Annotated in this window: 48 protein-coding genes and 2 riboswitches; of the genes, 38 read left to right on the top strand and 10 right to left on the bottom strand. The window is 45.4% G+C overall.

All coding sequences use genetic code 11. From position 1 onward, the window contains the following. Nucleotides 1-252 precede the first annotated feature (252 nt). Nucleotides 253-2,136 carry an excinuclease ABC subunit UvrC gene (gene uvrC / locus AC50YO_RS04550; protein ID WP_494844123.1) on the top strand — a complete coding sequence of 628 codons (1,884 nt, stop codon included), beginning with the start codon at nucleotides 253-255 and terminating at the stop codon, nucleotides 2,134-2,136. Here the strand turns inward: uvrC and AC50YO_RS04545 are convergent. Continuing rightward, entirely contained in the window at nucleotides 2,102-3,742 is a 1,641-nt protein-coding gene (locus AC50YO_RS04545; RefSeq protein WP_494843743.1) for a CPBP family intramembrane glutamic endopeptidase, read from the bottom strand. The genes uvrC and AC50YO_RS04545 overlap by 35 nt on opposite strands. 293 nt (nucleotides 3,743-4,035) lie before the next feature. Continuing rightward, a riboswitch (cyclic di-AMP (ydaO/yuaA leader) is annotated at nucleotides 4,036-4,216 on the top strand. Nucleotides 4,217-4,299: 83 nt separating this feature from the next. Here AC50YO_RS04545 and AC50YO_RS04540 point away from each other — a divergent pair. Both AC50YO_RS04540 and AC50YO_RS04535 read left to right on the top strand, forming a co-directional pair. Beyond that, complete coding sequence (locus AC50YO_RS04540) at nucleotides 4,300-5,643, top strand: TrkH family potassium uptake protein (protein ID WP_494843739.1); 1,344 nt, start codon at nucleotides 4,300-4,302, stop codon at nucleotides 5,641-5,643. Between the two features lie 17 nt (nucleotides 5,644-5,660). Continuing rightward, entirely contained in the window at nucleotides 5,661-6,323 is a 663-nt protein-coding gene (locus AC50YO_RS04535) for a potassium channel family protein (RefSeq protein WP_494843738.1), read from the top strand. Nucleotides 6,324-6,415: 92 nt separating this feature from the next. Here AC50YO_RS04535 and AC50YO_RS04530 read toward each other — a convergent pair whose 3' ends face one another. Beyond that, nucleotides 6,416-7,300: a LysR family transcriptional regulator gene (locus AC50YO_RS04530; RefSeq protein ID WP_494843737.1), complete on the bottom strand. Its 885-nt coding sequence runs from the start codon at nucleotides 7,298-7,300 to the stop codon at nucleotides 6,416-6,418. A 243-nt stretch (nucleotides 7,301-7,543) separates the two neighbouring features. Here AC50YO_RS04530 and AC50YO_RS04525 point away from each other — a divergent pair, with 243 nt between their 5' ends. From AC50YO_RS04525 to sdhB, 3 genes are read left to right on the top strand one after another with little or no spacing between them, the layout of a single operon-like run. Next, on the top strand, nucleotides 7,544-8,215 hold the full coding sequence (locus tag AC50YO_RS04525) for a succinate dehydrogenase cytochrome b558 subunit (protein WP_494843734.1): 672 nt from the start codon (nucleotides 7,544-7,546) through the stop codon (nucleotides 8,213-8,215). 27 nt (nucleotides 8,216-8,242) lie between these two features. After that, nucleotides 8,243-10,024, top strand: coding sequence for a succinate dehydrogenase flavoprotein subunit (sdhA, locus tag AC50YO_RS04520; protein WP_494843730.1), 1,782 nt, complete (start codon nucleotides 8,243-8,245; stop codon nucleotides 10,022-10,024). A gap of 3 nt (nucleotides 10,025-10,027) precedes the next feature. Then, on the top strand, nucleotides 10,028-10,792 hold the full coding sequence (gene sdhB, locus AC50YO_RS04515; protein ID WP_494843726.1) for a succinate dehydrogenase iron-sulfur subunit: 765 nt from the start codon (nucleotides 10,028-10,030) through the stop codon (nucleotides 10,790-10,792). Nucleotides 10,793-10,882: 90 nt separating this feature from the next. On the opposite strand, the gene AC50YO_RS04510 is transcribed toward sdhB, so the two are convergent. Then, a complete protein-coding gene (locus AC50YO_RS04510) occupies nucleotides 10,883-11,191 on the bottom strand; it encodes a winged helix-turn-helix transcriptional regulator (protein WP_494843724.1) in 309 nt (102 codons plus the stop codon). A gap of 197 nt (nucleotides 11,192-11,388) precedes the next feature. Between AC50YO_RS04510 and AC50YO_RS04505 the strand changes: the two genes are divergently transcribed. Continuing rightward, nucleotides 11,389-11,784, top strand: a complete 396-nt coding sequence (locus tag AC50YO_RS04505; protein WP_494843722.1) for a DoxX family protein — start codon at nucleotides 11,389-11,391, stop codon at nucleotides 11,782-11,784. A 92-nt stretch (nucleotides 11,785-11,876) separates the two neighbouring features. On the opposite strand, the gene AC50YO_RS04500 is transcribed toward AC50YO_RS04505, so the two are convergent. Then, on the bottom strand, nucleotides 11,877-12,716 hold the full coding sequence (locus AC50YO_RS04500) for an EamA family transporter (protein ID WP_494843719.1): 840 nt from the start codon (nucleotides 12,714-12,716) through the stop codon (nucleotides 11,877-11,879). Nucleotides 12,717-12,900: 184 nt separating this feature from the next. Here AC50YO_RS04500 and AC50YO_RS04495 point away from each other — a divergent pair, with 184 nt between their 5' ends. Beyond that, nucleotides 12,901-13,065 carry a hypothetical protein gene (locus AC50YO_RS04495; RefSeq protein ID WP_494843717.1) on the top strand — a complete coding sequence of 55 codons (165 nt, stop codon included), beginning with the start codon at nucleotides 12,901-12,903 and terminating at the stop codon, nucleotides 13,063-13,065. Here the strand turns inward: AC50YO_RS04495 and AC50YO_RS04490 are convergent. The 3 genes from AC50YO_RS04490 to corA all read right to left on the bottom strand — a co-directional run bounded on the left by AC50YO_RS04490 (nucleotide 13,049) and on the right by corA (nucleotide 16,332). Next, nucleotides 13,049-13,858 (bottom strand): histidinol-phosphatase, encoded by an 810-nt coding sequence (locus AC50YO_RS04490; protein WP_494843715.1) that lies wholly within the window; start codon nucleotides 13,856-13,858, stop codon nucleotides 13,049-13,051. The two genes, AC50YO_RS04495 and AC50YO_RS04490, sit on opposite strands and share 17 nt — an antisense overlap. Before the next feature lie 48 nt (nucleotides 13,859-13,906). Beyond that, nucleotides 13,907-14,809, bottom strand: coding sequence for a LysR family transcriptional regulator (locus AC50YO_RS04485; protein WP_494843713.1), 903 nt, complete (start codon nucleotides 14,807-14,809; stop codon nucleotides 13,907-13,909). A gap of 587 nt (nucleotides 14,810-15,396) precedes the next feature. Continuing rightward, nucleotides 15,397-16,332: a magnesium/cobalt transporter CorA gene (gene corA, locus AC50YO_RS04480; RefSeq protein WP_494843711.1), complete on the bottom strand. Its 936-nt coding sequence runs from the start codon at nucleotides 16,330-16,332 to the stop codon at nucleotides 15,397-15,399. A 348-nt stretch (nucleotides 16,333-16,680) separates the two neighbouring features. Beyond that, nucleotides 16,681-16,789, top strand: a riboswitch (SAM riboswitch). A gap of 99 nt (nucleotides 16,790-16,888) precedes the next feature. Here corA and metA point away from each other — a divergent pair. From metA to AC50YO_RS04390, 18 genes are all read left to right on the top strand, one after another. Further along, nucleotides 16,889-17,806, top strand: a complete 918-nt coding sequence (metA, locus tag AC50YO_RS04475) for a homoserine O-acetyltransferase MetA (RefSeq protein WP_494843709.1) — start codon at nucleotides 16,889-16,891, stop codon at nucleotides 17,804-17,806. A gap of 47 nt (nucleotides 17,807-17,853) precedes the next feature. Next, nucleotides 17,854-19,029, top strand: coding sequence for a PLP-dependent transferase (locus AC50YO_RS04470; protein ID WP_494843707.1), 1,176 nt, complete (start codon nucleotides 17,854-17,856; stop codon nucleotides 19,027-19,029). After that, nucleotides 19,019-20,191 (top strand): aminotransferase class I/II-fold pyridoxal phosphate-dependent enzyme, encoded by a 1,173-nt coding sequence (locus AC50YO_RS04465; protein ID WP_494843706.1) that lies wholly within the window; start codon nucleotides 19,019-19,021, stop codon nucleotides 20,189-20,191. Before AC50YO_RS04470 ends, AC50YO_RS04465 begins: the two co-directional genes overlap by 11 nt. 154 nt (nucleotides 20,192-20,345) lie before the next feature. After that, nucleotides 20,346-21,485, top strand: coding sequence for a cyclic dehypoxanthinyl futalosine synthase (gene mqnC / locus AC50YO_RS04460; RefSeq protein ID WP_494843704.1), 1,140 nt, complete (start codon nucleotides 20,346-20,348; stop codon nucleotides 21,483-21,485). 232 nt (nucleotides 21,486-21,717) lie between these two features. Beyond that, on the top strand, nucleotides 21,718-22,740 hold the full coding sequence (locus AC50YO_RS04455) for a WG repeat-containing protein (protein ID WP_494843698.1): 1,023 nt from the start codon (nucleotides 21,718-21,720) through the stop codon (nucleotides 22,738-22,740). Nucleotides 22,741-23,093: 353 nt separating this feature from the next. Then, entirely contained in the window at nucleotides 23,094-25,364 is a 2,271-nt protein-coding gene (locus tag AC50YO_RS04450; RefSeq protein ID WP_494843694.1) for a 5'-nucleotidase C-terminal domain-containing protein, read from the top strand. 580 nt (nucleotides 25,365-25,944) lie between these two features. After that, nucleotides 25,945-28,140, top strand: coding sequence for a glycosyl hydrolase family 18 protein (locus AC50YO_RS04445; RefSeq protein ID WP_494843692.1), 2,196 nt, complete (start codon nucleotides 25,945-25,947; stop codon nucleotides 28,138-28,140). A 618-nt stretch (nucleotides 28,141-28,758) separates the two neighbouring features. Continuing rightward, nucleotides 28,759-29,619 (top strand): hypothetical protein, encoded by an 861-nt coding sequence (locus AC50YO_RS04440; RefSeq protein WP_494843690.1) that lies wholly within the window; start codon nucleotides 28,759-28,761, stop codon nucleotides 29,617-29,619. A gap of 1,071 nt (nucleotides 29,620-30,690) precedes the next feature. Continuing rightward, a complete protein-coding gene (locus AC50YO_RS04435; RefSeq protein ID WP_494843688.1) occupies nucleotides 30,691-31,665 on the top strand; it encodes an NERD domain-containing protein in 975 nt (324 codons plus the stop codon). 95 nt (nucleotides 31,666-31,760) lie between these two features. Further along, on the top strand, nucleotides 31,761-32,585 hold the full coding sequence (locus AC50YO_RS04430) for an alpha/beta hydrolase (protein ID WP_494843686.1): 825 nt from the start codon (nucleotides 31,761-31,763) through the stop codon (nucleotides 32,583-32,585). Between the two features lie 117 nt (nucleotides 32,586-32,702). Then, nucleotides 32,703-33,653 carry a putative sporulation protein YtxC gene (locus AC50YO_RS04425; RefSeq protein ID WP_494843684.1) on the top strand — a complete coding sequence of 317 codons (951 nt, stop codon included), beginning with the start codon at nucleotides 32,703-32,705 and terminating at the stop codon, nucleotides 33,651-33,653. A gap of 401 nt (nucleotides 33,654-34,054) precedes the next feature. Further along, nucleotides 34,055-35,992 (top strand): threonine--tRNA ligase, encoded by a 1,938-nt coding sequence (thrS, locus tag AC50YO_RS04420; RefSeq protein WP_494843682.1) that lies wholly within the window; start codon nucleotides 34,055-34,057, stop codon nucleotides 35,990-35,992. Between the two features lie 72 nt (nucleotides 35,993-36,064). After that, the gene (locus tag AC50YO_RS04415) at nucleotides 36,065-36,613 is read left to right on the top strand and encodes a 3D domain-containing protein (RefSeq protein WP_494843680.1); all 549 of its coding nucleotides are present in this window, start codon (nucleotides 36,065-36,067) and stop codon (nucleotides 36,611-36,613) included. A gap of 76 nt (nucleotides 36,614-36,689) precedes the next feature. Continuing rightward, nucleotides 36,690-36,839: a hypothetical protein gene (locus AC50YO_RS04410; protein ID WP_494843679.1), complete on the top strand. Its 150-nt coding sequence runs from the start codon at nucleotides 36,690-36,692 to the stop codon at nucleotides 36,837-36,839. A 214-nt stretch (nucleotides 36,840-37,053) separates the two neighbouring features. Further along, nucleotides 37,054-38,079: a cell wall-active antibiotics response protein LiaF gene (gene liaF / locus AC50YO_RS04405; protein ID WP_494843677.1), complete on the top strand. Its 1,026-nt coding sequence runs from the start codon at nucleotides 37,054-37,056 to the stop codon at nucleotides 38,077-38,079. Nucleotides 38,080-38,086: 7 nt separating this feature from the next. Then, nucleotides 38,087-39,124, top strand: a complete 1,038-nt coding sequence (locus AC50YO_RS04400; protein ID WP_494843675.1) for a sensor histidine kinase — start codon at nucleotides 38,087-38,089, stop codon at nucleotides 39,122-39,124. Nucleotides 39,125-39,143: 19 nt separating this feature from the next. Then, a complete protein-coding gene (locus tag AC50YO_RS04395; RefSeq protein WP_494844121.1) occupies nucleotides 39,144-39,782 on the top strand; it encodes a response regulator in 639 nt (212 codons plus the stop codon). A 68-nt stretch (nucleotides 39,783-39,850) separates the two neighbouring features. Beyond that, a complete protein-coding gene (locus tag AC50YO_RS04390) occupies nucleotides 39,851-40,264 on the top strand; it encodes a YugN family protein (RefSeq protein WP_494843673.1) in 414 nt (137 codons plus the stop codon). Nucleotides 40,265-40,551: 287 nt separating this feature from the next. Here the strand turns inward: AC50YO_RS04390 and AC50YO_RS04385 are convergent, their stop codons facing one another. Beyond that, a complete protein-coding gene (locus tag AC50YO_RS04385) occupies nucleotides 40,552-40,710 on the bottom strand; it encodes a hypothetical protein (protein ID WP_494843671.1) in 159 nt (52 codons plus the stop codon). A 498-nt stretch (nucleotides 40,711-41,208) separates the two neighbouring features. Here AC50YO_RS04385 and AC50YO_RS04380 point away from each other — a divergent pair, with 498 nt between their 5' ends. The 8 genes from AC50YO_RS04380 (at nucleotide 41,209) to serC (ending at nucleotide 51,162) form a co-directional block, all read left to right on the top strand. Then, nucleotides 41,209-42,840, top strand: a complete 1,632-nt coding sequence (locus AC50YO_RS04380; RefSeq protein ID WP_494843669.1) for a S1C family serine protease — start codon at nucleotides 41,209-41,211, stop codon at nucleotides 42,838-42,840. A gap of 100 nt (nucleotides 42,841-42,940) precedes the next feature. Then, nucleotides 42,941-43,630, top strand: a complete 690-nt coding sequence (locus AC50YO_RS04375) for a response regulator transcription factor (RefSeq protein ID WP_494844119.1) — start codon at nucleotides 42,941-42,943, stop codon at nucleotides 43,628-43,630. Between the two features lie 6 nt (nucleotides 43,631-43,636). Then, on the top strand, nucleotides 43,637-45,145 hold the full coding sequence (locus AC50YO_RS04370) for a sensor histidine kinase (RefSeq protein WP_494843666.1): 1,509 nt from the start codon (nucleotides 43,637-43,639) through the stop codon (nucleotides 45,143-45,145). Between the two features lie 31 nt (nucleotides 45,146-45,176). Beyond that, complete coding sequence (locus AC50YO_RS04365) at nucleotides 45,177-46,151, top strand: 4-hydroxy-3-methylbut-2-enyl diphosphate reductase (protein WP_494843664.1); 975 nt, start codon at nucleotides 45,177-45,179, stop codon at nucleotides 46,149-46,151. After that, nucleotides 46,129-46,251, top strand: coding sequence for a hypothetical protein (locus tag AC50YO_RS04360; RefSeq protein ID WP_494843662.1), 123 nt, complete (start codon nucleotides 46,129-46,131; stop codon nucleotides 46,249-46,251). The genes AC50YO_RS04365 and AC50YO_RS04360 overlap by 23 nt, the downstream gene beginning before the upstream one ends. A gap of 819 nt (nucleotides 46,252-47,070) precedes the next feature. Beyond that, complete coding sequence (aroF, locus tag AC50YO_RS04355) at nucleotides 47,071-48,132, top strand: 3-deoxy-7-phosphoheptulonate synthase (RefSeq protein ID WP_494843660.1); 1,062 nt, start codon at nucleotides 47,071-47,073, stop codon at nucleotides 48,130-48,132. Nucleotides 48,133-48,382: 250 nt separating this feature from the next. Continuing rightward, nucleotides 48,383-49,807, top strand: coding sequence for a type I glutamate--ammonia ligase (gene glnA / locus AC50YO_RS04350; RefSeq protein ID WP_494843658.1), 1,425 nt, complete (start codon nucleotides 48,383-48,385; stop codon nucleotides 49,805-49,807). Between the two features lie 266 nt (nucleotides 49,808-50,073). Next, a complete protein-coding gene (gene serC, locus AC50YO_RS04345) occupies nucleotides 50,074-51,162 on the top strand; it encodes a 3-phosphoserine/phosphohydroxythreonine transaminase (RefSeq protein ID WP_494843656.1) in 1,089 nt (362 codons plus the stop codon). Nucleotides 51,163-51,233: 71 nt separating this feature from the next. On the opposite strand, the gene AC50YO_RS04340 is transcribed toward serC, so the two are convergent. Next, nucleotides 51,234-51,953 carry a response regulator gene (locus tag AC50YO_RS04340; protein ID WP_494843654.1) on the bottom strand — a complete coding sequence of 240 codons (720 nt, stop codon included), beginning with the start codon at nucleotides 51,951-51,953 and terminating at the stop codon, nucleotides 51,234-51,236. A 234-nt stretch (nucleotides 51,954-52,187) separates the two neighbouring features. Between AC50YO_RS04340 and trmL the strand changes: the two genes are divergently transcribed. The 3 genes from trmL (at nucleotide 52,188) to AC50YO_RS04325 (ending at nucleotide 54,621) form a co-directional block, all read left to right on the top strand. Further along, nucleotides 52,188-52,652: a tRNA (uridine(34)/cytosine(34)/5-carboxymethylaminomethyluridine(34)-2'-O)-methyltransferase TrmL gene (trmL, locus tag AC50YO_RS04335; protein WP_494843652.1), complete on the top strand. Its 465-nt coding sequence runs from the start codon at nucleotides 52,188-52,190 to the stop codon at nucleotides 52,650-52,652. Between the two features lie 149 nt (nucleotides 52,653-52,801). Continuing rightward, nucleotides 52,802-53,050 carry an AbrB/MazE/SpoVT family DNA-binding domain-containing protein gene (locus tag AC50YO_RS04330; RefSeq protein WP_494843650.1) on the top strand — a complete coding sequence of 83 codons (249 nt, stop codon included), beginning with the start codon at nucleotides 52,802-52,804 and terminating at the stop codon, nucleotides 53,048-53,050. A gap of 374 nt (nucleotides 53,051-53,424) precedes the next feature. Next, complete coding sequence (locus AC50YO_RS04325; RefSeq protein WP_494843648.1) at nucleotides 53,425-54,621, top strand: aminotransferase-like domain-containing protein; 1,197 nt, start codon at nucleotides 53,425-53,427, stop codon at nucleotides 54,619-54,621. A gap of 12 nt (nucleotides 54,622-54,633) precedes the next feature. On the opposite strand, the gene AC50YO_RS04320 is transcribed toward AC50YO_RS04325, so the two are convergent. Then, nucleotides 54,634-55,362, bottom strand: coding sequence for a DUF2161 domain-containing phosphodiesterase (locus AC50YO_RS04320; RefSeq protein ID WP_494843647.1), 729 nt, complete (start codon nucleotides 55,360-55,362; stop codon nucleotides 54,634-54,636). Between the two features lie 219 nt (nucleotides 55,363-55,581). Here AC50YO_RS04320 and AC50YO_RS04315 point away from each other — a divergent pair, with 219 nt between their 5' ends. Next, complete coding sequence (locus AC50YO_RS04315; protein WP_494843645.1) at nucleotides 55,582-57,477, top strand: PrkA family serine protein kinase; 1,896 nt, start codon at nucleotides 55,582-55,584, stop codon at nucleotides 57,475-57,477. Nucleotides 57,478-57,671: the final 194 nt, after the last annotated feature.

Here is a 57,671-nt window from a genome sequence, read left to right as displayed (position 1 = left end):
ATTGACGCCTCCCTTGAGAACCAATTCAGCCAAGCAGAAACGACACATTCGTCCGCCGCTGCGATCGAATACCGTTTCGCAAAGAAAACAAAGCTCACTTATAGCGATAGCTTACTTTCTTAGCTTTTTATAATAGTATACCCAACTTCCCGAATAAATGTAAAGCATTTGCCAACACAAATATAAAGCGGAGCATCGTCGAAATATGTTAAAATGAAGCTTATCTTACAGCCTGAGGGGAGAGTGGAGAATATGGATCAGCAGCAGCAAGCCGATTCACAAGAGCGAGCGGAGGCAGCGGAATTAATCCGCCACAAATTAGCTCTGCTCCCGGATCAGCCTGGCTGTTATTTGATGAAGAATAAGGAAGGCAGCATCATCTATGTAGGCAAGGCGAAGGTGCTCAAAAACCGTGTTCGCTCGTATTTCAACGGCAGCCATAATGGGAAGACACAGCGGCTTGTATCCGAAATACGCGATTTCGATTTCATCGTAACAGGCAGTAATATGGAAGCACTTATTCTAGAATGCAATCTGATTAAACAACATCATCCCAGATACAATGTGCTGCTCAAGGACGATAAAACGTTCCCTTATATAAAAATAACGAATGAAGCCCATCCGAAGCTTGAAGTCACAAGGCGCATTATGAAGGATAAAGGCAAGTACTTTGGCCCTTACCCGAATGCTTATGCTGCCCAGCAGACGAAGAAGCTTCTGGATCGGCTCTACCCGCTGCGCAAATGCAATACGCTTCCGGATAAGGTATGCCTGTATTACCATCTAGGGCAATGTATCGCACCTTGCGAGTTCGAGATCGAGCCGGGAACGTATGACGCGATGGTGCAGGAAATTTCGAAGTTTTTGAATGGCGGGCATGATGTCGTCAAGGTTGATTTGCAGCAGAAAATGGAAGCTGCGGCGGAAGAATTAGACTTCGAGCGTGCGAAGGAATACCGCGACCAAATTATTAATATCGATGCGGTTATGGAGAAGCAAAAAATAACGATGTCCGATGCGCTGGACAGGGATATTTTCGGCTATGCCGTAGAAAAGGGCTGGATGTGCGTCCAAATTCTATATATGCGTCAAGGCAAGATGATCGAACGGCGCGGAACGACCTTCCCGTATTATGGGGAAGAGTATGATGATTTTATGACCTTCGTCACGCAGTATTACAGTGACAATCCTGCCCTGCCGAAGCAAATCTTGCTTCCGCAGCCACCTGAGACGGAGGATGTCGGCAATAGTGCTGGCAGTGAGACAGTCGCTTCGCGTGCAGAGGACGTGACTACCTTGCTGCACAGCTGGCTTAAGGTGAAGGTGCTGATGCCTCAACGGGGCCGCAAAAGTGAAGTAGTGTCGATGGCAATAGAGAATGCAAAGATTATGCTGGCTGATAAATTCCGGCTTATTGAGCGGGATGAGGAACGCAGCGTCAAAGCTGTTCAGGCGCTCGCGAACTGGCTTGGCCTGCCTGCGGTCAGCCGAATAGAAGCATTCGATAACTCTAATATTCAAGGGACGAATCCGGTATCGGCGATGGTGGTCTTCACAGATGGCAAGCCAGATCGGAAGGAGTACCGCAAATATAAGATTAAGACGGTTGTCGGACCGGATGATTATGAAACGATGCGCGAGGTTGTACGCCGGCGTTATGAACGGGTGCTGAAGGATCAGCTTGCAGCGCCAGACCTTATCGTAGTGGATGGAGGCAAGGGACAGATCGCAGCAGCGCTTGATGTGCTCCACAATGAGCTGGGACTGTATATACCCGTATGCGGCTTGGTGAAGGATACGAAGCATAAGACAGCGCAGCTCATGACGGGTGATCCGCCAGAGGTCGTGCCGCTGCCTCGTGACAGCCAAGAGTTTTATTTGCTGCAGCGTATCCAAGAGGAGGTCCATCGCTTCGCGATATCCTTCCATCGTGAGCAGCGCGGCAAGTCGATGATCGCTTCGCAGCTGGATGCGATACCGGGCATTGGAGAGAAGCGCCGGAAGCTTCTGCTCAAGCATTTTGGCTCGATAAAAAAAATAAAAGAGGCCTCCGTCGAAGACTTCAGGCCTCTTGCTATCGGTGATAAGCTTGCTGGTGAGATTATTGCTGCGCTGAGGGAGGAGCCGTCGTCTTAATGGAGGACGGCTTCGGCCCTTTTTTATCATGCCAGAATTTGATGATCCATGCGATGGCGACAGGCAGTACCGTGTAAAGGATCGCTGCGGTTATATTAACGGTTCCGCCTACAGAGATCAAAGATATGCCCATGAGCAACGTGTTGAATATGGCATGTGTGAATACGGCGGTAATAAAGCCGTAGCGCAAGAAGATGTAACTGAATGCAAGACCAATAATAATCAGCTCGATAATTCGCGTGTAGAATGGAAAGATCGGGTATCCGACGTGGCCGAGCGTCCAGAGAAGAGTTGGAATAAGAGCGGCGACGAACGTATTCTTGAACCAGCGCTTGAACAGGGCAATGCCGAACAGGCGATAGATAGCTTCCTCAGAAATAGCAGCACACCAAGCCAGCATAGGAAGCATCCAGAGCGCATCCATATTATAGGGTGACTGTGTAGCATCGCTAGTGCCCCATGAGCCGATTGCGAACGTCAGGACGATAAAGATGACGGATTGTATGCCAAGCAGGATGAGGGCGAATAGGTAGCCAAGCCCTACGCTGCGCCATACATGCTGGCCGTAGCCTGGCTCGCGGAAGCCGGGCCACAATGGACGCTTCCATGAGCGCCACATTCCATCTCCAGCGACAAGAGCAAAGTATACGCTGATGCCGACAGGGAGTAGCAAAAGAATCGTAACGAACATCATAACCTTCATCATGGAATCAGTCGTTATTTCCTCGCCAAACTGAGAACGAATGCCGTCCATCATATTCAGGTTGTTATAAATATAAAAGAACATAAAAATGAGGCTGAGAATGATTCCCCGTTTGAACGTTGTGTTTTGGCGGTACAAGATGGCATAGATAATAGATAAGATGAGAGACATCACGCATAAGTGCAGCAAGGATACCATGGATAGAGCATCCGCCCATTTTTTCTGGGAAGCAATAAGGGCATCATAGCTCGCAGGCACTTTGAAGACAGGCTTAAAGACCGTGACGACGGGGCTGCTTGCCAATTGGTCGACGCCAACGGTCAGCTCCAGCTGAGCGTCGCCTTGCTTGTAGCCAGCAGGCTGGAAGACCACATACCCTTCATCGCTGACGTAACGTTCCTTCAATTCATTAAGCTGGAAGCCCTTACTGACAGCGAATTGCTCAGCAGTTGCAAGGAGCTCCTTCTCTGTAGCTAAGGGAGCCGTGTCAGCGTTGAACAGCTTCCAGCTTGTGACGCTTCCGTTGCTCATATGTACATAGACGAATACGCTGCTGCCATTCTCAAGATCAACCTGAGATTGGTAAGTATCGTTTGGATAGGTGCTGCCGAATTTTTTGTCATAGGCTTCGAGCATTTTCTCCTTGGAGAAATATCCGGTCGTCAGGCTGTCCGTCTGATAGATCGTATTGGCTTTCAGAGCCTTCTCGCCGAATTGCTGCGTCGCAAATTGAATTGCGATTTGCTCGGCTTTTTCGTTACTAATGACGTTGGAGGTTGTAGCATCCGTATTCAAATATTGCTGCGCAAGCGGTCCTACTTGTGTAATCAGGAAAATAACCGCACCGATAATTGCCGCCCATACGAATCGTTTCCAATCATGACGGGCAATGGAATCAACCATAGTTCACCTCAGAATAATTAATATATTTTTCTTGTACATCCATGTAACCATACCATATAAAAGGCTGTTTTATCCAATATTAGGTCCTTCAAATGGTAAGGGAATGTGAAGCAAGGAAGCGGAACAATCATAAAAGCGAGAAATAACGATGTGCACGACGCCTTGGATAGGCTGCTTGATGCAGTTGCCTGTTTTTGATCGAATTCAAGCTTATTTATCTGTTTTGCTTCCTTTATGTTCCCCATAGCTAGGGCTTATAATCGTTAACGTTAGTAGAACTTGAATCTTAAATTGAATAGCAACAGCCGAATTTCCGTTTGAAAACGGGGGAACCATAATGCTGTGGAATAGATCCGTCAGCAAGGGGTGAATTTTGGCGGCAAATAGGAGGTTTCTTCTATATACCGCTGAATAGGGCTGCCTGTCCAGGCCCGAATCCGTCAGCTAACCTCGTAGGCTGTATGGAACAGGACTCATCGCATATTAGCATTGGGCTTCCAGTGCTTTTTTTTATGCCCGAACTCTTGTTTACGAATCATTGAGGAGCCAGCAGGAAGATGTGGAAAAGGATTTGGAATGTGAAGAAATGGTCGCCGCCGCGCATATTTGTATCAGGTCTGGCCGTTATAATAGTGATTGGCGCTATATTATTGTCCATGCCATTCGCTACAAGTGGCAGCGATATGCCCAGGTTTATAGATGCGTTGTTCACGGCAACCTCTGCAGCATGTGTGACAGGGCTTGTCGTAGTGGATACAGGCACATACTTTACGACTGGTGGACAAATTGTTCTGCTTGGATTAATACAAGTGGGCGGTCTTGGATTCATGACGATGGGAACATTGATTTCGCTTGTGCTGCGTAAAAAAATATCGCTGCGAGAACGATTGCTCTTGCAAGAAGCGATGAACCAGACGAGTATGGAAGGCATCGTTCGTCTCATTCGCAAGGTTATTACTTATTCATTAACGATTGAGCTGGTCGGAGCGTTGCTATTCGCATCACGCTTCGCGGCTGATATGCCTTTAGGCAAAGCTTTGTATTTTGGTGTTTTCCATTCGATATCTTTATTTAATAATGCAGGCTTTGATATTTTCGGCAACTATAGGAGCCTGACGCTTTATGTGAATGATCCCGTTGTGAATATAACAGCTATGCTGCTTATTATTCTCGGGGGCATCGGGTTTATCGTGTTGTCTGATTTGCTGGAATACCGCAAGAACAAAAGGCTTTCCCTTCATAGCAAGGTCGTCTTATCTATGACGGCCGCTCTTATCGCTGTTGGGACTATTGTTATTTTTATCTTTGAATTCACGAATAACGCGACGCTTGGTTCCCTGAATTGGGGCGGCAAGCTGCTCGCCTCCTTCTTCCAATCTGTTACACCGAGAACGGCGGGAGCAAATACGCTTGATTATACGGAGCTTCGCCAAGCGACATTATTCTTCACTATTATATTGATGTTCATAGGGGCATCACCGGGCTCAACCGGGGGCGGAATTAAGACCACAACGTTCACGACGCTCATTGGTGCCGTCGTCGCGATGGCCAAAGGCAAGGAGGATATCGTCTTTTTCCGGCAGCGCCTAGCCAAGGAGCGCGTTATGAAAGCATTGACGATTACGATGCTGTCGCTTGGCTTCGTCTTGTTCGTCACAATGCTGCTGGCGACAACGGAGGATCAGCAGTTTCTAAAAATATTGTTCGAGACGACATCGGCCTTCGGTACAGTCGGCTTGTCGATGGGATTGACTCCAGAGCTTACGGACATCGGCAAAGTCCTTATTATGGTGACGATGTTTGCTGGCAGGCTGGGGCCTTTGACGCTTGCTTATGCGCTCGGCAAGAAGACAGATAGAGAGCTTTACCGATATCCTGAAGGCAAAATTACGATTGGTTAGGGGAACAGGGAGAGAAAATGAAAAATCATCAATTTGTTATCGTAGGTCTAGGGAGATTCGGATCAAGCCTTGGGAGAGAGCTGATCGAGCTGGGGCATGAGGTGCTCGGCATAGATAAGGACGAAGAAGCTGTCCAAGAGATGAGCAATATTCTTACTTATGCGGTGTCGGCTGATTGTACAGATGAAGAAACGCTGCGCTCACTCGGCGTAAGGAATTTCGACTGCGGCGTTGTGGCAATCGGAGACGATATTCAAGCGAGCATATTAACGACTATATTGTTGAAGGACCTGGGTGTGAAAAAGGTTGTGGCCAAAGCGATGGATGAGCTTCATGGCCGCGTATTAGAGAAAATAGGCGTGGATCGCATCGTCTATCCTGAGCGGGACATGGGCATTCGTGTCGCTCATCAGCTCGTCTCTCCGAACCTGCTCGATTATATCGAGCTGTCCAAGGAATATACAATTGCTGAGCTTTCTGTGCCGAAGTGCCTCAACGGCAAAACGCTCCATGAACTGAATCCAAGAGCAAGATTCGGCTGCAGTATCGTTGCAATCAATAAGCCTGACGGTATCATTATCGCTCCTACTGCAACAGATATCGTAACCGAACGGGATGTCATGGTTGTCATCGGGACCAATGAACAAATTGAGCTGTTTGAAGAATCGGTAATCAGGTGAAGCTAGAGGACAGAGGCGTGATAAGCGCTTCTGTCCTTTTTGATCATTGAGAATGAATCTCTTCTATATTATATAGAAGGAAAAGAGCTCAGCTATTTCAATGAATCGAGCTCTTCAATCCAGCGCCGCACAGAAGGGTTGAGATTCGCAGGGTCAGAGTGGATAAGGCAGGTCGTCCGCTTCGTATCCTTGAGCTCCCGGATGGGGATGACGATCAACTCATTGTCCTCAAGCAGCTGTTTGCGCATATAAGATTGGGGAAGAAGCGTGCCAGCTCTGCAGGTATGCAGCAGCCTTAGAATCGCTTCGAAGGAATCGATCTCCATACGTACATCAGGCTGCAAGTGATATTTGGCGAATACCTCATCCGTTAATTTGCGATACCAGGTTCCCTTGGAGAACAGAATCATTGGCAGATTATTAAGATCCTGAATGCCAGGCTGCTCATTGCTAGCCAGATCAACTGTGGTAGGCAGGACAAGCAGCAGATGATCATCGAACAGGGGAACACAGTGGAGCTGCACATCTTCAATACGGGATGCGACGATTGCAATGTCTGCTTTATTGTCTCTGACGAGCGACACAATCTCATGCGTTTTTCCAGTCACTGCCTTAATATCGAACTCTGGGTGGCTCGCATTCAGAGACTTGATGAAATCTGGCAACGTCGTTTGCAAGGTGGTCAAGCTCGCTCCAATCGTAATGGAGGTTCTTCCCGTTCGGGCGTATTCCGAGACCGTCTCCATATAACGGCGATGCATTTGTTGCAGCTCAAGCGAGTATTCGTAGGTAAGCTGCCCGATTCTCGTTAATTCGAGCCGCTTGCCTACACGGCGGAACAGCTCGGCTCCGATATCTTCCTCCAGCTTAGCGAGCTTACGAGAGAGGGCAGGCTGGGACAGGTTGAGGAAGCCGGCAGCTTTATTCATACTGGAATGCTCTACAATTGCAGCGAATATTTGAAATTCTTCAATCATTTACGTACATACTCCTTTTTATTGTTGCTTATGCGTTATGGTTATAATTATTAATAATAAATATGCAATTCCATTATAAGCTGAAAAGGAGTAGGATTAAAAGTGTGGCAAATCCGTGTCAAATTTTGTTGACGGAGATACAAGCTGGGGGTAAAATGTAGAATGGTTTGTTAAATGTAGTAAATTGTTGAATGTAGTAAAAAAGTAAATTACGCAACCACAGTCTGGAAAGGAGAAGTATTAATGAAAGGAAATTCGTATTACTCGCGCAAGCTGCACTCCCTACTTGGAGTGATCCCGCTCGGCATGTTCATTGTCGTGCATGCGCTAACTAACTACCAGGCGTTCGAACGTGGCGCGGAGGGCTTTGAGAAAGGCGTAAGCCTTGTTAACAGCATCCCGCTTCTTCCGTTGTTTGAGATTTTTGGTATTTTCCTGCCGCTGTTGTTCCATGGGGTATACGGCTTGTACGTTGCCTACCAATCGAACTCCAACACGGGTCGTTTCAAATATGGACGGAACTGGGCGTTCACCGCACAACGTGTTACGGGTGTAATTACGTTTATCTTCGTCTTCTGGCATGTGTACCAAACAAGATTCCAAGTATATATCGGCAATGTTACGCATGAGGAGCTCGGTTCCACGATGAACCTCATTGCAAGCAGCCCTGCTTACTTCGTTATGTATGTAATTGGCGTATTGGCAGCTGTGTTCCACTTCAGTAATGGTCTCTGGGCATTCTTAATCAGCTGGGGGATTACGATCTCTCCACGTGCTCAAAAAGTATCTTCTTATATTTGTATGGGTGTATTTGTACTTGTGTCCGCGTTGTTTATTCTTTCGCTTGTGGCATTCCGCGGCGACGAATTCAAAGAAGTGGCAGCAGCCGCTTTGGCATGGACAAATATCGGATAGTTTGAAGACAAGGAGCGAACAAACGTTATGGCTAACAATAAAATTATCGTCGTAGGCGGAGGCCTTGCCGGTCTCATGGCCACCATCAAAGCGGCGGAAGCGGGCGTACACGTCGATCTATTCTCGGTCGTACCTGTTAAGCGTTCCCACTCCGTATGCGCACAAGGCGGCATCAACGGCGCAGTTAATACAAAAGGTGAAGGCGACTCCCCTTGGGAGCACTTCGATGATACGGTGTATGGTGGCGACTTCCTTGCTAACCAACCGCCTGTCAAAGCAATGTGCGAAGCCGCACCTGGCATTATTCACTTGATGGACCGTATGGGCGTTATGTTCTCGCGTACGCCAGAGGGTCTGCTTGATTTCCGTCGTTTCGGCGGTACGCAATATCACCGTACAGCATTCGCAGGCGCTACAACGGGCCAACAATTGCTGTATGCATTGGACGAGCAAGTACGCCGCTGGGAAGCAGCTGGCCTCGTAACGAAATACGAGCATTGGGAATTCCTTGGCGCGGTGCTTGATGATGACGGCATTTGCCGTGGTGTATCCGCACAGGATCTACGCTCCATGGAAATTCATACTTTCGTGGGCGATGCGGTTATTCTGGCATCAGGCGGCCCTGGCATTATTTTCGGCAAAACAACGAACTCGGTTATTAACACAGGTACTGCTGCGAGCGCGGTATACCAACAAGGCGTTCATTATGCCAATGGCGAGTTTATCCAGATTCACCCTACAGCGATTCCAGGCGATGACAAGAACCGTCTGATGTCTGAATCGGCTCGCGGTGAAGGCGGACGCGTCTGGACATACAAAGACGGCAAGCCTTGGTACTTCCTTGAAGAGAAATATCCTGCATACGGCAACTTGGTACCGCGTGATATCGCGACTCGCGAGATCTTCAGCGTCTGCGTAGACCAAGGGCTCGGCATTAACGGTGAGAACATGGTTTACCTCGACCTTTCTCACAAAGATCCGAAGGAGCTTGATGTTAAGCTTGGCGGTATCATTGAAATCTATGAGAAGTTTACGGGTGATGACCCTCGGAAGCTTCCAATGAAAATCTTCCCTGCTGTCCACTATTCGATGGGCGGTATGTGGGTTGACTACAATCAAATGACGAACATTCCAGGCTTGTTCGCTGCCGGCGAATGTGATTACCAATACCACGGTGCGAACCGTCTCGGCGCCAACTCCTTGCTGTCTGCGATCTTCGGCGGCATGGTAGCAGGTCCAAAAGCAGTTGAGTATATCAAAGGCTTGAAAAAATCATCCCAAGATGTTGCTTCCTCCATATTTGATCGCGAGAAGAAGCGTCAGGTTGATAAGCACCAAAGCATCGTAACGATGAACGGAACAGAAAATGCTTATGTCATTCAAAAAGAGCTTGGCGAATGGATGACAAACAATATGACGGTTGTACGGTTCAACGATAAGCTGAAGCTTACGATCGACAAAATTAAAGAGCTCAAACAGCGTTACCGCAATATTAACGTGAATGACTTGGCACAGTGGAACAACTCCAGCGTTGCCTTCACGCGTCAATTGTGGAATATGCTTGAGCTTGCTGAAGCGATGACGCTTGGCGCCTTGCTTCGTGATGAGAGCCGTGGCGCGCATTACAAGCCGGAATTCCCAGAGCGTAATGACGAAGATTTCATGAAGACAACCAAAGCGACATGGACGCCGGAAGGTCCACAAATTTCTTACGAAGATATCGATGTATCTCTGATTGCTCCACGTAAGCGTGACTATACGTCGAATAAGAAGAAAGAGAACGAGAATGAGAAAGAGAAAGGAGAATAAACGATGGCTGAAGCTACAGTTGCTAAAAAAACGGTTAAGTTTGTAATTACTCGTCAGGATAGCCCAGAATCTCAGCCTTATACGGAAGAGTTCGAAATTCCTTACCGCGCGAATATGAACGTAATCAGCGGCTTAATGGAAATTCAACGTAATCCGAAAAAAGCGGATGGCAATAATACAGCTCCGGTATGCTGGGAGTCGAACTGTCTGGAAGAGGTCTGCGGCGCTTGCTCCATGGTGATCAACGGCAAGCCTCGTCAAGCATGCTCCGCGCTGATCGACAAGCTGGAGCAGCCGGTTCGTCTTGAGCCGATGCGCACTTTCCCAGTTGTACGTGACCTTGTTATTAACCGTGAGCGCATGTTCAATGCCCTCAAACGGGTAAAAGCATGGATTCCAATCGACGGTACGTATGACCTTGGTCCTGGTCCGCGTCTGGCGGAGTCGAAGCGTCAATGGGCGTATGAGCTGTCGAAATGTATGACTTGCGGCGTTTGTCTGGAATCTTGTCCGAACGTAAATGATCGCAACAGCTTTATCGGTCCAGCAGCGATTTCTCAGGTTCGTTTGTTCAACGTCCATCCAACGGGTGAGATGAACAAAGAAGAGCGCCTGGATGCTCTGATGGAAGACGGCGGTATCGAAGGCTGCGGCAACTCGCAGAACTGTGTTCGCTCTTGCCCGAAAGGCATTCCGCTTACGACTTCGATTGCAGCAATCAACAAAGATACGACCAAGCATCTGTTCAAGAAATGGCTCGGCGTATAATAGCTCGACCAAAAAGCCCTCCGCATGTGCGGAGGGCTTTTTGATTTGGACAGGGCATAAAAAAAAGAAAAAGCCTTAGCGGCTTTTTCTTCACATCCATTGTTCTCCCCATTTTTGAATCGAATCGATCACGGGCTGTAGTTCCCGGCCCTTAGGCGTTAGGTCATATTCTATTCTTACGGGCATTTCCGGATATACGGTTCGTTTCAGTATAGCTAGTGATTCTAATTCCTTCATCCGGTCCGTCAGCATTTTATCGCTCATATCGGGTATTTGTTCTTTGATCTCTTTGAATCTCTTAGGTCCATCGAGAAGCACCCTAATAATGAGGCCCGTCCATTTCTTCCCAAGAACATCGGCGGCTGCTTCATACTTTGGGCACATTGTTGAATAATCCAACGTGATCACCCCGCTTTTTCTGATCTTATTGTACCATATTCGCTAAGTAAAAGTAAGTTCATTTCCTGTTCGGTCAAATAAAAACTATATTTATTATATATACTTTACAATAGTAAGTTAGTTATGTTATTATGATTTTAGTCAAGAGCGGCCGCTCAGAGAGAACAATACAGAGAGATTAAAGGAGAGAAAAAATAATGATGGATACAGGGTTATTGATTATACGGGTGGTTATTGGTCTGTTAATGGTGGGGCACGGTGCGCAGAAGCTATTTGGCCTATTCGGAGGGTATGGAATAAAGGGCACAGCAGGCTGGCTGGAATCCATGGGGATGAAGCCGGGAGTATTAATGGCCGTTAGTGCGGGCTTGACTGAACTGGTCGGCGGCGTGCTGTTCACAATCGGTCTGTGGACCTGGGTAGGAGCGATATTGCTTATTGTTCCGATGATTATGGCAATTGTGAAGGTGCATTTTGCTAATGGACTATGGGTTACTCAGAACGGTTATGAATATAATCTCGTTCTCATTGCCGTGACCCTTGGTGTAGCCTTCATCGGAGCAGGGAAATTCGCTATTGATGCCTTGATCTGATGAAGGGAATTCATAGGAGCTATTGAAATAAGAGGGGATTGAATCCTCCTATAATAAAAGGCCTGTCCTCCGTAGGACAGGCCTTTTATGCTTTATAAGCGGATGATGAATAGACCAACTATCGTGCAAGCGAAGGCTATCCATTGCAATAGATTAAGCTTTTCTTTATAAATAAGGATGGCTCCAGCAGCTACGACCAGACTATTCGTAGCGAAAATCGGGGCAGCAAGGTTAGCAGGTCCAGTGGCAAGAGCGTAGGCATAGAGCTGGAGTCCGCCATAGGAGAAGATCCCGGCAAGCAGGCCTAGCTTTAGGCCGATCCATGCTTGAGTACGTTTGTTGCGCCATTGCCTTGGTGGGGCGAACCAGAGTATGGATAGTCCATAGCCGATGAATAAGATAGGTGCGCTTGACATCCCAAGCTCCTCGGTTATTTTTAAGCCTCCATTACGGAAGGTAAAGAATACAATAGCAGCTGCTACATAAAAATACCACTGCTTCTCGACAGCAAAATTTTGTTTTTTGTAGGAGATTAGAACGACCGCCAGAAGCAGTAGTAAAATTCCGATGGTCTCACTTAGCTGGAGGGGCTCATGATAGACAAGTGTTCCGAGTGCAATGACGAGCACGATATTCATATTGGTCAATGGAGAGGTAAGACTGGCTGGTCCGTAATCGAGTGCCTTCATGAATAAGGCATTGCCTAGTGCAGAGCCTGCTCCAATGATTAGTCCGGCGAGCCATACCCGATAATCCGTTAATTCACTTAAGGTCCCTTCCACGGCCGCATGTATGCCGAAGCCTGCTGTTCCAGACGCGTACAATCCCAGTAGCATAACGGAGGTAAGACCGCCGCGCATTTGGCTGACTTTCATCCACCAGCCTGCGAGTCCGAACAGCAAAGCGCTGCCGATCGCTATTCCAAGCCACATCTATGTTCAACTCCCTTGAGAATTCCCCATTCATTTCATTTGTTACACAAATGAAATGTTTCTGTCACGCTGCTATTACATTAATGGGCTATTATAATAAACAAGACCCCCTTTTGATATAATTTTTTGGACCTGTGTATACGTACAGGTCCACTTTTTTTGTCCAAAATGGGGGAGAGGGTGCTTGAAAAATTTAATTAATGAAGCTATACAGACCGATCTAAAAGGCAGCCAGCTGAATCTGAGCAAACAGATGGATGCAGACGGACAAAAAGCTTTGCTGTTCCCCATGCTTAAGGGGAGAATAGCAAAGCTTTATTGCTGTGTTGCGCTTATATCGGAACAATAATGCGTTGACGCTTTCTGTAGAACACCCATTGCTTGAAGCCGATTTCTTTCAATCTGGTGCGGACGAGCTCGAATTCGTCGCCAACGCGGCGAGGCAGATGGGCATCAGAGCCGAAAGTTACATTTACGCCGAAATGAAGTGCCCTCTCCAGAATAGCATCAGAGGGATACCATCCACCAACATATTTTGTGCTGCCGGAAGTATTAATCTCGATAGCAACCTCATGCTTGGCGATGACACGGAGCGTCTCATCAATATCCTCTTCAGCAGGAATATCTGAGAAGGCGGGATAATAGCCCTTCATCGCATCAATATGCCCAAGAATATCGAACATCCCGCTGCGAGCAGATTGCCTGATCAAATCGTAGTATAGTTGTTTTTCCTCGATATGTCGCTTCTCAGACAAGCCCTTCCAACGATTGCGATTGAAGATGCTGACACCACTCACCTGATGTACGGACCCAATCAAATAGTCGAAGGGAATGTCTTTGTAGATAGCCTTATATGTATCTGCGTACTTTGGAAAAAAGTCTGACTCAACGCCCAGCAGGACCTCGATACGTCCTGCATACTTTTCTTTTAACCTTAGAACCTCTTCTACATAATGGACAAAATCACTCGTCGCCATCGAAATCCCCGGAAACGGATGATCCTGTTCATGACCGAAGAATGGAGAATGGTCGGAAATACCGATGACCTGCAGGCCGGCATCAAGTGCGGCAGTAATATAATCTTCAATGGTTCCATCGGCGTGTCCGCATCGCTCATGATGCGTATGCAAATCAAATTTCATTCAGGACCCCTCCAATCGCTATACTTTAATCATTTTTATTAGTATACCCTATTCACTGCTTATGAAATGATGCTCAGGCATACCTTTTAGGTCGCTCAAAAACTGTTGCATAGCCGTATTCAAATATCTGCCGGATTTATAGACAACCCCTACAGGATGGGTCATTTCGAGCTCCGTTATTTTTATCATGCGAAGGGAGCCCCGTCTTAATTCACCAGCTATAGAAAGCTTGGAGACAACGGCTGCTCCGAGATTAATCTCAACCATCCGTTTCACTTCTTCGCTGCTCGACAGCTCCATTACAATATTCGGCTGCATATTGTATTTGCGGAAAATCTGTTCCAGAAACTTCCGTCCAAGTGTGTCAGGAGCCAGCATAATGAGCGGAATATCTTTAAGGGTCTCAAAGGTCGTATGTGTCAAATGGCTCAAAGGATGTGAGGGAGAGACAACAAGCTCAAACGTATCATAATAAAGGGCTGAGGAAGATATATTCGGATTTTTTTCAGTTAAATAAGTAATACCGAGATCGACGGAGCCGTTCTCTACACTAGTCATCACTTGAGAGGAAGGCATCGTGTGAATAGTGGTTTTGATAAGTGGGAACTGATCTTGAAAATAAGATAATACCCTAGGTAAAATTTGTATGGCAATGGATGAAGTAGTTCCGAGAGTAATATGGCCCTGAGGTGTTAGATTTAGATCGGATAGCTTTTGCTTCAATTCCTCTACAATGGATAAAATGCGTTCCGCGTGCTCCAGGAACACTTGTCCGTGATCGGTCAGGGTAACGGGTTGATTGCGATCAATAAGGACGGTCTTGAATTCATCTTCAAGCGTTTTGATTTGGGCGGACACAGCAGGCTGCGTTAGATTGAGTAGCTCTCCTGCTTTGCGGAAGCTCATTGTTTTGGAAATGGTAAGGAGTGTTTCAAGCTGGCTAATGTTCACTTTAATCCCCCCTTTGCTTATCTATATATGTTGCAAGCGATAATCATTATTATATAGGAAATGATGCATTTCAGCAAAACATCGTGAGCAAAATGACGAATTTATTCATTTTGTTTATTGTTTTTATACTGTTTCTTAGGCGAGAGGCAGAGCAGGTGCTTTTTTGAGGGGGAATTGCGGGGGATTTATAGTGGGCAGGGCTATTATGAGTGAGAGGGGAGCACTTTCATTGGGCAGAACATAATGGATGAAATGTGGGGCGTGTGAGGCAATTTCACATATGTGTGAGTGAGATCTCATCCATTATGGTTGGTTTTGGTGGTTTGAAGCTAATAAGTGAGTGAAACCTCATAGCTCAGGAGGACAGCCTCTGGAACTATGAGGATAACCTCATACAATGCTGCGTGAAGCTGAAACGGTTGAGATTATGTGAGGTTATCCTCATATAAAAGCGCGGGAAGCTCAGCTCATCATTCGGCGGAGGCTAATAAGAAGTAGCAGAAGCGATAATGAGTACACGATATGTTAGTTGGATAAAGATAATCACGCATCAAAAAATGCCGCCCGATGTTCGGGCAGCATATCTATTAGAGCCAATTTTTTTTGCGGAAAATGTAAAACATTCCGAAGCCGAGCAGCATCATAATGCCAAGTAAGATGTAGGAACCGCCATGAATATGAAGTCCAGGGATAAAGTCAAAGTTCATACCGTAAAAGCCAGTAATGAAGGTAAGTGGCATAAAAATCGTCGTAACTGCGGTAAATACGCGCATAATCTCGTTCGCACGTGCAGAAATACTCGATTGGTAAGCCTCTCGTAAGTTGCCCATCAGCTCGCGGTAAGTATCGAACGACTCGGCAATTTTTACCGCATTCTCATAAATATCGCTGAAATACTTTTGAAGCTGGTCATCAATTAGCTTCAGATCCCTTTTGTTCAGGGTAGCGATAAGGTCCTTTTGGGGACCAAGCACTTTCTTTAGCCACAGAATCTCGCCGCGAAGTCCGATGATTTCGTTCAGGTGAGATTTTTTCGTATGCATCAATATATCTTCTTCGAGCGTCTCGATTCGGGTATCGATTCGATCGCCAACGAGGAAGTAATTGTCGACGACGATGTCGACAAGGTGATATAAGAAGTAATCAGGACGGCTGACCTCTTGCTCCCATAGAACGGGCTTCAAGGCACGCAGCTCATTGAGCTTTTGCTTCGTTATGGTAATGATGTAGTGGCGCCCTAGAAAAATATTCAGCGCTCTTAGAAAAATCTCCTCATTATCAAACCGTATGCTGTTAATCACGATGAAATAATGGCCTTCATAAATCTCGATCTTTGGCCGCTGTTCTTCTTCACTCAAGCAATCCTCTACCGCGAGATCATGCATATTGAATAAAGGCTGCAGGACAGCTAGGTCCTCCATATCAGCATCAATCCAATAAAAGCCTTCTGCAGGCGCTACAAGTGTTGTGTTAATGTCATCGACGGTGGTGAATACCCCGTCATTCACAAGACGTATTTTCATCCGAGCTTCTCCTCTCTGTTTCACGGAGACTGCCGGAAAATTCCATGCGTAGGGACGGTCTGGCTATAATCGCCCAAGCCCGCTGAAGCAATGATCCGGCAGCTGCCGTATTCGATTGTTGTCAGGCTTTGGTCGGTCGCCTTCCATGTCCGTATGCACTCCTTTGCTCATTGGTATAAATGTGTGTATAATCCTCGTCTAGTATACTCCCGTACACGCTGTACATTCAAGGAAAAAAACAAGATTCTCGATCTATTACAGCATATGTAAATAACCCGCTTGACGCGAATGCTGGAATCCATTAAAGTTAAATTATAAATTGGAATTCGACAACCGAATAGAACCACTTTCTTATCAAGAGCAGGCGGAGGGACTAGCCCGATGAAGCCCGGCAACCGGCGTAAAGTACGGTGCTAATTCTTGCGGATACCTTAGGCGGGTGTCTGAGAGATGAGAGAGGCGATGGCTTTTAATATAAGCGTACGACCTTTTCTCACGGCAGAAAGGGTCTTTTTCGCGTCAAGAATGCCGATATTGAAGCAGAGGAGTGATTATAATGCCGATTAAAGTACCTGATCATTTGCCGGCCAAAGAAATATTAAGCGACGAGAACATATTTGTCATGGATGAGACCACGGCCTATCGGCAAGACATTAGACCGTTAAGAATTGCGATATTGAATCTAATGCCTACTAAAGAAACAACGGAAACACAGTTGCTTCGCCTTATTGGCAACACGCCTCTGCAGGTAGAGGTTGTTCTGCTGCATCCCAAGACACATATATCCAAGAACACTTCCACCGAGCATTTGGAGTCCTTCTATAAAACATTCGACGATATCAAAGACGAATATTATGACGGATTAGTCATTACTGGCGCCCCTGTAGAGCATCTTGAGTTCGAGGATGTGACTTATTGGGAAGAATTGAAGGACATTATGGATTGGAGCGCACGCCGCGTCACATCGACCTTCCATATTTGTTGGGCTTCCCAAGCAGGTTTATACCACCATTATGGCGTTCCTAAACATGATCTTGACGAAAAGATCTTTGGTGTGTACCCGCACACGATTCAAAAAAGAAATGTGAATCTGCTTCGCGGCTTCGACGAATTATTCCTCGTTCCTCAATCCCGTCATACGGAAGTTCGACGTGAAGACATCGAACAGATCGGTGATTTGGAGATTTTATCAGAATCAGAGGCAGCGGGCGTATATATTGTCGCTTCCAAGGACGGTCGTCAAATTTTTGTCAGCGGTCATTCGGAATATGACCCGCTCACCCTTAAATTTGAATATGATCGGGATAAAGCCAAGGGCTTACGGATTGACGTTCCTAAGAACTATTTCCCGGGTGATAACCCGGACAGCTTGCCGCTGTCTACTTGGCGCTCACACGCCAATCTGCTGTTCTCGAATTGGTTGAATTATTATGTCTACCAACAAACGCCATTTGATTTGGGCGCTGGAATATAAGTTTCTATTCATTACTTTTATTTAGAGACGAAGGGGCGTATTGAAGAATGAAAATGGAGAGTCAGCTTGCACAAATTGGTTCCGTGAAGGAGCCAGTAACAGGAGCGGTGAGCTTCCCGATCTATCAGGCGACAGCATTCCGCCATCCGAAGCTGGGACAAAGTACAGGCTTTGATTATGCACGTACGAAGAGCCCAACACGTTCTGTATTGGAAGAAGCAGCTGCACAGCTTGAATCCGGTGATGCCGGATTCGCTTGCAGCTCTGGTATGGCCGCGCTGCAAACGATATTTGCACTGTTCAGTCAAGGGGATCACCTTATTGTATCGCTTGATTTGTATGGCGGAACCTATCGTTTGCTCGAACGGATTATGTCGAGATTCGGTGTAACGGCTTCCTATGTTGATACGAATGATCTGGATGCGATGTCCGAGCTATGGCAGCCGAGTACGAAGGCGGTTCTGATCGAGACGCCAACGAATCCGCTGATGATGATTACCGATCTGGAGAAAGTAGCCGGATGGGCGAAGTCCAAAGGCCTTCTTACTATTGTAGATAATACGCTCCTTACCCCATTCTTCCAACGTCCTCTTGAGCTAGGCGCTGATATTATCATTCATAGTGCAACCAAATATTTAGGCGGGCATAATGATGTGCTTGCAGGCCTTATCGTAACGAAAGGCAAAGAGCTGTCTGAGCAAATGGCCTTCCTTCATAATTCAATGGGAGCTGTACTGGGTCCTCAGGATTCCTGGCTGCTGATGCGCGGAATGAAGACACTGGCTCTGCGGATGGAACGCCATCAATATAATGCGACGAAGATTTCGGAGTATTTGATGGAGCATGAAGCAGTTGAGGATGTCTATTATCCAGCATTGCCTCACCATCCGGGCCATGACGTGCAGAACAAGCAATCATCCGGCAATACAGGGATTTTCTCCTTCCGCTTGAAGGATGCCCGTTATGTGGAGCCTATTCTGCGTCATATTCAATTGATCGCCTTTGCAGAGAGCCTGGGTGGGGTAGAATCGCTTATGACTTACCCGGCTGTACAGACACACGCAGATATTCCACTTGAAATTCGTGAAAAAATTGGTGTTGACGATCGTCTTCTTCGATTCTCCGTTGGCATCGAGCATATTGATGACTTGATCGCAGATCTGGGGCAAGCACTTGCCGCAGCTAAGCGTGAGATTGAGGAGAGTGGACACTATGACAGATAGAAAAAATCACGAGGAAATTGCCAAACGCAGCTTTGCGACGAAGCTATTGCATTTTGGAGCGGAAATTGATGAGCATACAGGTGCGTCAAGCACGCCTATTTTTCAAGCCTCAACGTTCCACCAGAGTGATATATTCAATCCACCGCATCATGACTACAGCAGATCGGGCAATCCAACCCGAGAAGCGCTGGAGAACTATATTGCCCTGCTGGAGGGAGGAACCCGAGGCTTCGCCTTTGCTTCCGGTATGGCGGCTATTTCGACTTCTTTCCTGCTCTTCTCCGCTGGCGATCATGTCATCGTAACGGAGGATGTGTACGGAGGAACGTATCGTTTCCTGACTACAGTACTATCTAGGCTTGGCATTGAGACGACATTCGTCGACATGACCGACCTTGAAGCCGTGAAGGCTGCTTTGAGATCGAATACTAAGGCGGTCTTTATGGAGACGCCTTCGAATCCTACCTTGAAAATTACCGATATTGCAGCTGTAACCGCATGGGCCAAAGAGTATAACTTGCTGACCCTGCTCGACAATACGTTTATGACACCTTATTATCAGCGTCCTTTCGAGCTGGGTGTCGATATCGTGCTGCACAGTGCAACGAAGTTCCTCAGCGGGCATAGCGATGTGCTGGCAGGGTTGGCGGTAACGGCTGATGAAGGCCTTGGCCGTCGTTTGTATTCGCTGCAGAATGGACTTGGAGCTGTGCTGAGTGCACATGAGTCATGGCTGTTAATGCGGGGAATGAAGACGCTGCAGGCTCGTATGGAGCATAGTGAGCGCAGCGCACGCAAGCTTGCGCAGTGGCTGTCCGCACATCCACAAGTGGAAAAGGTCTATTATCCGGGGTTGGAAGACCATCCGGGACGTGAAATTCATGAGAAGCAGTCTACGGGCTATGGCGCTGTTATATCCTTCGACGTAGGAAGCGGAGAGCGTGCCAAATCGCTGCTGAGCAAGGTCCAGCTGCCACTCGTTGCTGTCAGCTTAGGAGCGGTGGAAAGTATTCTTTCCTACCCTGCGAAGATGTCCCATGCCTCGATGCCTAGAGAAGTGCGTCTGCAGCGCGGAATTACGGATGGCCTTGTACGCTACTCTGTAGGTCTCGAAGATATTGATGATTTAATTAGTGATTTGGATGCTGCCCTTCGCGATTAAGGCAGGAATTGCAATAGAGAAAGGCGGCTGTCGCTTCTGACAGGCCGCTTTTTTTTGCCTAGCAGCTGGCTGTAGAGGGTGACGAACCGAAAAGATTTATGTTAGGATAGAGTGATCGCAAAAAGAGAACGGATGGAAAAGGAGGCCTTGTGAAATGGCAACTTTGGACCATATATTAGAGAAGGCGCTTCAAGGCACGAGAATAAGTCTAGAGGAATGCGTTACGCTGCTTGAGTCCGATGAAATTGAAAAAATGGGTCATGTGGCTAATCAGCTTATGCTGAGAAAGCATCCTGAACCAATTACGACCTTCGTTGTAGGCCGGAACGTCAATTATACGAATATTTGTGATGTGTATTGCCGTTTTTGTGCTTTTTACCGGGCTCCAGGCTCGAAAGAAGGCTATGTATTGTCGGATGACATGATATTAAGCAAAATTCAAGAAACGGTTGATGTCGGCGGTACCGAGATTCTGATGCAAGGCGGTACGAACCCGGATCTTCCTTTCACTTATTATACGGATTTATTGCGCAAAATTAAGCAGCAATTCCCTGAGATTACGATGCATTCCTTCTCACCTGCTGAGATTCAGAAGATGAAGGATGTATCCGAGGGCTTGTCTCTTGATGAGGTCGTTAGACAGCTTCATGAAGCGGGATTAGATTCCTTGCCGGGAGGCGGAGCTGAAATTCTGGATGACCGGACACGCCGCAAAATCAGCAAGATCAAAGGCTCATGGACGGATTGGATGGATGTGATGAAATCCGCACACCGTCATGGAATGAATACAACGGCTACGATGGTATACGGCTTCGGCGAGACGATGGAGGAGCGGGCGCTTCACTTGCTTCGCATTCGTGATGCTCAGGATGAGTGTATCGCTAATGGGTATGATTCGACAGGATTCCTGGCGTTTATATCTTGGCCGTTCCAGCCCGACAATACGAATATGAAGAAGGTTGAGAAGGCGAAGCCAGAGGAGTACTTGAAGATGGTCGCGGTCAGCCGGATCATGCTCGATAATATCGACAATTTCCAATCATCATGGGTTACAATGGGACCAGATATGGGCAAGCTCTCCCTATCCTACGGCTGCAATGACTTCGGCAGTACGATGATGGAGGAGAACGTCGTATCCGCGGCTGGCACAACACATAAAGTGAATATCGAACTTATTCTTCAGCTGATTCGTGAAGCAGGCAAAATACCGGCACAGCGTGATACCAAATACAATCTCATGAAGGTATATAATGAGAATGACAAGGCTGAGCAAGATTTCGTCATGCAGAACTAGTGTGTTTATCACAAAGCAATAGAATAGAGTTCTTACCATCCATAGCGCTTATCGCCCACTAATTCCGATTACAGGAGTTAATAGGCGATAAGCGCTTTTTTTCTTCTAAATCGACTTTAATTTCAAAAATTAATTATTTTATACATGTATCATTTTGTGTGAATTAACTATATAATGGGTTTGTTGAAAAATTAAAAGCTAAAAACGATAGAGTAAAGTGGAGGAATTAATGATGTTAAGTCGTGTTTTTTATTTCGTTCCTATATTAGCAATCGTATTTTTGCTATATGGATGTAGGACTAATGAAATGAGCGTAGAACATATGACTCAAAAAGTGTTCCCAGTTAGTGTGGAGGGGTTAGTCGGTTTCTCAAATGAAAACTATCAAATGTTAATTCATCCACAGTTTGAGGATGCAGGATCTTTCTCAGAAGGGTTGGCATCTGTACAAAAAAATGATAAGTGGGGCTATATAAATAGTAGGGGGAAAATAGTTATTCCGCATAAATATGATGGTGCATATCAATTCTCAGAAGGGCTTGCGGTAGTTATAGAATATAGACAAGAGGGGAAGGAGGTCTGGTCTGTAATTGATCATACTGGTAAGAAAATGTTTGAAACACCATACTACAGAATGACCTCATTTTCACAAGGCCTGGCAGGAGTGATCTTCAAGGAAAATGGGGGAGCAGGATTTATAAATAAAGAAGGAGAGGTTGTACTAGATGGATATCAGTATGGGGGCGGGTTTTCAAAAGGAATTGCAAAAGTTAAAAAGCATAACAAATGGGGATTTATTAATGTTAATGGTCATGTTGTAATTCCATTCATTTATGATGAAGTGGATGATTTTTATGAAGGAAGGGCTGCTGTGAAATCAGGTGATAAATGGGGATTCATTAACCAAAAGGGTGAATGGATTAGAGAAGCTGAATTTGATGAGACAAGGCCATTCAGTGAAGGATTAGCTGCTGTTAAGATGGATGACAAATGGGGCTATATAGATACCCAAGGCGAACTGGCAATAGAGGCTACTTTCAGAGAGGCTAGGGACTTCTCAGAGGATATTGCGCCTGTTTTAGGTGAAGAAGGAACCTCTTGGGGGTATGTGGATAGAAACGGAAAGTATATCATCGACCCGGTATATCAGGAAGCGCTCCGTTGTGAAAACGGAATGATGATGGTAAGCAAAGACAAGGTATTTGAATACTATTATATTCATAAATCAGGGGAAAAGATTACTTTTAGTAGATGAAACATGAAACAACTCTCTTTACTCGGTATTCCATTTCTGCTCGCAGTGATTGTGTGTATAATTATTTATGCTGAATAGTGAGAGTAGAAAGGTTGAGTTCAGTGAGAGTGTTTCGATTTTTTTTGAAAAAAATAATCGTTATAACTTCATTTTAATTTGGAGATTCGCATAGAATTCAGGCGTGATGCATCATGAAAAAGTTGTGAGAGATGAGTGAAAAATGTTCAACATGAACTATTAAATCCATTTTTTGGGTTCTAAAAAATACATTGCACAAATTAATTCGGAATGCTAAAATAATTTTGAAATTCAGAATAATCTTTAAATTCAGAATAATTAGGGGGCTAATTAGAATGGGTAGAATTAACAGAAGTATAACAGCACTTAGTATTGCGGTATTAATTTTTGCAAGCGTTTTCATTCCGCAAGCAGCTGTAAATGCTCAAGAAGAAAAGGATGTACACATTACACTTCTTGCGACATCGGATATTCATGGTCGCTCTATGCCTTGGGATTATGCGACAGATGGACCAAATTTGACTGGAAGCTTAACACAATTATATACAATCATCAAAAATATTCGTAAAGAGAACCCAAATACAATCTTGTTGGAAAACGGTGATTTGATACAAGATAATTCTGCTGAATTGTTCAATGATCAACCACAATCTCCGATGATGGTTGCTGCAAATGAAATGGGTTATGAAGCTTGGACATATGGGAACCATGAATTCAATTTCGGCTTGGACGTGCTAGACAAGGTTTCTAGTCAATTCAATGGAGCAAGACTTGCTGGAAATGTTTATAAGGAAAATGGCGAACGCTATTTGCCAGCATATACAATCATTGAACGTGAAGGTGTTAAAATCGGAGTTATCGGGATGGTAACGCCAATGATTACAGAATATGAGAAAGGCACAGACCATCTAAAAGGATTAGTCGTAAAAAATCCAGTAGAGGAAACGAAGAAAGCAGTTAAAGAATTAGAAGGTAAGGTCGATGTTATGATTGGCCTTATCCATATGGGCTTGGAAAATGAGAACGGTGTCAAAGGAACAGGCGTGAGGGACATTGCTAATGCTGTTCCAGAGTTGTCCGCTATATTTGCGGGCCATAATCATGTGCTGATTAATAAAGAAGAAGTTAACGGAATTATTATCACAGAGCCTAATCGCTACGGAACGCATATTTCACGAATCGATTTAACATTTACGCGTCAAGGGGAGAAATTAACATTAAAAGAAAAAGATGCATCAACGATTCCTGTAAAGAATGCGGATGGGTCATTTGTTGAATCAGACAAAGGATTAGAAGAAACATTAAAGCCATATCATGAGTTTGCACGCGCGGATGCGAATATCGAAGTGGCACAGCTAAAAGGAACAAATCTGGTTCCGAAAAACGAAATTAATGGTATTCCTTCTGTTCAAATTCAAGAAACGCCTTTATCAGACTTCTTCCATGAGGTCATGCTGCATTATAGTAAGGCAGACGTGGTTGCACATCAGATTGATAATGACAAAGCTGCATTAAATGTAGGGCCTATTAAGAAAAAGGACATTGCCTATAATTATCAATTTGCTGGTGGAGAAGTATCTGTCTATGAAGTAACTGGTAAAGATTTAAAGGATTATATGGAATGGGCTGTTAGTTATTTTAATAGCACACGCGATGGAGATGTGACGATTAGCTTTGATAAAACTAGACGTGCATCTAAATATAGTACAAATGACTTTTTTGGCAATGTAAAATATGATATTGATTTAACTGAGCAGCCTGGCAACAGAATAAAAAATCTTCGCAAATTAGATGGAACGCCAATCAAGATAGAAGATAATTTAAAGCTTGGTATGAATGCATATAGAATGGACTTCCTTCTATCAAAAGGTCAAGCACTTGAAGGACGTAAATTTAATATGATTTGGTCTTCAAAAGATGAAAACGCTTACGGAGAAACAGACGGTACAATCCGAAATCTAGCAATACGATACTTGAAGGAAGAAATGAAAGGTGTCTATAAGCCAGTTATCCAAAATAACTGGAAAATCATTGGTGTTGATACAAAAGCGCCGGCACGTGCAGCTGTTGTTGAGCTAATCAATAAAGGCATTTTAGCAATCCCTACAACAGAAGATGGAAAATATACAAATATCGCATCAATTAATGTGAAGGATTCAATTACACAGCAAGGAATAGAACAATTAGCAGCAAAAGCAAACGTAAATGCAAGCCAATTCGCTAGTGTAAAAACAACGGGACAATTTTATCAGCAGTTAGTAAAAGTAATAAATGCTCCTAAAGCTGAGGAAGAAAAAGAAACAGAGAAGCCAGCAGAAAAGCCAACGAAGCCAAGCAAACCAACACCAGAGAAGCCACAGCCAGAAAAATCAGAGCCAGAAAAATCAAAACCTACTGTGACAAAGCCAAAATCTTCTAAAGGTGTCGTTACAGCTTTTCACTTAAACGTTCGTTCCAATCCATCGAGCACAGCGAAAATATATGGAACGATTTCAAAAAACACTGAAATTACGATTTTAGGTAAAGAAAAAGGCTGGTATAAGATTTCTTATAAAGGCAAAACAGGCTACGTTTATAGCAAATATGTAAAAGTTAACGGTAAGTAATAAGGAAGAAGCAACCAATGATGAAATTGGTTGCTTCTTTTTAAGTGGTTTTTGGATGTACATATTGAATTTTCTTAAATGGGGAGCCTATCGCAAAGACATTGGTTCCGATGAATATTCGTTGAATCTCACGTTCTTGCTCGGTTTCAATTTGATGGTGATCCCCCCGCTTGTCCAGCTTAGTGATATTTTCTCATCCACACCTTGTCTATAAAGGGGTACTTAAAGTTAAAGTTACGTTTCATTTCCTCACGTCAAGCGAGAAGTTCATTGTCCTCTGGTGCGCGAGGGGGGTTCTTTGTGAACGTCTTTTTTTCTGACTAACTAAAGTGTAGTTAATCCAGAAAGCAATGAATATACTAGTTATAAAAAAATATCCCTATTAAAATAAAAAGTATCCCTGTACAATCACTATATTTATCCATCAAAATATAAGTGTATCCGGATAATATTTGTATAAAAATACCAAACATGATTCGGGGTGACGCTATCATAGTTAAACTGTTTCCGAACAAAATATTTGCAATGTCAGGTATGACTTACAACTATGCTTTTCAATTTTGAAAGGGGAGACATAACTATGAAGTTGGTTAATCGTAAGAAAAGTTGGAGTATTAATTTGATGGTAACTGTTATGCTGCTATCAATTGTAAGCGCATTCAATCCTATCGCTTTTGCGTCGCCTTCACAGCAGGTACAGGAAGACGGGTATAAGATTGTCGGATATTTCCCATCGTGGGGCGCTTATGGGCGCAATTATAATGTTGCGGATATCGACGGCTCCAAATTGACTCATATCAATTATGCTTTTGCCGACATTTGTTGGAATGGCAAACATGGCAACCCTGATCCTACAGGTCCGAATCCGCAGACTTGGGCTTGTCAAAATGCGGAGGGAAAAACGATCAATGTTCCGAACGGCACGATCGTATTGGGCGATCCGTGGATTGACGCGCAAAAGGCTTTTCCTGGCGACACTTGGGATCAACCGCTTCGCGGCAATCTGAATGAACTGATTAAGCTCAAGGTGAAATACCCGCATCTGAAAACGATTATTTCCGTGGGCGGCTGGTCCTGGTCTAATCGTTTCTCTGATGTAGCGGCTTCGGAGGAGACGCGCAAAGCGTTTGCTCAATCTGCAGTTGATTTTATCCGCACGTACCAAATGGACGGCGTGGATTTGGACTGGGAGTATCCAGTTGGCGGCGGTTTGGCAGGCAACAGCTACCGTCCGGAAGATAAACAAAACCACACACTCCTCCTTCAAGAAGTTCGTAACTATCTCAACGCAGCGGGAATCGAAGACGGCAAATCATACACGCTGACAATCGCTTCTTCCGCATCTCCGGCCTATGTACAAAACAATGATTTGGACAAGCTGGCCGATATTCTCGATTGGATTAATATTATGACGTATGATTTCAATGGCGGCTGGAGTAAGCAAAGCGCGCATAATGCACCGCTTTACGCTGACTCCAAGGCGATTGCGGCAGGCGTGCCGAACGCAGCCACATTCAATACGGAAAGTGGTGTGCAAGGCCATCTTAACGCTGGCGTGCCGGCGAAAAAAATCGTGCTTGGCTTGCCGTTCTACGGTCGTGGCTGGGGCGGATGCGAGGCTGGCCCGAACGGAGATGGACAATATCAGCAATGCGCAGGCTCCCCTCCAGGAACTTGGGAAGGCGGCGTATTCGACTACGGAGATTTGGCAAGCAACTATGTGAACAAAAACGGATATAATCGTTACTGGAACGATGAAGCTAAGGTTCCTTACCTGTACAATCCTACAACCAAGGTATTCATCAGCTACGATGATGCGGAATCGTTTAAATACAAAACGGACTACATCAAATCAAATGGACTTGGAGGCGGTATGTTCTGGGAGCTTTCCTCCGATTGCCGCATCAGCACAAAGTATAGCTGCACAGGTGAAAAACTGCTGGACGTTCTGGCCGAACAGCTTAATAACGGTCAAGAACCGGGCGGCGGCACAGAGCCGGATATAACGGCTCCAACAGCTCCAACAGGCTTAACAGTTATCGGCAAGACCGATGCTTCCGTATCTCTGAGCTGGAATGCTGCAACAGACGATAGAGCAGTAACAGGCTATCAAGTATTCAAGAATGGAGCTCTTGTGGCAAGCGTAACTGGAACAAGTGCGACTGTCGGTGGATTGAACGAAAAGACAGCGTATGAATTTACAGTGAAGGCACGCGATGCAGCAGGCAACGTATCCGCAGTAAGCTTGCCAATCAGTGTGACAACGGATGAAAAAGTTACTCCTGTATGTGTAGTTGAACAATGGGTAGCTGGCGTGGCATACAGCGGCGGCAAGCAAGTCGTATACAGCGGCATGATCTATGAAGCCAAGTGGTGGACACAAGGCGATCGTCCAGATCAATCCGGCTCATGGGGCGTATGGAAATTAATCGGCTCATGCGGTGACGGCAGCACTGGCGGTAACGAAGGCGGTAATAACGGTAACACGGGCGGCAACGAAGGTGGTAATAACGGCAATACGGGTGGCAACGAAAACGGAAATAACGGTAACACGGGTGGAAACGAAGGAGGTAATAACGGCAACACGGGTGGCAACGAAGGCGGTAATAACGGCAATACCGGTGGCGGAGCTGAAGTTGCTCCATGGGCAGCGGGTATAGCATACAAGGTCGGCGATAAAGTAAGCTATAAGGGCATAACTTATACATGTCTGCAACCGCATACTGCATTGACAGGCTGGGAGCCTGCGACGACTCGCGCTCTCTGGAAATTGTAATCGCTTTCAAATATGGTGGGTATAACAGAATAGCAGAATATTAATCAAGCAGGATGAGGCAGGTTATATACCGCCTTGTCCTGTTTTTTTCGCTAATTATGGAATCATATTAAATTGTTTCAGTACAAATGGTGATAAAGGAAAGAAACAATGAAGCTAGATTCACAAGTGAGAAACCAAGCTTCTTGAATAGGAGCCTTAGTGACGCTAATCCTCGATTTAGCTTGTAGAGCAATCCCATAAGCGAAAATAGCCTCGATAAATAGTGAAAATGCCTCACAAATGATTAACAAGCGCGTGATCCAACTTCATTTTCTAATCAGCTTGTTGATCATTTGGCAAGAAACCCATACGATGAACAAAGAGGTGATTTACCCATGGAGCAAGGAGACCTGGTCGTCCGCAAATCATATGGCCATGATGTGTTTTTCCAAGTTGAAGCTGTTGGAAAAGACATATGACAGCATCCAAAAAATAGAGGAGGTCAGGACTATATTCATCAATTGAAAACGCAGAAGCGTTATCATGACGGATTTTCTATTTGACAAGCCAGTAGATTAGATAAAAAGTCAAAACCGTCCTACGTTCAGTCGATATCTAATTTATTGGAGTGATTAAATGAAAAGATCATTAATGCTTAGCTTTCTATTAATACTCTTAATCTTATCAGGATGTTCATCATCCCCTGAACCAAAGCACTATGGTCAATTAATGGTAAGTGGGGCATTGAATGTGCATCAGCCTGTATCAATTCTATCGATCAATTTAAGCACCGAAGAAATTGATGAACGTGTTATTATGAACGAAGCAGAAAATAATAATAGGGAGTATTATCCAATAGTTTATGACGAAGCTACATTTTTTATAGCAAATAAGAAGGATAAGTACTCTATTAATGCGTTTCAAAAAAATGAAAATAAAATATCGGAATTATTTAATTTAAAACAAAGGATCTTCTCATTTTCAGTAGATGGTAATTCCACTGCAAGTAAGGGGGAGAATATTGCTTCTTTATATAGGTTCGACCGCTTTACTAATGAAATAGCTGAGCTTTATGAGGGTGTTGATCCGGACAGTCGCCCCATAATCGGAAATTTCGGTGAAGTTATTTTTGTAACTAAAGTTGAAGATGCATACAAAGTATGTTCATTCAATAAAACAGGTATTGTAAATGAGTTGGTAACAGGTCGATTCCCGCTGCTTGTGGAGCAAAATGGATACTTGATCTTTTCAAAATCATTAAATTTATACTATTTAAAAGGGGATAAAACTAGTTTATTAAAAAAAGATATATACCTAATAAGTACGCCTGTATTAAGTCCGGATCAGAAGCAAATTGCTTATTACAACTGGGTTGCAAAATACGATGTACTGAGTACTTCATTAGATATTATGGATTTAGAATCGAAGTCAGTAACAAAGGTAAAAGCATTTAGAAATATTAACTCAAAGGCATCGGGCCTATATTGGTGTTTATAATCAAATAAAAACCTTCAATGAAAATTCTTATATATTTAACAGGGGCAATTATGAAAAGAATGATTAACATAATAAATTCGGTAGAGCTCAGTGGTAGCTTTTCATTAATCAATGCCATAAATCTCTATTTAATTATTTTATATTCAGCAATAAAAGCGGATCAGATTCAGCACTTGGATGGAGGACCCTATACAATGGCTAGGGATTTTAGTGGGGCCCCTTGTCTGCCTAACTTCGATACCGATAGTTTATAATTTATTGCTTAAATTAAAAAGAGGGACGAAATTTGTACATAGCGATTTTTTCATATGTTCAGCTTGCTTTAATTCTATTATTTACTTTGTTATTCACAGTTTACGGAATGTCTTGGTTAGGATAGAAATTCATAGACCGGGATGAAATTGAGACAGCTCCTTTCCTTTATAGGTATTTTATAGGTAGAGGGGCGGAACCCGCGAAATTCTCTAGTAGCTGTACTCCCCAAGTTACAAATGGCGAATAGGAAGAGCTTACGCTATTGTATGAAGCACTTTTCGTAAAAACAGGCTTTATCCAGAGGCTTATCGGAGATAACGTCTGTTAGATGCCGTAGTCGGGAACCGAGCATCTCCACTAATGAACCTCCTTTCACTATTGCTCCTTTTTACCCGTCTGAGCGGTGAGATAGAGTAAATGTGTTCCTTTATTTGTACATGAGCTTCTTTCTTTAACGTGGGAGCCTGTAGGTTTTAAGATCGGATGACTTATGCTCGCCCACCATTTGTTCAAGAAGACAGCCATAGACCAAAGAGTAGAACTGGCGATGCAGGAATGACCTTCCTAGCATCGCCAGTTCTTTTATTTTTCACTACATTTCCATTAAGAGAGCCCGTCTCTTCAAGTCAGCAGAGCTGCTTTTCGGATAGCCCGTTTGCTTTAGGAGGCGATTCATAGGCCAAAATAGCAAGAAACAACTATAAAATTAACCCGCCCAATATCATGCCATCATGGTATAATATTACTATATAGTTAGGAGATTACTCCGACTAACGGTATAAAAATCCGTTCAAAAATCTACAAGGGGAATCATCAATGTCGATATTCAATAGATTATTTGCAAAACGGACGATCCAAAGTCCCATTTTTATCAAAGACTTCTCCAAGGACAATCTACAGCTAGCTGCCCTGAATGAACGATTAAGTAAAGTTGTTGATGGAGAGAAGAAAGACAATATCGAGAGAGACATTAAATTGCTGAAGTATGGTCTTGATGGAGAAAACAATGTCTATTTTGAACTCAAGCATTCGTTTCAGCCCATCCTCTGCTTGCATGATGTAAGACTGGTATACGAAGATTATGTTGCTCAGCTTGATTTTGTAGTCATATCTAATAAATTCACCTGTATCTTAGAGACGAAGAAGCTAAGCGGCAATATCTCAATTGACCAGGAAGGAAATTTCGTCAGAACGATGAAGAATAGATATGGCAAGGAATATAAGGAGGGCATTTATAGTCCGGTAACGCAGAATACAAGACATATTGATATCCTCAAGCATGTTCTCTCCAAAGAGCTAAAGATCAGTAAAATGCCAATAGTTTCGCTTGTTGTAATGGCAAATCCAAAAACGATAATAAATAAGCATAAGTGTCCAGCAGAGATTGAGAGGACGCTTATTAAATATGATCAGCTTAAGAACACCCTAGAGAAATATCAGAATGATAAAGCCAATCCGTACGATCTTGCTGAGAAGGAGATGTATGATATCGCCAATCTCCTTATGAGGCTGGATACTCCAATTCAAATTGATATTGACGCTAAGTACCAATTATCTATGGATGAGTATCAGAAGAAGGACGAGACACAGCTTCGTGAAGAGCTTACGGCTTATCGGCTGCGAATATCGAGAGAAGAAAACGTAAAAGCCTATCTTATTTTTAATAATAATGAGATGGAAGATATGATAACGAAGTATCCAAGGACGGAAGAGGAATTGCTTGCTGTAAAAGGCTTCGGAAAAGTCAAAGTGCAAAAGTATGGACCCGCTATTATTAGTCTCTTTATTTAACGCTGGCCAAGAGGAGTGAGGAAACGATGCGCTGCTATCTGACCTTCATTTTAATTATCATTCTTTCCCTGACGGGATGTTCAAGGAGCGAGGATGTGGAGCAGGAACAAGAAGGATTAGCAGCTTCGGAAATTCATGAAATGACGATGCACAGCGATGCGTTAGAGAAAGATATGAGCATGAACGTCTATTTGCCTGAAGGCTACTCAACGTCTGCCAAGTATCCCGTACTTTATATCATTCATGGTTATTCAGGCTCTTATTCAGATGCCTTTACCTATTGGAATATTAATGAAGCAGCTGACCGGCTTATTGCAGAGGGAAAGATCGAGCCTGTTATTATCGTTAGTCCTCAGTTGGATAACAGCTTTGGCCTTAATTCATCTGTGGAGGCCAGCAGCATGGATGGCGATGATCCGCAGTATGCCAGATATGAAGGTCGTTATGAGGATTATATTATGCAAGAGCTTCTTCCTTTCATTGACGAACAATTCAGTACCTCAGCAGATAAGGAGCATCGTTGGATTGGGGGGATTTCTATGGGGGGGTTCATCAGCCTGCATACAGCGTTCCGTCATCCAGCTTCATTCAGTAAAGTAGGCGGACATAGTCCAGCGCTATACATGGACCATCAAACGAGCTATTCGAGTGTTATTCGCTGGCTATACCCGGATGAGGAGACAAGGGCTGCAAGAGATCCCTTGCAACTCGCAAAGTCTGCGAATCTTGAGGGAATGGAAATATATTTGGATTGCGGCGATAAGGATGGATATCAGTTCTATCAGGGTGCCGCGAAATTAGATGAGCTTCTTAAAAAAAGACAGCTCCAATCCGAATATCATCTCTATCCAGGAGAGCATGACCACGATTACTGGCGTACGCACCTAGAGGAATATCTGCTGTTCTATGCTGGAACTTAAGGGGAGCGGGAATTAGACTTAAACTTTCCTAATCTCCGATTACTTCCCAGACGCTTCGTCGTATATCCCCCTTCACCTGACCATATACTGATACAGGGAAATGAAAGGGGTGAGCTCATGGAGCTGTTTACCGTCACACTGCCTTCAAACATGGAGCCTTCGTTAGCAGCCGGCTTAGCTGAATTAATGGAGGAATATATGATTGCTGACCTACATACGACAGACAAAGGTGAAACTGGAAAGCTTGTGTACTTCCACACCTTATCGTCGGACTTGAACATAAGTGGTCATGGGGTATTGCCATTATTTCAGCTGGCAGCCCATGGTCCTCTGGTGTATCGTACGGTCTCCAAAGCGATTGCTGAGTTTATTATTACACACATGGAGCCGCTGATCCTTGCTTCTATTATTAGAAGGAAATACAAAAATATCGTGGCTACGGATGCTCCAGCTGTGGAGAAATATTGCCATGACATGCTGCAAGGGTCGGAGTGGGATGGTCTTGGCACAAAGTTCCGGGACGCGGATCGCTTACGGAGAAAAACGAAGGTTGCCGAAGAGATCGACAGCTATTTTGAAGAAGAGACTTGCTTGGATTTGACGGGTTTTACAACCTTCAGACTCCAGCCTTATCGGAAGGAATTATCGGAGATCGTAGAGTATGCACTGGATGAATACGTCTTGGATAAGCAGTATCAGGAGTTTATTTCGTTGCTCAAATACTTTGTAGGCTTGCAGGATGCCAAGGTGCCGATCGTGCATTTGGTCCATACAGGCAATCATGAATTTGTGCTCTACAACGAGATCTTCCAGTCATTTGAGCCGAAGCCCCATTCGGATCGTCTGGTTGCAGAGATGCTTGAGACAGAGATGAATATTGAAGATATGGTCATCAGCTCGTTGATTGCTGCGTCCCCTAAGCATATTCGCATTCATACGCTTCAGCCGGATATGCAGGTAATTCGCACAATTGAGACGATATTCGATAATAAAGTGTCGGTCTGCACGCAATGCAGCGCTTGCAAGCCATGCTTTGAGAACTTGATCAATGGCTCGGTACAGCCGTGAAACGGGCTCAGGCAGGTATTGACCAAACCTGCGTTTATTCGCTATAATGAACCACATAAACAATGCACCAACAGCAATGACAAAGACATGTACTGTATCCTTTGCCGGTCCAGAGAGAGGAAACTTGGCTGTAATTTCCTTCAAGGCATGAACAGATATACCCCTTTGTAGCTGTGTGGTTGAACACGAGGCATTTGCTCTCGTCAGTAAGCTGCACCGGTCATCTCCGTTATCAGATCATACAAGGATTGCTTGACTGAGCCAGCGATAGATGGCGGTGTCAATGACAATTGAAGTAGGGTGGAACCACGGGTATATTAGCACTCGTCCCTTTGCGGGATGCGTGCTTTTTTTGCGTTCATTCCGCGCTATCCAGCTATTTATTCGAGGAGGAAAATCCCATGTCTATTCAAGTTAAATTTCCTGATGGAGCTGTAAGGGAGTACGCAGCAGGAACAACAATTGAGGAGGTTGCAGGCTCGATCAGCCCTGGACTTCGCAAGAATGCAATTGCCGGCAAGCTTAATGGTAAAGTTGTTGACGTGTACACGCCGATTGATTCGGATTCCGCTATTGAGATCGTAACAGTTGATTCGGCAGACGGACTTGAGGTATATCGTCACAGTACAGCCCATCTGATGGCACAAGCGATTAAACGGCTGTATGGCAATGCCAATGTGAAGCTGGGTATCGGTCCGGTTATTGAGGATGGCTTCTATTATGATATCGACATGGAGCATTCCTTGACACCAGAGGATCTTGTGAAGATTGAGAAAGAAATGGAAAAAATCATTCAACAAAACCTGGATATTCGCCGCCGTATTGTCAGCCGTGAAGAAGCACTCGCTATTTTCACTGAGCTGGATGACAATTTGAAGCTGGAGCTTATTCGTGACCTGCCTGAGGATTCGGTTATTACGATGTATGATCAAGGCGAATTCTTCGACCTGTGCCGTGGTCCTCACTTGCCATCTACAGGCCGTATCAAATCGTTCAAGCTGCTAAGCGTTGCTGGTGCATACTGGCGCGGCGATTCGAAGAACAAGATGCTTCAGCGCATCTATGGAACAGCATTTGCCAAAAAAGCGCAGTTGGACGAGCATCTTCATTTCCTTGAGGAAGCGAAGAAGCGCGATCATCGTAAGCTAGGCAAAGAATTAAAAATGTTCACATTCTCCCGCGAGGTAGGCCAAGGCTTGCCGCTGTGGCTCCCGAATGGTGCCAAAGTGCGCAGAACATTAGAACGCTATATCGTTGATCTGGAAGAAAGACTTGGCTATGAGCATGTCTATACGCCAGTACTCGCTAACGTAGAGCTGTACAAAACATCTGGACACTGGGAGCATTATAGCGAGGACATGTTCCCTAAGATGGTTCTGGATAATGAGGAGCTAGTCCTTCGTCCGATGAACTGCCCGCATCATATGATGGTGTTCAAAAGCGACATGAGAAGCTATCGTGATCTCCCGGTACGTATCGCAGAGATGGGCACAATGCATCGCTATGAAATGTCCGGCGCTTTGACAGGCCTGCACCGCGTTCGTGCGATGACTTTGAATGACGCTCACATTTTCTGCCGTCCAGACCAGATCAAAGAAGAATTTGCCCGCGTAGTGAATCTGATCCGCAAGGTCTATGAAGACTTCGGAATTACAGATTATCGCTTCCGCCTGTCTTATCGTGATCCGCAGGATACCGAGAAATACTTCCAGAACGATGAGATGTGGGAAATGTCACAGCGTATGCTTCGTGAGGTTGTGGAGGAGCTGGAGCTTCCGTTCTTCGAGGCAGAAGGTGAAGCGGCATTCTATGGTCCTAAGCTGGATGTACAGATCAAGACAGCACTGGGCAAGGAAGAGACGCTGTCGACTGCTCAGTTAGACTTCCTGCTGCCAGAGCGCTTCGAGCTTGAGTATGTAGGAGAAGATGGCAAGAAGCACCGTCCTGTCGTTATCCACCGTGGCATCATTAGTACAATGGAGAGAATGACAGCATTCCTGCTGGAGAACTTTGCAGGCGCATTGCCGCTGTGGCTGGCTCCAGTCCAAGCAAAAGTAATTCCAGTGTCAACGGCTTATGAGGCTTATGCTCGTGAAGTAGCCGAGAAGCTGCAAGAAGCTGGCATTCGTGTAGAGAGCGATCTGCGCAATGAGAAGCTTGGCTACAAAATCCGTGAGGCACAGCTGGAAAAAGCACCGTACATGCTGATTGTCGGTGAGAATGAAGCGCAGTCCGGCTCTGTATCCGTTCGTAAACGCGGAGATGGCGATGTCGGCGCGAAGCCTGTTGCCGAGTTGATTAAACAGCTGCAAGATGAGATTTCAAGCAAGACTATATAGGGCTTGAACAGAAACTTTTGAATAAAGCTTGTGCCATATGGGAAATATTCTTCTGAGGAGGAAGCTGCCCACATGGTTACAAGCTTTTTTACTTTTGCACACAAAAGAATAGTTATCGCCTGCTTAATGCTGATTCTGCTCGCAGGAGCCTTAGCTTCTCCGAAGGATGCATTTGCCGAACCAAAGAAGCCGAACAAACCTATAGAGAAGTCGAAAAACTCGGTGCAGGTCGTTGCAACGGGTTATACGGCTGGATATGAATCCACAGGCAAGCGTCCCGGCCATCCATCTTATGGCATCACGTTCTCAGGAGTCAAGGTTCGCAGAGGACAGGTGTCCACAGTAGCAGCGGATACCAAGGTTTTCCCAATCGGTACGCTTCTCTATATTCCTGGCTATGGCTATGGAGTAGTGGCGGATACAGGCTCAGCGATTAAAGGCCGCCGTATTGACTTGTATTTCAATACGATTAAGGATGTCTATGCCCAATGGGGCAAACGAACGGTCGCCGTTGAAGTGATTCAGAAAGGCACAGGCAAGCTGTCGGAAGCATGGCTGAACCAGATGAATGAGGTCGTGGAAGCGGGACAACCCATTCCTATAAGGGATACGGAATCGTAATTCAAAAAAGTAGATCATCCGCATAATAACCCCTGGCATTGCCATACTAGTTATGGACAGGGAGGTGATCACACACATGGCTAAGAATAAAAACAACAATAAAAATGCTATCCAAAATCAAAACGAGAACAACCAATATAATGCAGAATTTGCTGAGGAGTTCAATAATACGAACAATGCGGCTAACAAAGCAGCTAACAACGCTTCACAAAAAGCTGAGAAGTAATTCAAGCAGCTCACAAAGCTTACTAAGAGGAACCTTCGCGGTTCCTCTTTTCTTTTGTTCACGAAAGCTATATAGTGTAACTGGGTTAATATGGATGACTATCGGTCTCAAGACTGAGAAGGATTTCAATCGGCCGTCCCTTTTGCCTGAAGGACGTGTTAGTTATACTAATAGTATCAAAAGAAGCTATAGCAGCGCAGGGAGCTGAATAAAGATGAATGGTAATTTTTTGAATCGTATGATTACGGGAGCAGTCGTTATCGCTGTCGGCATTTATTTTCTGTTAAGGCAGCTTGGCTATGTTGAAGCGGATATCGACTTCGGGTATATTGCTTCCACGTACTGGCCTGTCATTCTGTTGTTCGTTGGATTAAGGGGAGTATTGTCAGGGCTGTCCTATGGGTCAGGCTCAAGCGCCTGGGGCTTTATTGTTATGTTTATTGGCGTATTTTTTCTAGTACGGACTTTGGAATGGTTCGACTTGTCCTTTTCGATGCTCTGGCCCGTTATCATTATTATTGTTGGTATTAATCTGCTTCGCAAGCCTAAGGTCAAGAAACAGGAGCCGCCTAAGGATGAATGGAAATCATACAGCTCGTATTCCGATCGTGATGGCGAAGTGCCTCCCGCACCTCCCCTGCATCCTGATCCCACGAAGCAAGGTCCTATTAATTTGAAGAAGCAAGAGAGCGGCTCGAATGAATATAAGAAGCAGCGTGACTACTATGAGTATGAAGAAGATGATACGGCGCGTTACAAGAAGTGGTATAAGCAAGGGAAGCAGCAGATGAAGCAGCAGATGAAGCAGCAGATGGAGCATCACAAAAAAAGCGGGATAGAATATTGGAATCATGATCCCAAGGCACAGACAAGATCGGGCTTTATCGGCGATATTCATATTGGCCCTGATTATTGGGAGCTTAAGCCGCTTAACATCTCTCATTTTATCGGCGATACCGTTCTGGACTTGACCAAGGCCCAGATTCCATTCGGCGAGACGCAGATTTGTATTTCTTCTTTTATCGGCGATGTGAAGGTCTATATCCCCAATGATTATGAGGTAGGCGTTCAAGTGGTCTACAGCTCTTTTATCGGTGATGTCAAGGTTCTTGGCCATAAAGAAGGCGGGATCGGCAAAAGCACGAAGGTCTACTCTCCAGCCTATGGTGAAGCAGAGAAACAAATCAAGCTAGTCGTTAGTACATTCATCGGTGACGTTCGCGTTACGAAAGTGGGGTAGCGAGGCCATGATGGTACGGCTTCTCCGTAATGGAAAATGGGAGCTGATAACGATGTTTGTCGCTTCCTCTGTTACAGCATTTCTCCTCGGATTAGCAGCTTGGATGGCCCTGTCGGGGGGGGCGGGAAAGACGGAGGTGCGGCTTGGTGCTGCTTCCGTCTTTCTGCTTGTGAGCGTAGCCTTTGGCTATTGGGCTGGTCAACGAATTCAACGGCGTGTCGACACGCTGCAGCTTGCTTTGAAGCAAGCTATTAATGGGAACTTTGAGGTTCGGATTAATGAGACAGGCCATTATTCATTCATGGAGCTGTACCGGGAATTCAATGAATTGGCAGCATGGATGGAGGAGCGGATGAAGTGGCTGCAAAAGCAAGGCGAAGAGCAGGTCATGATCGAGGCTGCCTCTAATGAAGAGGCGGTATTGGAAGAGCGCAAGCGATTGGCCCGTGATCTTCACGACACGGTGAGCCAGCAGCTGTTCGCTATGCATATGTGTGCTTCTTCTTTGCCTAAGCTTCAAGAAATTGATCCGGCTCGTGCGGCCTCTGTACTCGATCAGCTAATTCAAATGTCTACGCTGGCGCAGAAGCAGATGCGAATATTCATTGCCCAGCTCAGGCCGATGGAGCTCGAAGGCCGTAATCTGGAGGAAGCGCTGGCTAAGTGGTTTCCTGATTATTGCCGCCAGAATAATTTGCAGGGAGTGCTGGAGTGGCGGCTTGAAGAATCATTATCCGAGGCGAAGGAGCATCAATTTTTCCTCATTGTACAAGAAGCTATGGCCAATATTGTGAAGCATGCCAAAGCAGCGAATTGCTCGCTTACCTTGGCAGAGACAGAACGCCAGATTGTTCTTAGCCTTCAGGATGACGGAGCAGGCTTCCGGGTAGAAAGCATCAAACGAGGTTCTTATGGCCTGTCTACTATGCAGGAACGAGCTCATAAGCTGGGCGGAACAGCGGAGATTATCAGCAAGCCTGGCAGTGGGACACGTGTTAAGGTAACCATACCAAAAATGCGCCAAGGAGTGGATGAAATTGAGTGAGTCCAAGACATTAAGAGTAATGATTGTCGATGATCATGATATGGTCCGAACAGGGCTGAGAACGTATTTGATGCTGGAGCCCAAATTCGAGGTTGTGGCCGAAGCGGGCAGCGGGCAGGCTGCAATCGATCTGCTGAAAGCGGGTGTGCCAGGCGGGCCGCCAGAGCTAATATTAATGGATTTGATGATGCCTGACATGGATGGAATCGAGACGACGAGAGAAGTTATCGCTCTGTTTCCTGCAATGAAAATTGTCATGCTGACCAGCTTTCTGGAGGATGACAAAGTCTATGGTGCAATTGAAGCTGGAGCAGTAAGCTATGTGCTGAAGACGGTTTCAGCTGAGGAGCTGATCTACGCCTTGAATGGCGCGGTCAAAGGAATGCCGGTGATGACGGCTGACGTCTCTCAAGCACTGACCAGAGGATTGCGTCAACGAACAGCACAATCGGCAGGTGACGGGCTAACGGAACGGGAGCGTGAAGTGCTGCTGCTTATTGCGGAGGGACGCTCCAATAAAGAGATCGGGGAAGAGCTGCATATTAGCATCAAAACCGTAAAAACGCATGTGAGCAATCTGCTAATGAAATGTGAGCAAGTCGATCGTACGCAGCTGGCGGTTATGGCACATCGCAAGGGCTGGGTAAAGCATACATAATCGGTAATCATAGCGGTCATACTATCCTTTATACGAACAGGAATATTCCTAAAAGGAGAGACAGCGCCATGATACCACTTTCTTCAAATCTTGAATCGCGCCAGCAGGCATTTACAGGAACGCGTGATGAGCTAGAGCAGCATCAGTTCTCGCTTGGAGGCAATTGGGATTACACGAACGGCTCATTTGACCGCTCCTTGGATGAGGAGAATAAAGTGTGGCTCCGCCTTCCCTTTGAAGTCATTAACGGCAATGTTGTTGATGTAAATGCGGATACCAATGCCATTATTAGAATGGGCACCCCTTATGTGCTTAAGCATTTGTATAAAGAAGGGAATGACTCGGAAGCCTCTGCTCGTGTAGTTGGAGCGTTATTCGATCAATTCCAAGCGCCGACTGATCCGGATGCTGAGATTGAGCCCAAGTGGGTTGATCGTGCAAAAGAAATCGTGGCAGAGGTGGAGCATCTTTTTCCTGAATAAGTTCCATCTTAACTCTCTATTGTGAATAGGGAGTTTTTTTTATTTCATTGCTTTTTAAAGGTGGAATCAAGGAGATAAGATGCCGTTCCGATAGCTATGGAGGAAGATCTGAAGTAAGCGGTGTGGGTGGTTAGTCTTGAGAGTGGGGGCATTAGCGAATAAGCTTGCCCTGAATGCAGTTAACAGGAAAAAGTGTCTCGAGGCATTAATATAAAGAGTTTCTTCAGGAGAAAAATTTGTGAATACGGACGGATGAGCATGTGAGGCTGGTTAAAACAGGAAGGGTGTTACCCTTCCTTATTTTCTACTAGTTCGTCTTGATCGCTGCCCCAAATGTAATCATAGCCGGGCTCTGGAGCAGGTTCTGACTCTTTTTTAACTGAAATTTGGCTTGTTAATTCATATTCACTAAGCTCTACTTCATTTTTGTTTTCTTTTTCATTCATAAAAAATCTCCTTTGTCTAAGCTATTAGGTTCACTAGAAGTTTCAAAGGCTGAGTTCTCTTGTATGTGCACCAAAATAAGTTCTCCATAAGTATCTTTTTTTATTCACGGTGTGAATGGAGAAGAACTTGGGAAGGGTTCATATAGAAGAAAAAAAGGTATATAAAAGAAAAGGGTACTGCAAGTAGATTAAGGTAATGGGTTGAGAAAGATTGGATGAATTATTATAATGAATGAAGCCCCAGCCAATCATACTGGAGCTTTCTTTATTTGATTTAAAATGATTTGCCCGAAGTAAGCTCATCTCTTCTTAACCGTTAGTCAATGTGCGCTGTAATCAATAAAAACCAGTATCTAACGTATGCGAAAGTTATTTCAAATTCATGTACTTTTAAGTTTGTTTTAAGGTAGAATGTGCATGATAGGAGTACAAGAATTATACAGCAGCCATTCAGCTAGAATGATTGCTTAATGGAATATTTTGGAGGAGGAAAGCGGAATGGACGATCAAAACAAGAAATATGACGATTTTTTCCGAAATGGCGAAGTTGAAGGAGAAAAGAATCAGGAACGTCAGGAGGAAGCAGACAGCCCTATAGCCTCTTCTGAAACCGATTCTCAGAACAAACCGTCCTACTATTATTCATATGGGCCATTCAAGGGCGGCGCTCAAGAGGAGCCATCATCAACATCTTCTACTTACCAGCCGCAAGCAGATGCGAATACAGGACCAACCGTGGATAACGTGAATGAGCCTATTTTGGTGGAGCCTACCGTTCGGGCAACTGAGCCTAAGCTTGAGGGACAGCCGTTAAGAACGTTTACCTCTAACCAATCTGCCGGAAAAGGGAACTGGCAAGTGCGTGAGCCTAAACGGAAGTCTTCCTTCGGGGGCATGTTCTTATCCTTCATGGCAGGCGTACTTATAGTCGGAATATTAATGTATACGGCAGATGCCGGCAACTGGTTTACTTCACAGCAGACTATAGTTACGACTACGAATCAGGAGTCGACAGGCTCAGGGTCCTCCTCGAAAGATGACTCTACATCAAGCAATGGTGGTGCTACGATTACATCCGCTCGACCAGACAACATAGCGAAGCTATTCGAAACATCCAGCCCGGCTGTCGTTAAGATTGAGACTTATGTGAATATGTCTCGCAATAACAGCGGCGGAAGCATTCTGGATGATCCTTTCTTCCGTCAGTTTTTCGGAGAGAACAGTCCTGAGACGCAGCAGCCTGAGCAAGGGCAAGAAGATGGAAATATGCAGGCTAGTGGAATCGGCACAGGCTTCTTCTTCGAAGATACGGGTTATATTCTAACGAATCAGCATGTTGTGGGCACCTCAGATAAAATCGAAGTAGTCGTGCAAGGCTATGAGAAGCCTTTTACAGCTAAGCTGCTTGGATCCAGCTATGAGCTTGATTTGGCGGTACTGAAGGTAGAAGGGGATAAACCATTCCCTACACTGCCGCTAGGAAGCTCAGACAATATTAATATCGGCGATTGGGTAATTGCGATTGGCAATCCATATGGCTTCGATCATACCGTTACTGTTGGGGTGCTTAGCTCCAAGGAGCGTCCAATCAGCATACCGGATACGCAAGGAACACGTGAATATAAGCATTTGCTGCAGACAGATGCTTCCATTAATCCCGGCAATTCAGGCGGACCGCTTCTTAATGTGAAGGGCGAGGTCATTGGGATTAATACAGCAGTCAGCTCGGAAGCACAAGGAATTGGCTTCGCGATTCCGACAAGCACGATTCAGGAAGTGCTGGAGACACTCAAGAACAATGAGGAAGTACCGAAGGCTCCAGTGCCATTCATCGGGGCAGAGCTGAAGGATGTATCAGAGGATATCGCCAAACAATTAGGCTTGGATGTTGTTGAAGGCTCTATTGTTCGCAATGTGTATTATAATTCACCAGCTTATTTGGGAGATTTGAAGCAATTCGATGTTATTGTCGGCATTGACGGCAAGAAATACAAAACAACACAAGAGCTTATCAGCACAATTCAATCCAAAGAAGTTGGAACAAGCGTGGAATTGAACATTATTCGTAAAAATGAGAAGCTCAATTTGACCGTTGTCATTGGCGACAAAAATAAATTTAACGCTGAATAATCATATTCCCCAGCGGCGTGTGCAACAAGCGTAGAGTACAGCATGCTCTGCGCTTGTTTTTTTATGAGGGAATGAATTCTATGGAGGTAAGGATATGAGTATGAGAGCGAAAATAGTCGTTGTCGACGACGATGAGAAGATCACTGCGCTATTGAAAAGAAGCTTGATATTCGAAGGATATGAGGTAACGACAGCCTCCAATGGCTTGGAGGGCTTGAAGCTGCTGCTGACCGCTGATCCTGACCTGCTTATTCTTGATGTGATGATGCCTTACGTCGATGGTTGGGAGGTATGCCGCCGTGTAAGAGAGGGAGGCAGCTCTGTGCCAATCCTCATGTTAACCGCCAAGGATGACATTACGGATCGCGTTAAGGGACTCGATACCGGAGCAGACGATTACTTGGTCAAGCCATTTGCGCTGGAGGAGCTGCTGGCTCGGGTGCGTGCGTTGCTGCGCCGCAAGTCGGACAAGCTGGAGGAAGCAAGCAGCAAGATCGTATACGAGGATCTAGCCTTGGATCAGGATTCCCGGGAAGCGATTCGTGGAGGAAGAAGGATTGAGCTGACTGCTAAGGAGTATGATCTCATGCTCTTGTTTATTCAAAATCCACGTCGCGTATTGACAAGGGATTCGATTATGGAAAAAATTTGGGGCTATGATTTCAGCGGGGAGTCGAATGTGCTGGAAGTCTACATCGCCATGCTGCGCCAGAAGCTTGAGGAGGGCGGGGCCAAGCGAATTATTCAAACGGTTCGGGGAACTGGCTATGTGCTGCGGGGGGAGAGTTGATCGGTAATGACGATTCGGCTTAGGCTTACCTTATGGTATTCCAGCTTATTGGCTGTAACGTTAATTGCATTCGGCTGTGCGATTTATTTTTTCGTTAATATGAATACGTACGGTGATATTAAAAATTCCTTGCGTAAGCAAGCGGAGAGCACACAGTTCATCGGGACTACCTATGACGGTTTCTTCAATTTGAAGCCGGTATCCCAATTTTATGAGCCTGATCTATATAGCCAATACGTTAACTATAGAGAAGGCGTGCTTCAATTGGATTCCAATATGAAGAAAATGGGCTTTCAATTTGCTTATCCCGCAGCTACCGAGGAGCCTGTGGCTGGATTTTTGAAAAAAACAGTTACTATTAATGGCAATCATTATGTGTTCCTTATTTATCAGCGGCCGCTTGAGCTGGAGAAGGATAACTCATTAGTTGGCTTGCTTCAAGTAGGGGCCTATGTCGGCAGTGAAGAGAAGTTTTTGACTGGGCTGCGTTCCATTCTTATCTTTTCCTCTATAGCGGTCCTTATGATTGCTTTTACAGCTGGATTATTCCTCGCTCGCCAGGTATTGCGACCGATTGAGAGAGTAATAGAAGCGACAGAAAAAATTCAAGGCGGTTCGGATCTAAGTGTGAGGATTCCTATAGAGGGACCTAAGGATGAGATTGGAAAGCTTGTATATACGCTCAATGTGATGCTTGGCCGGATGCAGATGGCTTATAATGAGCTTGATGAGTCTTATAAAGCGCAGCGCCGCTTCGTGTCAGATGCCTCACATGAGCTTAGAACGCCGCTTACGACAATTCGCGGCAATATTGAGCTGCTTCAGCGGATGTGGACGAAGTCTCCCTCTCAAGCCTCATTAGATGGTATCGTATTAGCGCTGGATGCTCAGAAGTGGGAGTTATCCAGTGAGGCGATGCAGGATATCTCGGATGAAGCAAGAAGGATGTCGACGCTTGTGAATGATCTGCTGGCACTCGCACGGGCAGATGCGGGCTATATGATGGAGAAGCAGTCCGTTGCTATTCTTCCATTAGTGGAGGAAGTCGGGAGGCGGGCACAGCTGCTGCCGCGCTCGGCAGACTGGCTGCTGGGAGATTTGTCAGAGCTTGCAGATACTCGCGTCTATGGCAATCCTGATTATTTGCAGCAGCTACTGTTCATCTTCATAGAGAATGCATTTAAGTATACACCGGATGGTATCGTGGAAGTTAGCGCTCAGCTTAAGGGTGATCAGCTCGGTATCGTCATTCGGGATACAGGCATTGGCATGAATCCCGAGGAGGTTCCACATATCTTCGATCGCTTCTATCGAGCGGATGAGTCAAGGGGGAAAACAGTCGGAACCGGGCTTGGTCTGTCCATTGCCAAATGGATCATTGATGAGCATCAAGGATCGATCGAGGTGACAACGCGGGAGGGCAACGGATCGGTATTTGTAATCTGGTTGCCAATAGACTTTTCTGTACCGCCCGCTTCGACTATAATAGAGGGAATGGATCGAATCGACAGCTAAGACGTTTTCGGTCAGAAAGCAGGTGCGACAGATGGAGATTGTCAAAATTTCGCCGCGCGGCTATTGCTATGGCGTCGTTGATGCGATGGTATTGGCTTTGCAAACGGCTAAAAATTTGGATTTGCCCCGTCCTATTTATATTCTAGGCATGATTGTTCATAATGCACATGTTACCGAGGCATTCGAGCAAGAGGGTGTCATTACACTTGACGGCGAGAACCGGTTGGAAATATTAGATCAGGTCGAGAAAGGTACAGTCATCTTCACTGCTCATGGCGTATCTCCCGAAGTACGCAAGCGGGCACGTGACAAGGGATTGACGGTAGTCGATGCTACCTGCCCTGATGTGACAAAGACCCATGATTTGATTCGCGAGAAAGTGGCGGAGGATTATCATATTATTTATATTGGCAAGAAGAATCATCCTGAGCCAGAAGGTGCGCTTGGTGTTGCGCCAGACCGCGTACACCTTATCGAGCGTGAGGAAGATATTGCCCTGCTCGACATTCCGAATGAGCGTATTACGATTACGAATCAGACGACTATGTCGCAGTGGGATATTCGGAATCTGATCAGCAAGCTGATCGAGAAATATCCAAGAGCCGAGATTCATAACGAGATTTGCCTCGCTACGCAGGTTAGACAAGAAGCTGTTGCTGAGCAAGCTGGTGTAGCGCAGCTCTGTATTGTTGTAGGTGACCCTCGCAGCAATAACTCTAATCGTCTGGCCCAAGTATCGGAAGAGATCGCGGGTGTTACCGCTTATCGGGTAGGCGATGTGTCTGAGATTAAGCAAGAGTGGCTCCAAGGCATCGAGCGTGTCGCTGTTACTTCCGGAGCTTCCACGCCTACACCGATTACGAAGGAAGTAATCGCTTATTTAGAGCAGTATGATCATGCTGATCCATCTACTTGGGAGATTAAGCGTACGATTAATATGAATAAGCTGCTGCCTACGATCCGTGTGAAATCGGTGGATAAGGATGCAACAACAAAGACGCCGTAAGGCGTCTTTTGTTGTTGCAAGAGAGATTAGCGTAGCCAATGGGAGTACCATTGCCAGAGAGACTAGCATCGGTAAAAAGAATAGCATTGGCAGAGAGTAGCATCGGTAAAGAGAATAGTATTGGTAAGAGGGCACTATTTCTTGTGAAAGTGCAGTTGCCAGTAAGAGTTCATTGCCTAAGGGAGTGCTGAGAAAGTGAATTCAAGCTTCATATTTATTTGAAATGCGTGTTGAGATATTTTAGCGGAATGCAGTTCCGGTATTAGTTGATTTACTGTCATAACATACAAAATAGCTGATCCCCATTCCGTTATTTCAGCAAAACAGGAGAGAAAAGGGTTTATTCGGTGATATAGCGGAAGCAGAATCCGTTATTTTTAGCGGAGGAGAAAGTAGGGATATAATAACGGAACGCTGTTCCGCTAGATTATAGAGGAAGAAGCGACAACATTTTATCTGCCGCGTTGGGAGCAGTAAGGTGAGTTGTTGGACAGAAGTGGTGGCGTATTTATCGTTGTGGGGAGAACAAGAAGCATATTTTGCTCAGTACAAGTAATAAAATCATATATGGGAAAAGGCTACATTAAAATTTTCAGTTTTATTCTTGACGGGAGTGGGGGGAGTCATGTATAGTTACTTTAACGAGTAAAAGCATAAAAGCCACAAAGCATAAAAGCGAACAAGCGTAAAAGCAACAAAGCACAAAAGCAACAAAGCGTAAAAGCGAACAAGATTATAAGCTTAAAAGTCAGTAAACAAGCGAATAGAGCAAAGATCAAAAGCAGCAAAGATCAAAAGCAGCAAAGATCAAAGCAGTAAAAGTAGCAAAACGATCAAAACCAAGCAAACCAAGCAAACCAAGCAAACCAAGCAAAACAAACATAAAAGCGATGAAGCGAAAAAAGGGAGAGATATAATTATGATCGTAATTACAAGTCAACATATAGCTGAGGAACGGATTGCGGAGATTGTGCAGCACATTGAGAAAGCCGGCGTACAGGCGCATGTATCTAGAGGAACGGATAGAACGGTTATCGGAATTATCGGGCAGGCAGAGCCTACTCTAGCTGAGCATCTTCGCCAATTGAAGGGCGTAGAGAATGTGATCAAGATTTCGAAGTCCTACAAGCTGGCGAGCCGTGATTTCCATCCTGACGATACGATTATCGATATCAAGGGAGTTAAGATCGGTGGCAGCAATCTTGTCATTATGGGCGGTCCATGTGCAGTGGAATCCCCAGAGCAGATCGATGAGATTGCAAGACTGGTTAAAGCAGCAGGCGGGCAAGTGCTGCGCGGCGGTGCCTTTAAGCCGCGGACTGGTCCATACAGCTTCCAAGGTGTAGGCGTTGAAGGTCTCGTCATGATGGCGGAAGCAGGCAAGAAGCATGGCCTTCTTACGATTACTGAGGTCATGACGCCCGAGTACGTGGATGTGTGTGCAGAGTATGCGGATATTCTTCAGGTCGGAACACGCAATATGCAAAACTTCGACTTATTGCGCAAGCTAGGCACCATTCAGACTCCAGTACTGCTTAAGCGGGGCTTCAGCTCCACTTATGATGAATTCCTCAATGCGGCTGAATATATACTGGCTGGCGGGAATCCAAACGTTATGCTCTGCGAGAGAGGAATTCGTACATTCGAGACATACACGAGAAATACGCTGGATCTATCGGCTATTCCAGTCCTTCAAGGATTAAGCCACCTTCCTGTTATTTCTGATCCAAGCCATGGTACAGGGCGCCGCGAGCTCGTTGAGCCAATGTCCAAAGCTTCGGTTGCTGCAGGAGCGAATGGTTTGATCGTCGAGATGCATACTGATCCTGACAATTCCATGACAGGTGATGGGGTGCAGTCGCTCTTCCCGGATCAATTCGCTAACCTTTTGAAGGACTTAGAGAAGCTGGCTCCCATTGTAGGCAAGCAATTTGATACACCAAAAGCACCTGCAGAAGCTTTTAAGGAATGGAAAATATAAACGCTTTCATAATAGAGAAGCCGTGGTCCCTTGCCAGTCAAGGAATCACGGCTTTTTATGATGGCAAGAAGGCAAATTCATGTACAAAAATTTAAAGCTGTGAGTAAACCTAACATGAGATTAAAAAATACCTGACATAAGTATTGACGATGGTAAATCGTAGTTTTATAATTACCTCATAGATAACAACGAAACTTGAACGATAACAGTTCATCACTAGACGAATGTTCGGAAATGGGGAGAATATCAGATGTCAATTCAAAATGTTTTAGACATTATTAAAGAAAACAGCATCCAGTTTGTAGATTTCCGCTTCGTGGACCTTGCAGGCCGCGCGCATCACATTACTATTCCTTCGACAGAAGTCGACGGCGACATTTTTGTGAATGGTGTAGCATTCGACGGTTCCTCGATCCCAGGTTTCCGCGGTATTGAAGAATCTGACATGATGATGATGCCAGATCCAGAATCTGTATTCATTGATCCTTTCACTGATCACCCAACACTTAACATCATGTGTAACATTCATACGCCGGACGGCGAACGTTATGATCGCGATCCGCGCAGCATCGCTCAAAAAGCAGAAGAATTCCTAAAAACAGCTGGCGTTGGAACAACAGCTTTCTTTGCTCCTGAATCCGAGTTCTTTATCTTCGACGAAGTACGTTATGAGAGCACAATGAACTCTTCTAGCTTTTTCGTTGATTCCGAGGAAGCAGGCTGGAACACGAACCGCAAAGAAGACGGCGGCAACCTTGGCTTTAAAGTTCCTGTAAAAGGCGGCTATGTACCAGTAGCTCCAGTTGACTCTCAGCAAGATATTCGCAGCGAAATGGTTCGCCTCATGCAGGAGTCAGGTCTTCGCGTTGAACGTCATCACCATGAAGTTGCAACAGCTGGTCAAGCTGAAATCAACTTCCGTTTTGACACATTGACTAAAACAGCTGACAATTTGATGAAATACAAATATATCGTTCACAACACAGCTCGCCAATACGGCAAAGTAGCTACATTCATGCCGAAGCCACTATTCGGAGACAGCGGATCGGGTATGCACGTTCACTCCTCCATCTTTGATGGCGACACTCCTTTGTTCTACGAAAAAGGAGCTTACGGCAACCTGAGCCAATTGGCTATGCACTATATCGGCGGTATTCTGCACCATTCGCCAGCATTGATTGCTTTCACGAATCCGAGCACGAACTCGTTTAAGCGTCTTATCCCGGGATATGAAGCACCAGTTAACCTGGTATTCTCCAAAGGTAATCGTTCAGCAGCAGTACGTATTCCAATTGCATCGGTTACGCCTAAAGGCTGCCGTATTGAATTCCGTACACCGGACTCCACAGCTAACCCATACCTTTCCTTCGCAGCAATGCTGCTTGCGGGCCTAGATGGTATTAAGCGTAAATTGGATCCTGTTGCTCTGGGCTATGGTCCATTCGACAAGAACATTTATGAGCTGCCAGAAGAAGTGAAAAGTGAAATTCGCAGTGTACCGGGTTCCCTTGACGAAGCGCTTGATGCACTTGAGGCTGGTTCCGGGTTCTTGACAGAAGGCGGCGTATTCTCCGAAGACTTCATTGCAAACTATGTTGCTCTGAAACGTAAAGAATCAAAAGCGGTTGCGACTCGCATTCATCCACATGAATACAGCCTTTATTTTAGCTGCTAATTCAATAATCGACGGGCTCCTTAGGGAGCTCGTTTTTTTTATGACTAGGCATCTAATTACAACGATAAAAGCGAAGTGAAGGCAGGATTGTTGTCGGTAATGTGAAAAACCGAATGATTTTGTTCGTGTAAGGGGTTACCGTTCGACTTTTTGTTCGTGAACATTCCGTAAACATACTTGAAGCTTGTCAATAAACTTGTTATTATTAACGTTATCATGTGAGATAAACCCTCGGATGTAACAAAATCAAAAGGTGGTTGACGGAGATGAAACGAGCATTTAACTTCAATGCAGGACCGGCCGCTTTGCCGCTTGAAGTGCTGCAGCAGGCGCAAGAGCAATTTGTAGAATATCAGGGTGCAGGCATGTCCATTATGGAAATGTCCCATCGCAGCCCGCTCTATGAGCAAGTGAATAACGAGACTCAAGCGCTAATGCGTGAATTGTTCGGTATTCCGGATAATTACCACGTTTTGCTCCTGCAAGGTGGAGCAAGCTCGCAATTCGCCATGATCCCGATGAATTTACTCCGTCCAGGCCGTCCGGGTGCTTATGTAATGACTGGGAACTGGGCAGATAAAGCGCTGAAAGAGGCGAAGCTTGTTGGAGAAACGGTTATCGCTGCTTCTTCTGAAAGTGATGGCTTCAAGCGTATGCCAAGTCTAAGCGACATTCAAGTACCGGAGAACGCGGCTTATCTTCATCTCACTTCCAATGAGACCATTGGAGGAACACAGTTTGCGCAGTTCCCGACACAGACAGGCAATGTACCGGTGATTGCGGATATGTCCAGTGATATTCTGTGCCGTCCAGTAGATGTTAGCAACTTTGGCATGATCTACGCAGGCGCACAAAAAAATCTCGGTCCATCCGGGGTTACAGTAGTTATCGTACGTGATGACATCGTGGCTGAAAGTCCAAAAACAATTCCTGCAATCTTCCGTTATGATACGCACGCGAAGAACGGTTCTTTGTACAATACACCGCCTTCCTTCTCGGTTTATATGGTGAATCTTGTACTTAAGTGGATTCAAGCTAAAGGCGGCGTTGCTCAAATGGAGCAATTCAACCGCAACAAAACAAACTTGATTTATGATGCAATCGATCAAAGCGGCGGCTTCTACAAAGGCTTCGCACTTCCAGAGAGCCGTTCGCTTATGAATATTACATTCCGTATTCACAATGAAGAGCTTGAGAAGCAATTCATTAAGGAATCGGAGGAGCAAGGCTTTGTTGGATTGAAGGGCCATCGTGATGTTGGCGGCCTTCGTGCTTCGACTTATAACGCGGTTCCTCTTGAGAGCTGCCAGGCACTTGCACAATTTATGCAAGATTTCCAGAAGCGTAACGGATAATAAGGCTATTAATGAATAGTAGACAGAGCAAAGACCGCCTCTTCAATAAGAAGGGCGGTCTTTGCTGCATCTTAGGCTAGAGAGGAATCGAGTGCATTCGTGCCATTAAGTTTATAGCCAACGTTGCGGATGGTCATAATATATTCAGGCGAGCGGGCATTTTTTTCAATCTTGTCTCTTAGGTGGCTGATATGGACATCTACGATGCGAGTATCCCCGAGAAAATGATAATCCCATACGCCATGCAAAAGCTGCTGGCGGCTCAGTACTTTGCCTCGATGCTTGCATAAAAACAGGAGCAGCTCGAATTCTTTGGGCGTTAATTCAATTTCTTTGCCGTCTATAAGGACCTCACGCTGCTGGGCACGAACGCTTAGGCGTCCGATATCAATCGCGGGTGTTTCAATTAAGCCCGGAATGGTCTGCAATCGGCGGAATATGGCTTGAATACGAGAGATAAGCTCTTGTGGACTGAAGGGTTTTGTCATGTAATCGTCAGCGCCGTTATCTAACCCGGCTATTTTGTCCGTTACATCTTGAAGAGCAGTCAGCATCACGATCGGTACAGCATTATTCTGCTTGCGCAGCTCACGGCATACTTGAATGCCATCCATCTTCGGGAGCATGAGGTCCAGTACGATCAGGTCAGGACGGAAGGCCTTCAATACTTCAAAGACCGCCTCGCCATCGCTTACGCAACGAACCTCATAATTGGCAAGCTTGAGATTAAATTCGATTAGCATGGAGATGGAGGGCTCGTCGTCGACGACCAAAATCTTTTTTTTCATCATCATTCAATTCTCCTTTTGTCTCCTATTCTTGCTTTAGTATGAATGCAGACCTTAATCTACAGATTAAGGGTGCGTTAACACTATGTAAATTTTGAAAGTACATCTACTTAAGAGTTTGTTAAAATTGTGTATATTTCAAGGCTAAAGGCAGTTTGGATAGCAAAAAAATCGTTATGATTGTGCGATGAAACTAAAATTGATGTATAATAGAAAGGTTGAAAGGTGGAAGTGAAGATGGCATTTCATATCGTATTGGTAGAGCCGGAGATACCGGCGAATACCGGAAATATCGCTCGGACTTGTGCCGCTACGGGAACGTATTTGCATTTGGTGCGACCGCTCGGATTCCAAACCGATGATCGGACATTGAAACGAGCTGGACTGGATTATTGGCATGCTGTGCATGTGGAGTATCATGATTCATTCCAAGAACTGTTGGATTTACACCCGCAGGGCCGGTTTTTCTATACCAGCACACGTGCGACGAAGGTGTATTCCGAAATTCAATTCCGTGATGGTGATTTCTTTGTGTTCGGGAAAGAAACGAAAGGGCTGCCTCAGGAGCTGATCGAGGCGAATCTGGATACCTGCATTCGTATGCCGATGACAGATGACGTTAGATCGCTAAATTTATCCAATACTGCTGCTATTCTGGTATATGAGGCGCTTAGGCAGAATCGTTTCCCCGGATTAGAGTAAGTTTTTGGCTTAGGATAATTGCAGAATAATTGCAGGATATTAAGATTCTATTCGGAATAGAAGGATTTTTAATATATCCATCGAAAAGCTATAATGCAAAGGTTTCACAAAACTGGCTTGCAAAACTAGACACAGAAGAGGTGAAAACGATGAAACCAGCAGGAGTTGTACGTAAGGTGGATCAACTAGGCCGAATTGTTCTGCCGAAATCATTACGCAAACGTTATCAGATGAACGAGGGCGATCCCGTTGAAATTTTAGTACAAGGGGACCACATCATCCTGGAGCGTTACCGTCCAAGATGTGTGTTCTGCGGCTCAATGGAAGAAGTACGCGACTACAAAGAGCGGCACCTATGTGCGCAATGTATGGGGGAAATGGGTCAGCTTATTCGTTAAGCATACATGGCATAATAACTCTACACCCGTATAAACAAACAAAGCTTCTTGCTAAGATCGCCTGAGCGGTCTTCTGCAAGAAGCTTTGTTTTGTTGCGCTTGGATTAGAGGCCTTTTGTCTTGTCATCATTATAGGATGAGGTTAACATCGCTACAATAAACAGGACAAATACAGTCATAACTGTAATAAACGTAATGGACATTATGCAGACACCTCCGATTAACTAGCTATATTATACCCAACGTGGCAGAAAAAGAAAACTTTAAAAGTTGTGAACAGATTGTTAACATAGAAGGAATACTCATAAAGCGGTTGCACGTGAGCCTTTTTTTATGAGAAAATTATAAAATTAAGGCTTGGGAGGAATAAGGACATGGATTATCAGTTCGCATCAAGAATTGCTCAGGTAAAATCATCGGTGGTTAGAGATATTTTGAAGCTGACGCAGGGCAAGGATATGATTTCATTCGCAGGAGGACTTCCAGCGGAAGAGCTATTTCCTGTTCAAGCCGTTCGAGAAGCGTCTAATCGAGTACTAGAGGCTGGCTCCGGTGCATTGCAATATGGATTGACGGAAGGGTATTTGCCGCTTCGCGAGCAGTTATGTGTAAGAATGGCACAAAAGGGAATGAATGTGCAGCCGGAGGAAATGATATTAACGACTGGCTCGCAGCAAGCGATCAGCTTGCTCGTACAAGTTCTTACTGAGCCAGGCGATACGATATTAGTGGAGAGACCAACTTATCTCGCTTGCCTGCAAGTATTCGAACTGCATGGCTTGAAGGTTGTTGCTGCTGAGAGTGATGAGAACGGTATGATTCCCGAAGATGCGGAACGGCTCATCCGTGAGCATAATCCAAAGCTTTGCTATGCGGTTCCGACGTTCGGCAATCCGACAGGCAGAGTATGGAGCTTGGAGAGAAGACAGAAGCTGCTGAATCTATGCGTTAATAATGGCATTCCTATTCTAGAGGATGATCCGTACGGTGAAATAAAGTTCGACCAAGGTGAGAATTTTCCGAGCCTCTTTGCACTTGATAAAGAAGCAGGAGGCAATGCGGTTATTTATACGAGCACCTTCTCCAAAACAGTTGCTCCTGCGCTGCGCACAGGATGGGCTATTGGAGATGTAAAGGTTATTCAAATGCTGGCGAAGGCCAAGCAAGCGGCTGACCTTCAATCAAGCACGATGGATCAGCAGCTGCTCAGCCAACTTCTGGGGCATTTTCCATTAGATGATCATATTAAAGTGATCTCGGATTCTTATGGTGCCAGAATGCATGAGATGCAGAAGCTGCTTCGTGAGCAGTCTATTGAGGGGTTAAGCTGGATTGAGCCTAAAGGCGGCATGTTCCTATGGGTGGAGCTTCCTGATGGCCTTGATGCAGAAGTATTGCTGCGCGCTGCTGTTAAGAAAGGCGTTGCATTCGTGCCAGGCAGCGCATTCTATGCTTATGACCCTCAGCGGAATACCGCGAGGCTCAACTTTACACATAACAAGGGCATTCGCACGATACAAGGCGTTGAACGTCTGGGAGAAGCGATTCGCGAATTTACTGCGCGCAGCTAGCATGCAGCAGTTCTAATTCTTGATTATTGCCAGTGAAGCAATCCAGTCTGCAAGGACTTCGGCATATTCCTGCAAAGCGGCTTCGCCCGCGGGCGTAATTCGATAGGAGCCGCGACCGATTTTTTCGAACCATAGATAATGATTGTTGCGCAGCATAGCTCCGCTCTGGGAATAACCCGTGAATCTGGTTATTTGGCTGGGAGACATTGGACCTGTGACCTGCATGGCGTAAGCACAGCGCAGTGCCTTCTCACGGTAGGCGGTCACGAGCATGCGCCGGGTGCTGCCTCCAACATTGTAATCACCGCTGCGTTCTTTGAATTCTTGCAGCAGTCGGGCCTGTTTTTTCCTTCTTACGCCTCGCTGGGGAGGATCGCCAGGCTCGCATAACAGCTCGATGACCGGAGCCTTCGTCTTATAGAAGGTAACCGTCATAAGTCCAAGCCCAAGCATGCGGCATAGCTCGGTAATATCGCCGAATCGTTGGTTATGGGCGCCGCTCTTCTTGCGGTTGCGTTCAACGGCAAGTATAACGTTATTATGTATGCGAAGACGTTCAATCCCCTGCAGTAGCAGAGAGAGATTGAACGTTTTTTTCATTTCGACAATTACGGCAGCGCTGTCGCCCTCTTTTATGGCTACCAAATCACAATGCAGCACTTCGCTCTTTACGGTATACCCGCGCTGCTGATAGTAGGCTTTGATGGGACCGTACAGCTCCTCTTCTTTGTTGACAGCCATGCTCTTCCCCCGCTTTCTTATCCCTATTATAGCAAAGGATTCTTCGTGCTTGTCGCAATTTGCTGGATTGCCGACTAAAATAGTGGTCAATTTCCTAGGGGACTAAGCATAGAAATGTAATACTTCAATAAAAGTTAAACCTCGTTGATAGATGTCTAGAGAAAAATCCCGAGCGGAGTAAAAAATGCGGATTGCGGAAGCGATGGGAGGAGGCGCAGCATGGATATTTTCAAGCGCATATCGGAGTATCGAACGGAAAATGAAAAGCTGGCTTGGACCGGGACATTCAAGGAATACATCGAACTATTGAGGAAAGATCCTGCCCCGGCCATGACAGCGCACTCGCGTGTGTATGAGATGATTGAGTCGTTTGGCGTAGAAGAGGGTGGAGGACAGAAGCGGTATAATTTTTTCAATCAGGAGATATTTGGTTTGGATCGCGCCATTGAAAAGCTAGTGGAAGAATATTTTCATTCCTCTGCTCGCCGTCTTGATGTACGTAAACGTATTTTGTTGCTCATGGGTCCTGTTAGCGGAGGGAAATCGACGATTGTGACGATGCTCAAAAAAGGGCTGGAGCGTTTCTCCAGAACGGATCGGGGCGCTGTCTACGCTGTGAAGGGCTGCCCGATGCACGAAGATCCGCTCCATCTCATTCCTCATGAGCTTCGTCCGGAGATTGAGAAGGAGCTTGACGTACGAATTGAAGGCAACCTGTGCCCATCCTGCCAGATGCGGCTGCATACGGAATACGGGGGTAACATAGAGAACGTGACGGTAGAGCGAGTATTCATATCGGAAGATAATCGAGTCGGCATAGGCACATTCAGCCCATCAGATCCGAAGTCGCAGGATATTGCAGATCTGACCGGCAGTATTGATTTCTCGACAATTACGGAATATGGCTCGGAGTCTGACCCGCGGGCCTATCGTTTTGATGGAGAATTGAATAAAGCGAATCGAGGGTTAATGGAGTTCCAGGAAATGCTTAAGTGTGATGAGAAGTTTCTATGGAACTTATTGTCCCTGACGCAGGAAGGGAATTTCAAGGCAGGGAGATTTGCTTTAATCTCGGCTGATGAGCTTATCATCGCTCATACGAATGAGACCGAGTACAAATCATTTATTAGCAACAAAAAGAATGAGGCGCTTCAATCACGGATGATTGTGATGCCGATTCCATACAATCTAAGGGTGTCCGATGAGGAAAAAATTTATACGAAGCTGATCTCTCAAAGCGATATGAAGCATATTCATATTGCTCCTCATGCGCTGCGGGCAGCAGCTATCTTCTCTATATTGACCCGCTTGAAGGAGACGAAAAAGCAGGGTATGGATTTAGTGAAAAAGATGCGGATGTATGATGGTGAAGAGGTGGAGGGCTTTAAGGAAGCCGATCTGAAGGAAATGCAAAATGAATACATTGAAGAAGGCATGACGGGAATTGATCCGCGTTATGTCATCAACCGAATTTCGAGCGCTCTTATTAAGCAGGATATGCAGTGCATCAATGCGCTTGATGTTCTGCGGGCCTTGAAGGAGGGGCTTGATCAGCATCCTTCCATTACAAAGGAGGAGCGAGAGCGCTATCTTAACTTCATCTCAGTAGCCCGTAAGGAATATGATACGCTGGCGAAAAAGGAGATTCAAAAGGCCTTCGTCTACTCCTTCGAGGAGTCAGCACGCACCTTGTTTGAGAACTATCTGGATAACATCGAGTCCTACTGCAACTGGTCGAAGATCAAGGATCCGTTGACTGGTGAGGAGATGGACCCCGATGAGCGGCTGATGCGTTCAATCGAAGAGCAAATCGGTGTCTCAGAGAACGCCAAGAAGGCATTCCGTGAGGAGATATTGATCCGTATTTCGTCGTATTCCCGCAAAGGCAAAAAATTCGACTTCACGAGCCATGAGCGGCTTCGCGAGGCTGTAGAGAAGAAGCTGTTCACTGATTTGAAGGATATTGTGAAAATTACGACGTCTACGAAGACACCGGATGAAAGCCAGCTCAAGCGAATAAACGAGGTAAGCAAACGATTAATCGACGAGCATGGATATTGCCCGGTGTGCTCGAATGAGCTGCTGCGCTATGTCGGAAGCCTGTTAAATCGCTAATACAAAGAAGGAGGGCAGCCATTGCTGCCCTCCTTCTTTTGTCATTGGGAGTGCTTATTTTTCTCGTATGTGGAATTGAGCGCTTCATAATGAGGGTTGTAGAGATGTTGTTTTACGGCAGGTGCAGCGGAACCGCGTTCCGTTAAACTGCGCTGACAACAGCCATAGATGGGAACACCATGATTGCATTCGCT

The sequence above is a fragment of the Paenibacillus sp. J22P59 genome (genome assembly GCF_059383895.1).
Note: the sequence above shows the minus strand (reverse complement) of the source record. Positions and strands in the feature narration are given on the sequence as shown.

Coding starts and splice junctions, on each gene's coding strand:
- uvrC (WP_494844123.1), top strand. CDS start 253: ATGGATCAGCAGCAGCAAGCCGATTCACAAGAGCGAGCGGAGGCAGCG.
- AC50YO_RS04545 (WP_494843743.1), bottom strand. CDS start 3,742: ATGGTTGATTCCATTGCCCGTCATGATTGGAAACGATTCGTATGGGCG.
- AC50YO_RS04540 (WP_494843739.1), top strand. CDS start 4,300: ATGTGGAAAAGGATTTGGAATGTGAAGAAATGGTCGCCGCCGCGCATA.
- AC50YO_RS04535 (WP_494843738.1), top strand. CDS start 5,661: ATGAAAAATCATCAATTTGTTATCGTAGGTCTAGGGAGATTCGGATCA.
- AC50YO_RS04530 (WP_494843737.1), bottom strand. CDS start 7,300: ATGATTGAAGAATTTCAAATATTCGCTGCAATTGTAGAGCATTCCAGT.
- AC50YO_RS04525 (WP_494843734.1), top strand. CDS start 7,544: ATGAAAGGAAATTCGTATTACTCGCGCAAGCTGCACTCCCTACTTGGA.
- sdhA (WP_494843730.1), top strand. CDS start 8,243: ATGGCTAACAATAAAATTATCGTCGTAGGCGGAGGCCTTGCCGGTCTC.
- sdhB (WP_494843726.1), top strand. CDS start 10,028: ATGGCTGAAGCTACAGTTGCTAAAAAAACGGTTAAGTTTGTAATTACT.
- AC50YO_RS04505 (WP_494843722.1), top strand. CDS start 11,389: ATGATGGATACAGGGTTATTGATTATACGGGTGGTTATTGGTCTGTTA.
- AC50YO_RS04500 (WP_494843719.1), bottom strand. CDS start 12,716: ATGTGGCTTGGAATAGCGATCGGCAGCGCTTTGCTGTTCGGACTCGCA.
- AC50YO_RS04490 (WP_494843715.1), bottom strand. CDS start 13,858: ATGAAATTTGATTTGCATACGCATCATGAGCGATGCGGACACGCCGAT.
- corA (WP_494843711.1), bottom strand. CDS start 16,332: ATGAAAATACGTCTTGTGAATGACGGGGTATTCACCACCGTCGATGAC.
- metA (WP_494843709.1), top strand. CDS start 16,889: ATGCCGATTAAAGTACCTGATCATTTGCCGGCCAAAGAAATATTAAGC.
- AC50YO_RS04470 (WP_494843707.1), top strand. CDS start 17,854: ATGAAAATGGAGAGTCAGCTTGCACAAATTGGTTCCGTGAAGGAGCCA.
- AC50YO_RS04465 (WP_494843706.1), top strand. CDS start 19,019: ATGACAGATAGAAAAAATCACGAGGAAATTGCCAAACGCAGCTTTGCG.
- mqnC (WP_494843704.1), top strand. CDS start 20,346: ATGGCAACTTTGGACCATATATTAGAGAAGGCGCTTCAAGGCACGAGA.
- AC50YO_RS04455 (WP_494843698.1), top strand. CDS start 21,718: ATGTTAAGTCGTGTTTTTTATTTCGTTCCTATATTAGCAATCGTATTT.
- AC50YO_RS04450 (WP_494843694.1), top strand. CDS start 23,094: ATGGGTAGAATTAACAGAAGTATAACAGCACTTAGTATTGCGGTATTA.
- AC50YO_RS04445 (WP_494843692.1), top strand. CDS start 25,945: ATGAAGTTGGTTAATCGTAAGAAAAGTTGGAGTATTAATTTGATGGTA.
- AC50YO_RS04440 (WP_494843690.1), top strand. CDS start 28,759: ATGAAAAGATCATTAATGCTTAGCTTTCTATTAATACTCTTAATCTTA.
- AC50YO_RS04435 (WP_494843688.1), top strand. CDS start 30,691: ATGTCGATATTCAATAGATTATTTGCAAAACGGACGATCCAAAGTCCC.
- AC50YO_RS04425 (WP_494843684.1), top strand. CDS start 32,703: ATGGAGCTGTTTACCGTCACACTGCCTTCAAACATGGAGCCTTCGTTA.
- thrS (WP_494843682.1), top strand. CDS start 34,055: ATGTCTATTCAAGTTAAATTTCCTGATGGAGCTGTAAGGGAGTACGCA.
- AC50YO_RS04415 (WP_494843680.1), top strand. CDS start 36,065: ATGGTTACAAGCTTTTTTACTTTTGCACACAAAAGAATAGTTATCGCC.
- AC50YO_RS04410 (WP_494843679.1), top strand. CDS start 36,690: ATGGCTAAGAATAAAAACAACAATAAAAATGCTATCCAAAATCAAAAC.
- liaF (WP_494843677.1), top strand. CDS start 37,054: ATGAATGGTAATTTTTTGAATCGTATGATTACGGGAGCAGTCGTTATC.
- AC50YO_RS04400 (WP_494843675.1), top strand. CDS start 38,087: ATGATGGTACGGCTTCTCCGTAATGGAAAATGGGAGCTGATAACGATG.
- AC50YO_RS04395 (WP_494844121.1), top strand. CDS start 39,144: ATGATTGTCGATGATCATGATATGGTCCGAACAGGGCTGAGAACGTAT.
- AC50YO_RS04390 (WP_494843673.1), top strand. CDS start 39,851: ATGATACCACTTTCTTCAAATCTTGAATCGCGCCAGCAGGCATTTACA.
- AC50YO_RS04385 (WP_494843671.1), bottom strand. CDS start 40,710: ATGAATGAAAAAGAAAACAAAAATGAAGTAGAGCTTAGTGAATATGAA.
- AC50YO_RS04380 (WP_494843669.1), top strand. CDS start 41,209: ATGGACGATCAAAACAAGAAATATGACGATTTTTTCCGAAATGGCGAA.
- AC50YO_RS04375 (WP_494844119.1), top strand. CDS start 42,941: ATGAGAGCGAAAATAGTCGTTGTCGACGACGATGAGAAGATCACTGCG.
- AC50YO_RS04370 (WP_494843666.1), top strand. CDS start 43,637: ATGACGATTCGGCTTAGGCTTACCTTATGGTATTCCAGCTTATTGGCT.
- AC50YO_RS04365 (WP_494843664.1), top strand. CDS start 45,177: ATGGAGATTGTCAAAATTTCGCCGCGCGGCTATTGCTATGGCGTCGTT.
- AC50YO_RS04360 (WP_494843662.1), top strand. CDS start 46,129: ATGCAACAACAAAGACGCCGTAAGGCGTCTTTTGTTGTTGCAAGAGAG.
- aroF (WP_494843660.1), top strand. CDS start 47,071: ATGATCGTAATTACAAGTCAACATATAGCTGAGGAACGGATTGCGGAG.
- glnA (WP_494843658.1), top strand. CDS start 48,383: ATGTCAATTCAAAATGTTTTAGACATTATTAAAGAAAACAGCATCCAG.
- serC (WP_494843656.1), top strand. CDS start 50,074: ATGAAACGAGCATTTAACTTCAATGCAGGACCGGCCGCTTTGCCGCTT.
- AC50YO_RS04340 (WP_494843654.1), bottom strand. CDS start 51,953: ATGATGAAAAAAAAGATTTTGGTCGTCGACGACGAGCCCTCCATCTCC.
- trmL (WP_494843652.1), top strand. CDS start 52,188: ATGGCATTTCATATCGTATTGGTAGAGCCGGAGATACCGGCGAATACC.
- AC50YO_RS04330 (WP_494843650.1), top strand. CDS start 52,802: ATGAAACCAGCAGGAGTTGTACGTAAGGTGGATCAACTAGGCCGAATT.
- AC50YO_RS04325 (WP_494843648.1), top strand. CDS start 53,425: ATGGATTATCAGTTCGCATCAAGAATTGCTCAGGTAAAATCATCGGTG.
- AC50YO_RS04320 (WP_494843647.1), bottom strand. CDS start 55,362: ATGGCTGTCAACAAAGAAGAGGAGCTGTACGGTCCCATCAAAGCCTAC.
- AC50YO_RS04315 (WP_494843645.1), top strand. CDS start 55,582: ATGGATATTTTCAAGCGCATATCGGAGTATCGAACGGAAAATGAAAAG.